Annotated in this window: 35 protein-coding genes and 2 pseudogenes; 15 read left to right on the top strand and 22 right to left on the bottom strand. The window is 46.0% G+C overall.

Annotation, left to right across the window (positions count from 1 at the left end):
• Positions 1 to 359 precede the first annotated feature (359 nt).
• The 3 genes from plsX (at position 360) to fabD (ending at position 4018) form a co-directional block, all read left to right on the top strand.
• Positions 360 to 1409: a phosphate acyltransferase PlsX gene (plsX, locus tag QUB51_RS24015; protein ID WP_333057397.1), complete on the top strand. Its 1050-nt coding sequence runs from the start codon at positions 360 to 362 to the stop codon at positions 1407 to 1409.
• A gap of 164 nt (positions 1410 to 1573) precedes the next feature.
• Entirely contained in the window at positions 1574 to 2575 is a 1002-nt protein-coding gene (locus QUB51_RS24010) for a beta-ketoacyl-ACP synthase III (protein WP_333263537.1), read from the top strand.
• Between the two features lie 561 nt (positions 2576 to 3136).
• The gene (fabD, locus tag QUB51_RS24005) at positions 3137 to 4018 is read left to right on the top strand and encodes an ACP S-malonyltransferase (RefSeq protein ID WP_333057395.1); all 882 of its coding nucleotides are present in this window, start codon (positions 3137 to 3139) and stop codon (positions 4016 to 4018) included.
• 603 nt (positions 4019 to 4621) lie between these two features.
• Here the strand turns inward: fabD and QUB51_RS24000 are convergent.
• A complete protein-coding gene (locus QUB51_RS24000) occupies positions 4622 to 4828 on the bottom strand; it encodes a transposase (RefSeq protein WP_445243118.1) in 207 nt (68 codons plus the stop codon).
• 369 nt (positions 4829 to 5197) lie between these two features.
• Between QUB51_RS24000 and QUB51_RS23995 the strand changes: the two genes are divergently transcribed.
• A complete protein-coding gene (locus tag QUB51_RS23995; RefSeq protein ID WP_333263534.1) occupies positions 5198 to 6142 on the top strand; it encodes a phosphate ABC transporter substrate-binding protein in 945 nt (314 codons plus the stop codon).
• Here QUB51_RS23995 and QUB51_RS23990 read toward each other — a convergent pair.
• Positions 6123 to 6263, bottom strand: coding sequence for a hypothetical protein (locus tag QUB51_RS23990; protein WP_333057392.1), 141 nt, complete (start codon positions 6261 to 6263; stop codon positions 6123 to 6125). The two genes, QUB51_RS23995 and QUB51_RS23990, sit on opposite strands and share 20 nt — an antisense overlap.
• A 134-nt stretch (positions 6264 to 6397) precedes the next feature.
• Between QUB51_RS23990 and QUB51_RS23985 the strand changes: the two genes are divergently transcribed.
• Positions 6398 to 7036, top strand: coding sequence for a lysophospholipid acyltransferase family protein (locus QUB51_RS23985; RefSeq protein ID WP_333039474.1), 639 nt, complete (start codon positions 6398 to 6400; stop codon positions 7034 to 7036).
• A gap of 109 nt (positions 7037 to 7145) precedes the next feature.
• Here QUB51_RS23985 and QUB51_RS23980 read toward each other — a convergent pair whose 3' ends face one another.
• From QUB51_RS23980 to QUB51_RS23940, 9 genes are all read right to left on the bottom strand, one after another.
• A complete protein-coding gene (locus tag QUB51_RS23980) occupies positions 7146 to 7685 on the bottom strand; it encodes a GAF domain-containing protein (protein WP_333057391.1) in 540 nt (179 codons plus the stop codon).
• A 185-nt stretch (positions 7686 to 7870) separates the two neighbouring features.
• Positions 7871 to 8461 (bottom strand): YdcF family protein, encoded by a 591-nt coding sequence (locus tag QUB51_RS23975; RefSeq protein ID WP_333057390.1) that lies wholly within the window; start codon positions 8459 to 8461, stop codon positions 7871 to 7873.
• A gap of 724 nt (positions 8462 to 9185) precedes the next feature.
• The gene (locus tag QUB51_RS23970) at positions 9186 to 10022 is read right to left on the bottom strand and encodes a GUN4 domain-containing protein (RefSeq protein ID WP_333057389.1); all 837 of its coding nucleotides are present in this window, start codon (positions 10020 to 10022) and stop codon (positions 9186 to 9188) included.
• Between the two features lie 430 nt (positions 10023 to 10452).
• Positions 10453 to 11595, bottom strand: a complete 1143-nt coding sequence (locus tag QUB51_RS23965) for a hybrid sensor histidine kinase/response regulator (RefSeq protein WP_333057388.1) — start codon at positions 11593 to 11595, stop codon at positions 10453 to 10455.
• Between the two features lie 151 nt (positions 11596 to 11746).
• Positions 11747 to 14431, bottom strand: coding sequence for a GAF domain-containing protein (locus QUB51_RS23960; RefSeq protein WP_333057387.1), 2685 nt, complete (start codon positions 14429 to 14431; stop codon positions 11747 to 11749).
• A gap of 582 nt (positions 14432 to 15013) precedes the next feature.
• A complete protein-coding gene (locus tag QUB51_RS23955; RefSeq protein WP_333057385.1) occupies positions 15014 to 16147 on the bottom strand; it encodes a glycosyltransferase in 1134 nt (377 codons plus the stop codon).
• Between the two features lie 683 nt (positions 16148 to 16830).
• Complete coding sequence (locus QUB51_RS23950; RefSeq protein ID WP_333057384.1) at positions 16831 to 17979, bottom strand: NAD-dependent epimerase/dehydratase family protein; 1149 nt, start codon at positions 17977 to 17979, stop codon at positions 16831 to 16833.
• Between the two features lie 111 nt (positions 17980 to 18090).
• Positions 18091 to 18681, bottom strand: a complete 591-nt coding sequence (locus QUB51_RS23945) for a chromophore lyase CpcT/CpeT (protein ID WP_333057383.1) — start codon at positions 18679 to 18681, stop codon at positions 18091 to 18093.
• Positions 18682 to 18921: 240 nt separating this feature from the next.
• A complete protein-coding gene (locus QUB51_RS23940; RefSeq protein WP_333211460.1) occupies positions 18922 to 19062 on the bottom strand; it encodes a hypothetical protein in 141 nt (46 codons plus the stop codon).
• A 42-nt stretch (positions 19063 to 19104) separates the two neighbouring features.
• On the opposite strand from QUB51_RS23940, the gene QUB51_RS23935 reads away from it, so the two are divergent.
• The 4 genes from QUB51_RS23935 (at position 19105) to QUB51_RS23920 (ending at position 21340) form a co-directional block, all read left to right on the top strand.
• On the top strand, positions 19105 to 20259 hold the full coding sequence (locus QUB51_RS23935; RefSeq protein WP_333057382.1) for a transposase: 1155 nt from the start codon (positions 19105 to 19107) through the stop codon (positions 20257 to 20259).
• Between the two features lie 46 nt (positions 20260 to 20305).
• Entirely contained in the window at positions 20306 to 20539 is a 234-nt protein-coding gene (locus tag QUB51_RS23930; RefSeq protein WP_333057381.1) for a hypothetical protein, read from the top strand.
• A 109-nt stretch (positions 20540 to 20648) separates the two neighbouring features.
• Positions 20649 to 20969 carry a hypothetical protein gene (locus QUB51_RS23925; RefSeq protein ID WP_333211457.1) on the top strand — a complete coding sequence of 107 codons (321 nt, stop codon included), beginning with the start codon at positions 20649 to 20651 and terminating at the stop codon, positions 20967 to 20969.
• 29 nt (positions 20970 to 20998) lie between these two features.
• Complete coding sequence (locus QUB51_RS23920) at positions 20999 to 21340, top strand: HNH endonuclease (protein WP_333057379.1); 342 nt, start codon at positions 20999 to 21001, stop codon at positions 21338 to 21340.
• Between the two features lie 151 nt (positions 21341 to 21491).
• On the opposite strand, the gene petL is transcribed toward QUB51_RS23920, so the two are convergent.
• The gene (gene petL, locus QUB51_RS23915; RefSeq protein WP_006633742.1) at positions 21492 to 21593 is read right to left on the bottom strand and encodes a cytochrome b6-f complex subunit PetL; all 102 of its coding nucleotides are present in this window, start codon (positions 21591 to 21593) and stop codon (positions 21492 to 21494) included.
• Between the two features lie 77 nt (positions 21594 to 21670).
• Between petL and aroB the strand changes: the two genes are divergently transcribed.
• A complete protein-coding gene (gene aroB, locus QUB51_RS23910; protein ID WP_333233912.1) occupies positions 21671 to 22765 on the top strand; it encodes a 3-dehydroquinate synthase in 1095 nt (364 codons plus the stop codon).
• A gap of 96 nt (positions 22766 to 22861) precedes the next feature.
• Here aroB and QUB51_RS23905 read toward each other — a convergent pair whose 3' ends face one another.
• The 3 genes and pseudogenes from QUB51_RS23905 to QUB51_RS23895 form a co-directional block, all read right to left on the bottom strand.
• Positions 22862 to 23632, bottom strand: coding sequence for a tetratricopeptide repeat protein (locus QUB51_RS23905; RefSeq protein ID WP_333057377.1), 771 nt, complete (start codon positions 23630 to 23632; stop codon positions 22862 to 22864).
• 106 nt (positions 23633 to 23738) lie between these two features.
• Positions 23739 to 24878: a transposase gene (locus tag QUB51_RS23900; RefSeq protein ID WP_333211475.1), complete on the bottom strand. Its 1140-nt coding sequence runs from the start codon at positions 24876 to 24878 to the stop codon at positions 23739 to 23741.
• Positions 24820 to 25425: pseudogene (locus QUB51_RS23895) on the bottom strand (IS607 family transposase); the annotation flags it as partial. The pseudogene QUB51_RS23895 and the gene QUB51_RS23900, both read right to left, overlap by 59 nt.
• Before the next feature lie 196 nt (positions 25426 to 25621).
• Here QUB51_RS23895 and QUB51_RS23890 point away from each other — a divergent pair.
• The gene (locus QUB51_RS23890) at positions 25622 to 26458 is read left to right on the top strand and encodes a stomatin-like protein (RefSeq protein WP_333057376.1); all 837 of its coding nucleotides are present in this window, start codon (positions 25622 to 25624) and stop codon (positions 26456 to 26458) included.
• On the opposite strand, the gene folP is transcribed toward QUB51_RS23890, so the two are convergent.
• The 5 genes from folP to QUB51_RS23865 form a co-directional block, all read right to left on the bottom strand.
• Positions 26449 to 27318, bottom strand: coding sequence for a dihydropteroate synthase (gene folP, locus QUB51_RS23885; RefSeq protein ID WP_333211453.1), 870 nt, complete (start codon positions 27316 to 27318; stop codon positions 26449 to 26451). The two genes, QUB51_RS23890 and folP, sit on opposite strands and share 10 nt — an antisense overlap.
• 136 nt (positions 27319 to 27454) lie before the next feature.
• Positions 27455 to 28015 carry a Uma2 family endonuclease gene (locus QUB51_RS23880; RefSeq protein WP_333057375.1) on the bottom strand — a complete coding sequence of 187 codons (561 nt, stop codon included), beginning with the start codon at positions 28013 to 28015 and terminating at the stop codon, positions 27455 to 27457.
• Positions 28016 to 28144: 129 nt separating this feature from the next.
• A complete protein-coding gene (gene tpiA / locus QUB51_RS23875) occupies positions 28145 to 28870 on the bottom strand; it encodes a triose-phosphate isomerase (RefSeq protein WP_333057405.1) in 726 nt (241 codons plus the stop codon).
• Between the two features lie 75 nt (positions 28871 to 28945).
• Complete coding sequence (locus QUB51_RS23870) at positions 28946 to 29131, bottom strand: PCP reductase family protein (RefSeq protein ID WP_006633749.1); 186 nt, start codon at positions 29129 to 29131, stop codon at positions 28946 to 28948.
• Between the two features lie 100 nt (positions 29132 to 29231).
• Positions 29232 to 30185 (bottom strand): hypothetical protein, encoded by a 954-nt coding sequence (locus QUB51_RS23865; protein WP_333211450.1) that lies wholly within the window; start codon positions 30183 to 30185, stop codon positions 29232 to 29234.
• 156 nt (positions 30186 to 30341) lie between these two features.
• On the opposite strand from QUB51_RS23865, the pseudogene QUB51_RS30475 reads away from it, so the two are divergent.
• The 4 genes and pseudogenes from QUB51_RS30475 to QUB51_RS23850 all read left to right on the top strand — a co-directional run.
• Positions 30342 to 30518 (top strand): annotated as a pseudogene (locus tag QUB51_RS30475) (IS701 family transposase); the annotation flags it as partial.
• A 516-nt stretch (positions 30519 to 31034) separates the two neighbouring features.
• Positions 31035 to 32048 (top strand): diguanylate cyclase, encoded by a 1014-nt coding sequence (locus QUB51_RS23860; RefSeq protein ID WP_333057373.1) that lies wholly within the window; start codon positions 31035 to 31037, stop codon positions 32046 to 32048.
• An 18-nt stretch (positions 32049 to 32066) separates the two neighbouring features.
• Complete coding sequence (locus QUB51_RS23855; protein WP_333057372.1) at positions 32067 to 32408, top strand: hemerythrin domain-containing protein; 342 nt, start codon at positions 32067 to 32069, stop codon at positions 32406 to 32408.
• Positions 32409 to 32760: 352 nt separating this feature from the next.
• The gene (locus tag QUB51_RS23850; protein WP_333211448.1) at positions 32761 to 38778 is read left to right on the top strand and encodes a response regulator; all 6018 of its coding nucleotides are present in this window, start codon (positions 32761 to 32763) and stop codon (positions 38776 to 38778) included.
• Positions 38779 to 39232: 454 nt separating this feature from the next.
• On the opposite strand, the gene QUB51_RS23845 is transcribed toward QUB51_RS23850, so the two are convergent.
• Entirely contained in the window at positions 39233 to 43090 is a 3858-nt protein-coding gene (locus tag QUB51_RS23845; protein ID WP_333263530.1) for a GAF domain-containing protein, read from the bottom strand.
• A 569-nt stretch (positions 43091 to 43659) separates the two neighbouring features.
• Positions 43660 to 45039 carry a photosystem II reaction center protein CP43 gene (gene psbC, locus QUB51_RS23840; protein WP_333057369.1) on the bottom strand — a complete coding sequence of 460 codons (1380 nt, stop codon included), beginning with the start codon at positions 45037 to 45039 and terminating at the stop codon, positions 43660 to 43662.
• Between the last annotated feature and the right edge of the window lie 236 nt (positions 45040 to 45275).

Below are 45275 nucleotides of genomic sequence, written 5' to 3'. Positions count from 1 at the left end.
CCAACAGCGCAGGAAGTGAGTTCTGAATTGCGACTAAAGATGGCTTTAGTCAAGTTTGGGTAAGTTTTACGAAGCAGCGCATTGAAGTACCCTAGTATGGAGCAATCCCAGCAACGGACAGATCCAACTTGATTTGGAATAGTTAAAGGGCAAATAATGGCAGGGTATGGAGCGTTCAAACTTAAACATAGGAAGGACTCAGAAAGTATACGCAATCTCAGCTTTAAGCTGTTTGAGTGAGTAGAGGGATACTTGAATGTCCCGTTGTCGCCTTGATTGGTGGGCAAGAATCCCCCGGCTTTAGACGTGGGGAGGTTCAATTCCTGGTAGAATTTTTAGTGTTTCTCAAACATTGGTCAATGGGATCGACACGCGCAAGAATTGCAATAGACGCTATGGGTGGGGATCATGCCCCCGCCGAAGTTGTAGCTGGAGCGCTTAAGGCACAAGAAGAATTAGGCGTAGAGATTTTGCTTGTGGGCGACCCACAGCAAATAGAAGACTCGCTCCGGCAACAAGACGCGATCGGCCGCGTCTGTACAGGTCAGCTAGAAATCGTTCCTTCTGAAGGAGCGGTGGAAATGCACGAAGAACCTTTGAGTGCCCTCAAACGCAAGCCCAACGCTTCGATTAACGTAGCGATGAACTTGGTAAAGCAGCAGCAAGCTGATGCTGTGGTGTCCGCCGGTCACTCCGGCGCGGCAATGGCTGCTGCCCTGCTCAGATTGGGCCGGCTCCCCGGAATCGATCGCCCTGCGATCGGTGCGGTTTTGCCGACAATGATACCGGGCAGCTCTGTACTTATTCTCGATGTTGGCGCTAATGTGGACTGCCGCCCCAAATTTTTGGAGCAGTTCGCTCTTATGGGAACTATTTACAGCCAGTGCGTTCTCGGCGTCGCCGAACCTAAAATCGGCCTGCTCAACATTGGCGAAGAACCTTCTAAAGGCAACGACGCCGCAGTGCGAACTCACCAGTTATTGGTGGACAACCCGAACATTCCTTTTGTGGGCAATGCCGAAGGCCGCGACGTGCTGTCGGGGAAATTCGACGTGATTGTCTGCGACGGGTTTGTCGGCAACGTGTTGTTGAAGTTTGCGGAAGCAGTGGGCGAAGTCGTAGTCCAGGTGCTTAAGGAAGAGTTGGTCAAAGGACTCCAACATCAAATTAACGACCCTATGCTGCAAAAAAGCTTGCAAGGATTCAAGCAGCGGGTAGACCACGTTGAACACGGCGGCGGTTTGCTGTTGGGCGTTGCTGGAGTTTGCATTATCAGCCACGGTTCGTCTCAAGCTGCTTCAATTTTCAATGCCATTCGTTTGGCGAAGGAGGCTGTTGACAACCAAGTGCTGGAGCGAATTCGATCGTCCAATAACCAAAGCGCTCTGGAACAAGAAGCTGTGAACTAGAGGCAGTAAGTAGGAATTAAAAATTAAAAATGTAAAATTAAAAATGTCAGCTTAAACCAACTGTTTTGCTTAAAAAAAAGTAATTTCAGCAGTTTAAAAAATAATTTTAATTGGTAGTTTTTAATTTTTAATTTCTCTATCGAACAGCGAGTAAATGGAGAGGAATGTTGCAGCAATCAGGGTTCGGAATTGCCGTCACGGGTAGCGGTTCTTGTACACCGCAGGTTTCGCTGGATAATAACGGTTTGAGTCAGATAGTAGAAACGAATGACGAGTGGATTGGCGCGCGGACGGGTATTCGCTCCCGCAGGCTGGCGGACGATCGCACTTCTTTGTGCGATTTAGCCACAGAGGCATCTCAAAAGGCGATCGCCATGGCAGAAATTTCGCCGACAGATATCGATTTAATTATTTTGGCAACTTCCAGTCCTGACGATTTGTTTGGCACTGCCAGTAAAATTCAATATCAGTTGGGCGCGACAAAAGCTGTGGCTTTTGATTTGACAGCAGCTTGTTCGGGCTTTGTTTTTGGTTTAGTGACAGCCTCGCAGTTCATTCGCACAGGGGTGTATCAAAATGTTTTGCTAATCGGAGCAGATATTTTGTCTCGCTGGGTGAATTGGTCGGATCGGGGTACTTGCATTCTATTTGGAGACGGTGCAGGTGCGGTGGTATTACAAGCTTCAGAAGTCGATCGCTTTTTGGGATTTGAAATTCGCAGCGACGGCACACAAAATTCGTCTCTCAATTTGGCTTACAAAGCCGAGTCAAAAGAATTAATTGAGGGCGTCAGCGTCGGAGTTGGCGGATTTGAACCCATCACAATGAATGGTCAAGAAATCTATCGCTTTGCCGTGAGAAAAGTGCCGGAAGTCATAGAAAAAGCTATGTTTCGGGCAAATGTCAACGTCGCCGAAATTGACTGGCTGTTGTTGCACCAAGCCAATCAGCGGATTCTTGATGCAGTTGCCCAAAGGCTAAAGATTCCCCCCGAAAAAGTAATCAGCAATTTGGCGAATTACGGCAATACCTCAGCGGCTTCAATTCCCCTTGCCTTAGACGAAGCCGTGCGTATGGGTAAAGTTAAAGCGGGCGATACTATTGCTGCTGCTGGTTTCGGTGCAGGTTTGACTTGGGGGGCTGCGATTTTTCAATGGGGAAGGTAAAGCGATTTTCGATTTTCGATTGGCGATTTTCGATTGGGGAATCATGGTAATACCATTTTTGATTTTCGATTGGCGATTTTCGATTTTAGATGGGGAATTACTGAGGAACTATGGGTTTGGAGCTGGTAAAGCAGTTTCATTCTTTTTGGGAACTGGTATAATGTTTGGCGGCTTTAAACTTTGGCTAATGATTGTGGGGAGTGCGACCGTTGCATAATACAAATCCTTTAACAAGCCATACATAGGGCAAGGGGCGCAGCCGTACTCCCTCGGGACAGGAGTTCTTGACAAGCCCGCCCTGAGATTGAAAATCCTCTATTCTTCGATCGACTTTCCCCGGCTTGAAGGTTAAAAATTTTGTTACGGCTATTAATTAAATTAAAGTAGCAAAAAAAATATAAACCTGGTTAAAATCGCAATTATATGTTATAGTTGTGAGTCGCGAGTAGATAGTTCGTTAACCGAAAGATAGCGGATACCAGCGAGCGAAGTTAGAAGCGGGAAAGAAATAATTTTTGCAATCACCAATTAGCAACCACCAATTAGCAGATTACCGGAAAAATGACTAAAACAGCATGGGTATTTCCCGGACAAGGTTCCCAGGCGATCGGGATGGGTGCAGACTTATTAAACTTGCCAACAGCCAAAGCCAAATTTGAGCTCGCTAAAGAAATTTTAGGCTGGTCTGTCCCGGAAGTTTGCCAAAAAGAAGAAGCAAAACTATCTCGGACGCTCTACACTCAGCCTTGCTTGTTCGTAGTAGAAAGTATTTTGGCCGACTTAGTGCGAGAAAAAAGCGATCGACCAGCGGTAGTTGCCGGTCACAGTTTAGGAGAATACGTTGCCCTCTACGCAGCAGGCGTCTTTGACTTTGAAACCGGATTGCGCTTAGTCAAACGCCGCGCCGAACTCATGGACACTGCCTCCGGCGGTCAAATGGTGGCTTTGATCGGGTTCGACAGGCAGGAACTAGAACTGCAAATTCAATACAGCCGAGACGTAGTGCTGGCAAACGACAACAGCGAAGCACAAGTCGTGATTTCTGGAACGCCCGCAGCAGTAGAAGATTTGCTTGCCAAAATCAAAGTCAAACGCGCCGTTAAATTGAATGTTTCCGGTGCATTTCACTCTCCCCTGATGGCCGGAGTGGCAGCAGAGTTTCAACTAGCCTTAAAGTCTGCAAGGTTTTCCGATGCTAAAATGCTGGTGCTCTCGAACTCAGAACCGTCAGCCACTACCAGCGCAGCCACTTTAAAGCAGCGGTTGACTCAGCAGATGACCAAAGGCGTGCGCTGGCGAGAAATTTCCATGCAATTGCCCCAACAAGGAATCGATCGCGTAGTAGAAATTGGCCCCGGCAAAGTTCTCACAGGTTTGATCAAACGGACTTGTCCCGATTTAGCGCTGGTAAATGTGAGCAGTTTTGCAGATTTGCCCGCTTAATCTATTTTTAGCTAAACAGACGGGAATCCCCACACTATACCGAGCGAAGGTTAGTGTGGGATGAAAGGCGCGCAAGACTCCTGATTGCACCCGTTCATAACCTCAAAGCTATGCTTGCGATCTCATTTCCGGTAACACTCATACATGATGTTGACGGTTGACGGTTGACGGTTGACAGTCAACGCTGTCAACCGTCAACCGTCAAAGCCGTGAACTCGAATTTACTATTCCGATGCTAACGGATTTGATATGAGGTTATGAACGGGTGGATGACGACATCAAAGCACAAGAAGTCTCTTTATTCAGCAGGTCTATCTTGCTCATTAATGTATTTTTTCAATTGTTCAACAGTCACGCCACCACATGATATAATTTCCCGTAACACTCATACATGATATTGACTGTTGACCACGAATTTCAAAGGTGGTATCCGCCACGTGATTTATCCGTGGAATCAATCCCAAATCGCAAATCGAAAATCCTCAAGCCCCCCGCATTTATCTCGCGCAAGTCAATTCTTTAATCTAAAATCTAAAATCTAAAATCGATTGACGGTTGACAGTCAACGCCGTGAACAGTGAACTCGAATTTACTATTCCGATGCTAAAGGATTTGATATGAAGCGATGAAATAGCCATTTGTCCATAACACATCCTTCCAATAAAATTGGTTGATTTCAGGAGCGAAATATGTTCTCAAGTACCGACTAGACAAGGTTTTTAAATTGTTAATCAATTTACTTGGTTCGGTCTGTGCAGTGTACTGTAACAACAAATGAACACGATCGCTTTCCCCATTGAATTCTACCAGCCTTCCCTGTCATTTTTCCATCAAATCCCTAAATATCGCCTCAAGTCTTGTCAGCATTGGGTCTGGAAGCTTACAAAACCGATATGCAAAATATGAAAGATATGGCCGAGATTAACGAAGCCCTCTGAGCCATATCCAAAGTCAACAACGACCTCAGTATCGATTCAGCTCGATCGCAATTTGAGCAAGCCAAAAACGCCGTCCACGGCCGCAACCTCAAACAGCAAGCTTTAGCAGAAATATCTGAGAACCCCCAAGAAAGACTTCAGGCAGAATTAGAAAATATGACCTTAGACGATGAAGTTAATCGCAGGCTACAAATGTTAGACGACTCCAACAACAAAGAACTTCCCAGCTAAGGACAATTTTATGGCTAAGAGCGGGCCTCCCCCCATAGTTTTTATCCTGTTATTTCTCTTGCTAGCCGGTGGCGGCTGGTTCTTTTTTCTCAACAAACCAGCGTCGCAAGATGTTAGTAACAATCCCCCCACTCCCACACCCGCAGGCGATGTCGTCCCACTTCCCGTCGCGCCAGTAGTCGGCGGTGCTTCTTCGCCTGTTGCAGCTAGTTCCTTTGCACTTCCAGCTTCTGTTCCTGCGGGTACGACTGTCAGGATTCAAGGTTCTACCAGTATGGTGACAATCAACCTCAATCTTAAGAATGGCTTTCAAGCCAAGTTTCCTGGCACTAGAGTTGATTCCAAAGCTAACGGTTCTGCAAAGGGAATTCAAGATTTGGTGGCAGGAACAGCCGATATTGCTGCGGTATCGCAGCCTTTGACGCCTCAAGAACAAGGTCAGGGTTTGGCAGCGGTGCCCGTTGCCCTAGATACGATCGCCCTTGTAGTTGGCATTAACAACCCCTTCAAAGGAGGTTTAACCTCGGCTCAAGTTCAAGATATCTTTAAGGGAAATACTCAAGACTGGTCGAAAGTCGGCGGCCCGGCGGGTCCGATTAAAGTAATTAACAGACCGGCAGTTAGTGGCACTCACCAAACGTTTAAAGAACAAGTGCTCGGAGGTGGCGAGTTTGGCCGGGCGTCAAATATTACCACCCTCGATCGAGATGCGACAACTCCCCTGCTGCAAGCTTTAGGCAACAACGGCATAGGCTATGCGACTTTCGCTCAAGTAGCCAATCAGAGAACAGTGCGCGTTGTTCCCGTCAACGGTGCGACGCCGGATGCGGGTAACTATCCTTACAAGCGGCAGTTATACTACGCCTACAAAAATCCTCCTAGCCAAACAGTTAAGGATTTCTTGGGCTACGCGACTGCTTCGGAAGGACAAAAAGCTATGCTGGCCGGAAATTGAGCCTTTGCAAAGAATTCGCCAGAATAAATTCGGGCGCTACAGAAGCTTGCAAAGCGGTTTCAACCGCCAAACCATCTAACAGCACGACACGCATAAACACGGATACAGTGATGATAGTCAACTTAGCCAATTAGCTAAACAGTCCGATCGCTCGACCTATCCGTGTATCCGTGTCAAAATCCGTGTAGTGCTACTTTTTTGATTGCTGAACTGATAGGCTAATATTCGATGTAATTTAAAATTTAAGGTTTTTCTGTGAGCAAAAGTCGCGAACCAGTCGAAAGTTTACTTCTCTACTATTTATTCAAATGGTCAATTGTCAGCCCGATGCTGCACCTTTACTTTCGGGGCCGCATCTACGGTGCAGAAAATGTTCCGACAGAAGGGCCTGTGGTAGTAGTCAGCAATCACGCCAGCGATTTTGACCCGCCGATTTTGTCTAATTGCATGAGGCGACCGGTCGCATTTATGGCAAAGGAAGAGTTATTTAAAGTTCCTATTTTGAAGCAGGCAATTACGCTTTACGGTGCTTATCCAGTCAAGCGGGAAAGTGCCGATCGCAGTGCAATTCGCTCGGCGATCAACTCTTTGGAAAATGGCTGGGCGACGGGTGTATTTTTGCAGGGAACTCGCACGCCAGACGGCAGAATTACTGAACCGAAATTAGGTGCGGCGCTGATAGCTGCTAAGGCAAAAGCGCCGCTCTTACCTGTTAGTTTGTGGGGAACTCACGCGATTTCGTCGAAAGGTTCGGCAGTGCCGCGTCCGGTGCCGCTGACGGTGCGAATTGGCAAGCTAATTGAAGCGCCCGGTTCCTCGGATCGCGAGGAGTTGCAAGCGCTGACTCAAAGATGTGCGATCGAGATCAATGCGATGCACGATTTGGGGCGCTGATTTGCTTGGAGGATGTTTTGTATAACTTACGAAGAAAGCTGGTTTGATAGATAAAAAACATCGTTACAGGTTTGTAGTGAGAACGAAGACTCCTCGTTACAAACCTATTTTATTGCGATTGTACGATGCCTCTGACATAAGCAACAGCTAAGGGGGAAATTTTTTCTGTAACCGCTGCGATAACTTGGCGATCGAAGTCAGTCCAAACTCTGGGGCGATCGAACATACAAGGCTGCAAAACCCCCCACAATAAGCCGTCAGCACAAAGGTGAGCGTGGATCAAAGCTCGATGTCCGAACTCTTTGGCTTCAAAATCTTTGTTGACAACTTCAGGATTCGCTGTTTCAACATCCTCAACAAAAATCGACGGTTCAGTTCGCAAAGCTGCTGCAAACAAAGGGTCTTCTTCCCCTAAAGATTCGGGTTCTTTTTTCCATTCCGCGTCGCCAATCTCAGGAAAGTTCGAGTTACGACGCCAGCAGTAAGGTACTCTGCCTCTTTGCGTTTCAGGATTGCGGAGGTAGAGAAAGACCCGATCGCAATTTAACACCTCGCCTAAAGCCGGCACCAAAGCCGAAAAAACAGCATCCGGCGTTTTGCTGTCACTCAAAATTTGCTCCAGAACTTGCGGCAGAATTTGGTCGGTCATTAACTTTAGCTTTTGAATTTCATCTATTAATTTTAAACTACTCCTTCTCTTCTCTTCTCTTCTCTTCTCTTCTTTTACGCATTTGTCATCAGTGTCTTCGCGTTTCGTTAAATCGCTAGAGGAGACAAGTTTTAAAACCAGAGGGAATGGAAAAAATTTAAAACTTGCTCAATGCTTTCCTTTGTTTATTCCATTCTGGCTGGGCTGAAGTTAGCACCCGTATAACCGGTTGTCAGCCAAAGAATAGCCCTAGCGCCGTCGCGAACAGCTTTTTGCATCGGTTCGGGGGTTCGCCCAGACGGAACTGCCACAGGCTTAAAGGTAATGCCTCGACTACCGAGTACGATTTCGCCGATAATCTGAGCTCGCCGCATATGATCGTCAGAAGTGATCAGATACACGCTCTCAATCCCTCTAGCTTTCAATTCATCTACCAGGGTGGTAAAATTTGTTACCGTATCCACCGCTCTGTAGTCTAAGTGCAGGCGATCGGACTCAATTCCCGCTTCTGAAAATACCCATTCCGCGAACTCAGGATTGCTCCCAGACGACACCCAAATCGGCAATTCAGGGTGATCCTGAGCAAATTTGGCGGCAAACACCTCTCGCTCAGTAGCCCCACCTAGAACTAACAAAGCTTGGGGTCTCTGAAATTCGCTCTTAACCTGCTGATAGCCCAACCAACACGCCATCAAAAGTCCTACTAGGAACCAAAAACTGCGTGAAGTGTTCAAACGCTTGTAACGCTGCGTGTTTGAATTGATTCTTAACCACATCTAAACCTATAAAAATTTTATGTAACTGACAAAGGAACCATAACAAAAAATACCGCACCTATAGCCCACTAACAGGAATTAAAAATTAAAAATTAAAAAAGGGTCGGCGGATCATAGGATTTTAGATTTTAGATTTTAGATTTTAGATTTTAGATTTTAGATTTTAGATTTTAGATTGACTCTACGCTTGTGGTGCGGCTTCAATGGGGGATTTTAGATTTTAGCTTTCAGATTTTATACCAATCGCCTTGGCGGTTGGTATAAAATCTGGGAGCCAATTCCTTAGCGGATATGCAAAAAAGAGGGGCAAAACTTAAGCTTTCCCCTCCTGCTGTTAATTTTTCTTGATTTTTAACGGGACTGGCCGGGTTCGAACCGGCGACCTAGCGCTTCAGATTTGTGTGAGTTTCCCCACTCTCTGGACTATACCTTCACCATATGCTTGCAGCTTTTAGGTGGTGACCGTCTAGTCTCTAAACCTTCCTGATTTCCATATAGGCGATTGTTTAATCGCCCTGAACTCAGGCTTGGCTTGGTATTGCCTTAGAGTCATAGGAACCCATAAACTCTTTAGGTTTCACCAAATTTGACCACATTCACTCCTAGAGTTTCCTCGCAGGGTGCCCGATTCTTCAGGAGGCGCTTGCTCTATCCATCTGAGCCACAGCCCCAGTTGCTAAACCGTTTTGATTATAGCAGTTAATGTCGATTTTGATTTTTTTTTTCATGATTGCCGATCGCCAGTTGCGAGTTTCGCAGCGATGCGGGCCAAGTTTTCTGCTGCGGTGAGTTTACCAGCACCGTAACAGGCGCGCTGTCTCCATGCGGTGACAGGGAGATGTCCGGGGGGAGCATCTTCGTTGAAGGAGAGCTCGCTGTAATATTTCCAATTTTCCTTGACTCGCCAGCCGACTCGATCGCAAAATTCAGTATAGTTAGCCCCGGTACTTTCCCAAATCTGCTGCTGCACGCTCAACCCGAACCGCCCGCTGCTGTATTGTTGCCAAAGTCGGTCGATCGTGCGAAGGTCTGTAGGAGGAAAACTGTCAATATCGGCTGCACTCAGCCAACCTTCGTCTTCCCTGACAGCGATTTGCAGCAAGATTTCCCAAGTGTGTTCATCAGCTTTGCGCCATTTTCCAGTTTCTAATAGCTTTGTCAGTTGGCGGTAGTCCATCCCCACTTCCGAGATAGCCGCAGTTGACTCAGGTATGGCGCCGATTTTGTCTTCTAGTCGCAGTAGAGTGCTGACAATCAATTCGGGGTTTAGTTGTTCTAGGCGGTACAGAACCCATTCTAACTGAGATTGAATGTGTGTGCGGGCGATCGCACCTTGCTGCACTTCCCCCTGCAACTCATCAAATTTAGCTAACCAATTTTGTTGATTGCGGGCCAATTCCCACATTTGTTTGGCCCACTGCAATCTAACTTGTTCTTTTTTTAAATAAGTTTTGGAAGGCTTAGCACGTTGCGGGTAGGGAGTCAAATCCCAGCCGCAAATCGAGCAAAACTCTGCTTTTTCTTCTATGTATTCAGCACCGCACACTGGACAGTTAGACATATTGCCATCAATTCGGTTGCCAAGTCATTATATGACATCTGGTAAATTAACCATAATTCGATTAGGTACGCACTTCGCACCCTACAATTACAGTTTATCTGTACTAATGTTCGCTTTTCACACCCCAAAGTTAGACTTACAGCATATTCCATGTATATGCGGTACACACAATCTTGTCGTAAGCATCGGTGCGTCGCCACCAGTCAATCTGCAAGTTTCATTAAACATGAGCAGATCCGCACCCTACATAAAAATGTACCAACAATTAAGGCGGATACTGTACTTCATGAATCACCGAATCTGCTGTATTTATAAGCTGTTGCGGCCTTTAAATTGTATGTCAAAAAAAATCAAAGTCTTGTGGGGAGTAGGGGCCCTAGCGTCCCGCCCGCCCTGAATATACAATTTAAATGCGCGACAGCTTACCGCTCTAACAAGGCAAGCGAATAGTAAACAAACTGCCTTTGCCCAACTCGGATTTTACCTCGATCGTGCCGCGGTGAGCTTCGACTATTTGGCGGCAGAGGTGTAGTCCCAAACCTGTACTGGACTTCTTATGAGTTCCCGAGCTAAACCTTTCAAATAACTTTGCTTGTTCGGTGGGAGAAATGCCGGCACCGGTGTCTTTGATGTCTATAATTACCCATGCCAGCGGTTGGTTTTTGAAGCTAGTATAAGCAGGGGAATTAGCAGCTTTTAAGCTGACATCTATTGAGCCGTTGTCGGTGAATTTAATTGCATTTCCGATTAAATTTGTCAGCAAACGGTGTAGCTCCAGACGATCGCCCGGATACTTCGCAATCGGTGCACTTTCTGCACTTTCTGTCAAGTCTAAATTTACCGACAAACCTTTAGCATCCGCTAGGGGAGCTAGTTCTTCAGCTACCTCAGTAATAAGCTGGCGCAAGTCCACGGCCGCGAAACTTAGGGATTTGCGGCCTGCTTCGTACCGATATACTTCCAGCAACATATTTACCATCGCGATCAGGTTTTTGTTGCTGCGAACCATCGTCCCGAAAGCGTCGCGCATGGGAAGGGAAATTTCTCCCAAAGCTCCCTGCTGCATTAAAGTTAGCATTCGATCGGCTGCTACCAGGGGTGTTCGCAAGTCGTGAGCCAGTCGGGAGACAAAATCTTCGCGCTGGAGGGCGATCGAATTGCGCTCGTCTACGCTGTGTTTTAGCCGCAGGAGCGATCGAACCCTCGCCAGCAGTTCGTCCATTTCGACTGGTTTGCGGATGAAATCGTCTGCTCCCATGTCCAATCCCTGCACTACGCTGGCACTGTCGTGAGCAGTGATCAGCAAAATCGGCATAAAGGGCAATTCCTTATTTTCTCGGATTCGTTTAGTGACTTCGTAACCATCCATTCCCGGCATCATCACGTCTAGCAGTACCAAATCCGGGGGTGACTTGTCAATTTGACTCAAGGCCGAAAAGCCGTTTTCTGCCGTGCTAATTTCGTAACCTTCTTCTTCCAGGATTGTCTGCACCAACAAAACATTATCTGGTGCGTCATCTACAACCAGAATCCGATCGGCTTTTGTGGCATTGGGAACAGATAAATAACTCATTTAATTGCTAGCCTGGAAATATTTTTTCAACTTTAATATGGTATCCAACCTATGATTTCACATTTTTACACTTGTTAACTCTGTCATAAGGAATATCTCACAACTTTATCAAATCTTTTTACTTTTTATCAGTCGGATGTAATATAATCTACTACTTAGTTGTCATCGTATGCACACCGTCCCAATCATCGGGCGGGGGTACTTCCAAATAGCTCAGGGATCGGTCGAGGTGAACTTCCACAGGTCGATCGCTGGGTCGCATTGCTAAAGCCGCTTCAAAATAACTAATAGCTTTCTGAAAATTTCTAGCAATATAAGCATCCCTACCGTTACTATAAAGTTCCAAAAACCGAACGGTTTCCCCATCAATGGGTTCAGAACTATTTTGCAGCAACTCGTAAATACCAACTGGTTGATTTTTGCCCTTAACCCGCACCTTGTCTAACTCTCGCACCCAAATTCCTTCGCGACACAAACTGTATGTAAATTCGCTCAAAATTATATCGCATCCGTACTCCTTTGTAAGCTGTTCCAATCGCGAACTCAAATTCACCGCATCCCCAATTACCGTGTAATCCATGCGCTTTTGGGAACCAATATTTCCCGAAACCACCTCTCCGGAACTAATTCCAATTCCGAAGCGAAATGGATCTTCGCCGGGGCGAGAATCATTAAACTCTTTCAAACGCCGGCGCATATCTAAAGCCGACTGCACCGCCATCCAACCGTGGCTTTCCGGGGGATTCAGCGGCAGGGGCGCGCCGAACACGGCCATTAAAGCATCGCCGATAAACTTGTCTAAAGTGCCTTCGTAGTGGAAAACGGCCTCCACCATCGTCTCAAAATATTCGTTCAGCAGGGATACCACATCGGAGGCTCCCAAATTTTCGGTCAGCGTGGTGTAGCCGCGAATGTCGGAAAATAAAATAGTCACTTCTTTGCGTTCGCCCACCATCAGGGCGCCTTCACCCAAGGCCATCACTTTATCTACGACTCCAGGAGTCAGATAGCGGTACATCGTATTTTTCATCCGCTTTTCGCGGCTGATGTCTTCGAGTACCACTAAACCGCCGCGCACGCCGCCCTCTGGATTGATCAGCGGGTTGACAGTCAAATTCAAACTACGTTCAATTAGTTTAATTCGAGAGGCGGGGATGGGTAGCGGACAATAAGGGTGATACAGGGCAGAATTTCGCAGCGCAAATAGAGATTGGGCATTAGCTAATTCTGCCAGCGCTACTTCCTCAGTCCACGCGCGGTTTTCTCCCCAAGCGTAATATAAATTAGGGTCAGTGCGATCGGGTACGGCCAGAATATAACTTTCTTCTTGTTCTTCTTCTTGTTCTTCTTCTTGTTCTTCTTCTTGTTCTTTTTGGGAATTTAACGTTTTTTCCACCAACAGTCCCACCGTTAAACTTTGTTCGGGAACGTAATGTCTGGCAGCATGGTTGAGACTGTCTTCGAGTCGAAATTGCAAATTTTCGATCGGCACAACTTCCCAAACATAGCGATTCACCAGTTTATCTTCCCAAATCTGGGGATTGTGTTTGCTTTTAGCTTGATTTACCGGACAGCCCAACAATTCTAGGGCTGCTTCGTTGATAGTTACAACTCGCCCCTGTAAATCGGTGGAAATTACTGCATCTGAAAGACTTTGCAGCATATCTTTTTGATACTGCTTTTCCACCATCACGTTTTGAAACAGTTGAGAATTTTGCAGCGCCATTCCCGCTTGGGAATTAAACGCTCGCAAAAACTCTTCGTCGGAAGGGGTGAAACTACCTTGGTTCTTATTAATTAGCTGAGTCACCCCGATCAGCTCACCTTTAGCGTTATGCACCGGCATACACAAGACAGTCCGAGTGCGGTATCCCGTTTGCCCGTCTGTAGAGGGGTCAAAGCGGGGATCGTCGTAAGCATCTGTAATATTTAGAGGTTGACCGGTCGAAGCCACGTAGCCAGCAATTCCCTTATTAGCAGGAATGCGGAGATCTACCATCGTTTTGCCGTCAGCCTTGGCGACTTTTGTCCAAAGTTCGTTGGTTTCCCGATTTAACAAAAATAGCGTGCTGCGATCGGCCTGCATCAAGTCGCGAGCTTGATCCATGACAGAGCGCAAAGTTGTTTCCAAGTCAAGACTTTGACCCAAAGTAGTGGTGGCTCTCAACAGTGCGGCAACCCCTCGCTGGTTGCGGGCGACGACGTAGAAAGACTGACAGCTTTCGAGAATAATCCCGATCGAATCTGCAAAAGCCTGGAACTGCTGTTCGTCTTCCTCGCTAAAGGGGGCATCTCCAGCTTTATTTAACAGTCTGACCACCGCCACGGGTTCCTGTTGGCTCTTGCTGCTAAAAATCGGCATACAGAGGATGGTCTCGATGTGGTAGCCCGGTGGTTCGTCTACTTCGGTATTAAAATACTCGTGGGATCGAGCTTCGGCGACATTGATCGATTTTCCGGTTGTTGCTACGTAGCCTAAAATGCCTGCATCCATCGGCAATCGCACTTCTACATCTTCGCCCGTAAGTGGATCGACTGTTTTGTGCCACAGTTGATTTTTGTTCGAGTCCACCAAAAAAATTGTTGTCCGGTCTGCTTGCAAAATTTGACCAATTTTCACAGTGAAGGCATCTAAAAGTTGCTCTAAGAGACTTTCGAGTGCTTCATTGTTAATCAGGTCCATCGCCCGGATAAATTGCTGAAATTCAGCCGTGATAAAGTCCAGCAGGCACACTAATTCAGGAACTGGCAAGCTCTTAACACGGGAGGTCAATGCCCCCATAAAATTGACTTGAGTCAGTGTAGCCAGAACGCTACCAGTATTGGAGAATGTCATGATTAACTGCTTGCTCAGATGGGTAGACTGACCGCAGGTCGATCTGCGCGAGATTCGGCGGCGGTGCAAACTCTTGAATTTGTTTGCAAGCGCATCGGCACTCGCTTGTCGCTTTGATGAATCGTGAGTTCAAAAGTGGCGCACGCAACTTCAGTTTGCTTGTTATGTATGCTCGATCGATCTTTTTTCCAACCTCGATACTGATGAGGGTTCGTCAATTCAAGCTGAACTTGAGTTCGCAAAACAGAAGGCCTGAAAATTAGGTTACAGGCTTTAGTTCGATCGACAGTGCAATGTAGATTTGACGTTCTGTGCTCGGCCCCAGCGCGCGGTGTTACTGTTTTAGCGCACTCGGCGACCGTATCCGGTCAGGTAAAGGGCGCTATGAAAGCAGCGCGCAAGGCATTCCTACAGAGCTTACTCATAGTTTAATGGTAAACGCAACAGCAGGATAGCGACGGTAATTTATGCAGCAAAAAAGTTCGATCGGTCTTTGAAAACATCCCTCCTCACTACCAACTGACGATCGAACAGGGAAGCTAAGCTGGCGGTGATGTTTAAAGGTGCTACAGATCCTGACATTTAGGCCGCTCTGGGCACAGACTGGGCAAACACCACTGATTGATAGTAGCGCTGCAGTTGTGCGGCAGCAGCGGCCCAACCCCAGCGTTCAGCTTCTCGGCGAGCGTTATGGCGTAGGGTTTCCCGTTCTTCAGGATTCGCAAACAGACGCTTGGTGGCGACGAGTGCTCCTTCTTCGTCGGCGGGGTCAAATAAATATCCGTTAACACCGTCAGTGACGATATCGGGAATTCCGCCGCTGCGCGCCGCCACTACAGGCGTCCCCGCAGCCATTGCTTCTAGGAGCACTAAGCCCAGGGTTTCGGTGCGGGAGGGAAAAATGAAGGCGTCGGCAGATGCGTAAGCTCTTGCGAGTTCTTGCCCCTTGAGGTAGCCGACAAAATTGGTGGGTGTACCGGCAAAATATTGTTCAAGGGTTTGCCGATGCGGGCCGTCTCCCACTAAGGCGAGGCGGGCATCGGGAATCGCTGCGAGGACTGGTTTGATGCGTTCGATTTCTTTTTCTGCACCGAGGCGGCCGACGTACAGCAGCAGGGGGCTGTCTGGGTTATTTGCAGAAAGGCGCGATCGCATTTCTCGACTTGCCAATTCCGGGACAAACATTTCAGTATCTACGCCCCGCTGCCACAAATCTACTCGCTCAATGCCGTGGGTTCTCAATTCTTCCACCATTGCTGTAGAAGTACACAGATTCAATTCTGCTTGGTTGTGGGCACCTTTGAGCAATTCCCACAATAAAGGTTCGAGGACTCCAAAACCGTAATGGTGCAAATATTTCGGCAAATGCGTGTGGTAAGAAGCCAAAATCGGAATGTTGAACTTTTTCCCGTAATATATACCCCCCAATCCCAAAATAGCGGGATTGACAACGTGAATAATATCCGGTTTAAACTGCTCTAATTGGCGACCGACAGCCGGAGAAGGAAGTGCCATTTTCAGTTCCGGGTACATCGGCAAAGGCAAGCCCTCCACACCGTAAACTCGGGCGCCTTTGTATTCTTTGATCCCGTAATCTGGAGAAAATATCAGAACTTGTTCGCCCGATCGCTGCAAGTGATCTACAGTGTGAATCAGGCGCGTCACAATGCCGTCTATTTTCGGCAAAAATGTTTCAGTGAACAGAGCAATTTTCATAAAAATAAGTTACTTAGGGAGCCGATAATCATAGCCAGAGGCCAAGGTCATCGGTAACAGGATACACTGTGTCGCGGGGAGTAAGTCATGGCGCGCGATCGGCTGCTTTTCTACACTTCTTCTTTCTGTTGCACTACCGCTAATTCCGAGCGAGAGGTTTTTGGGGTAAGATCCAAATTCCCTGAATGCGAATAGATAAAATTATCCCACCTAAAAGCAATCCCACACCTTTGGCAAAGCAATTAATTCTGTGAATTTCCTGTGCAGTTTTAGCAATTAACATTTCTTTTTCCGCAGCATAAGGCGCTTCGCTAACAGGCGCGGTAATTTTGATAACTCGCGGTTAGTGCAGCCCATTCCGGTATTAAATAATAATAACGAACTGCACTGGCTGAAAATCTCGGCAGAACAACGAAAAGCAACAGAATAATATTGCGAATTTCTACGACATTTTTTTCCAAAAAGCCAGCATTAAAAACCTTATGGATTTTTTTTAATTAACCGCAGAGGACACAGAGGACACAGAGAAAGAGATAAAAAAGATAGATTATCGTAATATACAGCAAACTCCATTCAGAACTTGCGAACCCTTCTCCTCTCTTCCCTTCTTTTCTCTTACTTCGCGCCCTTCGCGCCTTCGCGGTTCGTTAAAAAGCTCTTTCCCCGCAGGTAGAGGTCTGAACTTACTTCCAAGAAACCTTCGGCAAAATCTGGTTTTTATCGACACGGTGCTGATATTTTGTAGCAAAATTCAGCAGAGAATCGAGCAGGGAATCTGAGAGATAGTGCGGTTGCAAACCGAGGTCTAGCAAATTGGTGTTTTTGGCATTGAAATAATGTTCTTCTTTCTCGACTCTGGGATTTTCGATGTTGTTGATTTCTACTTTTAATCCCATTGCCATGCCTGCTTTTTGCACCAAGGAGGCTAAGTCGCCGACGCTGAATTGTTCGGTGAATTGGTTGAAGACGCGGAATTGTCCGGCTTCGGCGGGGTTGGCTAGAGCCAATTCCACGCACCGCACGGTATCCCGAATGTCTAAGAAGCTGCGGGTTTGTCCGCCACTGCCATAAACTGTCAGAGGATGACCGATCGCAGCTTGGATGCAAAATCTGTTCAATGCTGTCCCGAATACTCCGTCGTAGTCCAAACGGTTGATCAACAGTTCGTCCATGCCGGTTTCATCTGTGAGCACGCCGTAGACTACGCCCTGATTTAAGTCGGTGGCTCTTAAACCCCAGATTTTGCAAGCAAAATGGATGTTGTGGGAGTCGTGGACTTTTGACAGGTGGTAGAAACTGCCTGGTTGTTTGGGATAGGGTAGTGTATCCTTGCGACCGTTGTGTTCGATCGTGATGTAGCCTTCTTCAATGTCAATATTCGGCGTGCCGTATTCGCCCATTGTCCCTAATTTCACTAGGTGACAATCGGGGAAGTCTTCGCGGATGGCGTACAGCAGGTTGAGTGTCCCGACGACGTTATTGACTTGGGTGAGGACTGCGTGTTCGCGATCGATCATTGAGAAAGGTGCCGAACGCTGTTCGCCGAAATGGACGATCGCCTCTGGTGCAAATTTTCTCATGCTTTTGCTGAGAAAATCGTAGTTGGTGATGTCACCGACGAACAAGTCGATCGACTTGCCCGTTAAATCTTGCCATCGCTGGAGTCGTTGCTGAATCGGTGCGATGGGAGTGAGGGTGTCGCTGCACAGTTCCAGATCCCAGTGCCGCCTCACGAAGCTGTCGAGGATGCCAACTTCGTAACCTTTGTTAGAAAGGTAGAGTGCGGTTGCCCAACCGCAATAGCCATCGCCACCAATAACCAGGACTTTCATAAATCAACGGTGAATCTTGCTTGCCAATACTGGGTTAATGTACCAGGTATTGGTGCATTCTGAACCTTTAATAAGCGCGTGTTCGCCCAGGAAGGACTCTGTTTTTTTGGATTAACCCGGAATTTCGTCGGCGAAACTGGCCCGGCGGGTGAATTCAAAGGGGCCAGCCTGGGCTCCCCAGACGTGGGCGTCGGTTTCTGGGTCGCGCCCGCGATCGTGGCTAATAAATTTGTCTTGGTCAATCTCGAATTCGCTGTCTAGATAGGTTTTTTTGCCCTTTCTGACCACCATGCAGCCTTTTCCGGGTTCGACAGACCCTTTGAAGCTGTTGCCCGTCCACTGCGTAATAAAGGTGCAGCCAGGAAGTAGAGTCAGTTGTTCTTTTTTGATTTCTTGCAGCCGTTGCGGGTCGCGGGCCGCGCCGTAGAATTGTTCTTCGTTTTCTATGGCATAATTTTCGATGTCGATTCGATCGCCCACTGGGACTAATTTCAAAACTCGGACTCGGTACGGTACGTGCAGTTCAATATCGTAGGCTTGTTCTAGGTACAAGCTGATCCCATCCAGAACTTCGATCGGCAAAGGCCTCATGCAGACGCGGATGTGGGCGAAGAATGGCGGGTTTTCAAAGGCTTGGGCTTGGTTGCTGAAGTCGGCGGCCATCCAGCGGGCGAGGGTGACGATATCGGTGGAATGAGACATATCGATTTTCGATTTTAGATTTTAGATTTTGGATTGAGGGAGTAGAAGTTATTTTAGGGGATAGCGGGCGATCGGCTATTACTCTCAAGATATTGTTGATAAGCTGCCCTCACTCCTCCAAACAACTTGATCGAAATAAGTCTTGGAGCGTCCAACCCCTCTTCTGGGCTAGTTCTCGAATCCGCAGTCTCACGTATCTGATCGCCCTTATCGAAAAACTGGGTCTAAAGCCCCGTCCTTCTAGGACGGCTTTTCCTCTTTAAGTTTATCAATCCAGCCCTCTATAAGTTGGGTCATTGTTTTTTCTTTCTGTTTGGCAATTCTCCGCAACTTCTCTAGCCGACTCACGGCAATGCGAATACTTAATCTTTCTCTGGTCATTTGGCTACCCAATTGCTACCCTATTATGTGATCATGGTAAGCATGAAAGCAAGATATCAGTACCGTTTCTATCCAACAAGCCAACAGCAGCAGAGCTTAGCTCAGTTGTTCGGTTGCGTTCGTGTTGTTTATAACGATGCTCTTGCAATCTGCAAACAATCTCAAAAGAAGCCTAAATCGGCCCAACTCCAAAAGATTGTTATCACTCAGGCAAAAAAGACTCAGCAAAGAGCTTGGCTTAGTGAAGTGTCGGCAATTCCTTTGCAGCAGTCGGTAGCTGATTTAGAGGCAGCCTTCAAGAATTTTTTCGATTCCTGTAAAGGTAAGAGAAAGGGGCAAAAAGTTGGCTACCCTAAATTCAAAAAACGCACCTCTAGTCAGTCAGCTAGACTAACTCGCGGTGGGTTTTCAGTCAAGGGGCAGGGTGTTTATTTAGCAAAGATGGGTATTGTCAAGCCGATTTGGTCTAGAGAGCTACCGTCAGAGCCTAGCTCAGTTACGATAATTAAAGACTGCGCTAACCGCTATTTTTTGAGCTTTGTAGTAGAAGTAGAACCCGTTCAACTCGACGCCAAAAACCAAAGTGTCGGGATTGACTTGGGTATTAAAACTTTTGCTGTGATGAGCAACGGTGAAAAAGCTGTAAGCCCCTGCTATAAAGCGGTAGACCGCAAGGTTCGCCAACTTCAGCGTAAGTTAGCGCGTCAACAGAAAGACTCTAAACGAAGAAGAAAAACCCGTATTCAAATTGCCAAACAGCACAACAAGATTGCTGATACTCGCAAAGATTTCTTGCACAAACTATCAACCAAAGTAGTTAGCGAAAACCAAACTATCGTTTTGGAAGAGTTGAATGTATCAGGAATGGTTAAAAACCGTAAACTGTCTAGAGCAATTAGCCAGCAAGGTTGGAGAGAGTTTAGGGTCTTAGTTGAGGCAAAGTCGGAAAAGTATGGACGTGAGTTCGTAATTATTAGTCGATGGGAACCTACAAGCCAAACTTGCTCTGATTGCGGATATAAATGGGGAAAAATTGATTTGTCTGTGCGTTCTATACTTTGCCTAAATTGCGGTACAGAACACGACCGAGATGAAAACGCTTCGGTAAATATAGAAAAAGTCGGCCTGGGGCATCGGCACGACTCTAAATGTACGTCGAGACAGAGTAAGACTACCGGGCGTAGCGTCCGTCAATGAAGCGTAAAGAATCCCCACGCCTTCAGGCTGGGGAGTATGTCAACCTATGATACCAACATCCAAGCCCAAATTAAACACTCATCCCTGGTGTATCGTGCGACAATTGCCAAATATGCAGCGATTGGTGGTTGCTCGGTTCCACCGTCGGGGCGATGCGGAGGGATATATCCAGATTTTACAGCGGTTGTTGCCGACGGCTAAACACGCGATCGTTTTTGATACGACTGGGGCTGAGAAATTGCCACAAGTGCGATCGACTCAATTAGAACGCATCTTGTAATTAATCAGGAGCATCGAATTTTACAACAAGTGCGATCGCTCTTTCCTTAAATTCACTTAACAACGGATAAGCTACAATATTCCAAGAGTATCTGAGAGCTGTTATTCCTATGAATACTCAATTAATGGTAAAACCTTCTTCTTTGATGCCCCAAGGCATCAAAATGGTAGAATTTGGGAATATTTACTTATTCAGATTTACCGACGATCTCCAATCTCGCATGGAAGAACTGCTAGAGAGAAAAAGACTAGATTTGTTAACTGTCGATGAAATTCCCGAATTAGCTGGCATCATCGAACTATCCCGAATTTTTACCTTGATTAACGCCCAACTTTCCACTCAAGCTAAATGGTGTCCGATCGCACTCGACAATTTATACGACAACGAGCTAAATATCTCTGCGAATACTGCCACTCTCCAGAATATCTAAGCCCAGATCGCTTTACCATAGATCATCTCATGCCCAAATCTCTAGGCGGATCTGATGACAGTGAAAATTTAGCATTAGCTTGCCGTCGCTGCAACGAACGCCACTACAATTTTACCAACGGAATTGACCAGGAAACTCAGCAAGAATGTTTATTATTTAATCCTCGTCAGCAGCAGTGGTCAGAACATTTTATCTGGACAGCAGATGGCCTAAATATTGTCCCTAAAACTCCCATAGGTCGAGCAACTTGCAATCGGCTTGACCTTAATGATGAACGTTATGATGAAGAGGATTCGATTCGGCGATCGCGCAGGTTTTGGGTAGAAGGTGGTTGGCATCCACCTGCTGAAGATGCTCGTCAATTAGAATAAGCACGATCGTTCAATCCAAAAGTTTTATGAAATGAAGCATTTGCGCCGTCAATCTACAGATAAACCTAGAGATTTTTGGCGCAAATACGTTGTCGAACTGATACTTTTGCCAGAGATTAAATCCTCTGGTTGAAACATCTAAATTAGCAAATTAGATGAGTTTGACAGCCCGCAGACCAAACATCAGCACTGTCGCCAAGCCGATCATGCCGCCAAAGATCCCAAAATAAGTTATTGCTCCGCTAAGAGTCATGGCAATTTCTCCAAAACAATCAATAAAAAGACATATAAGAACTATAATCTAAAATCTAATATCTAAATTAGATAAATATGCAATCCATAATTAAAGTTGACTTGGGGCCACAATCTTACAATGTTTGCGTGCGATCGGGCGGTTTAGACGAACTCGGCAGTCTGATGGGCGATTTAAGTTTGGGCAAAAAAGTGCTGCTGGTGTCGAATCAGTCGATTTTTCGGCAGTACGGCGAAAGAGCAACAGCAGCCCTCGAATCAGCCGGTCTGGAAGTCAGTAGCTGCATTTTACCACCGGGAGAACAGTACAAAACTTTAAATTCGGTACAGAAAATTTACGGTGCGGCTTTGGAAAACCGCTTAGAACGTTCCTCGACAATGGTGGCTTTGGGCGGCGGGGTGGTTGGCGATATGACGGGTTTTGCGGCGGCGACTTGGCTGCGGGGAATTAATGTCGTGCAGGTTCCGACTTCGCTGCTGGCGATGGTTGATGCTTCTATCGGCGGCAAAACGGGGGTAAATCATCCTTTAGGGAAGAATTTAATCGGGGCTTTTCACCAGCCACGTTTGGTTTTGATTGACCCGGATGTACTCAAAACTCTGCCGGCGAGGGAGTTTCGGTCGGCGATGGCGGAAGTCATCAAGTACGGGGTGATTTGGGATGCTGAACTTTTCGGGAAGTTGGAGAATTGCAAGCGTTTGGATCAAATGCGCTATGTGAAGGCGGATTTGTTGGCAGAAATTTTGAGCAGGTCTTGCCAAGCTAAGGCTGAGGTGGTCAGCAAAGACGAGAAGGAATCGGGTTTGCGGGCGATTTTGAATTACGGACACACCATCGGTCATGCTGTGGAAAGTTTGACCAATTACAAGGTGATCAATCACGGGGAAGGAGTGGCTATCGGCATGGCTGCGTCAAGCCGGTTGGCTGTGGAGTTGGGAATGTGGGATGCTGAGTACGATCGCCGCCAGTCTGCTTTACTTGAAAAAGCGGGTTTACCTGCCAAATTGCCGGCGGGTGTGGATGTTGAGGAAATTTTGCATACTTTGCAACTGGACAAGAAGGTGCAGGATGGCAAGGTGCGGTTTGTGCTGCCGGTGCGCTTGGGTGAGGCTGCTGTGAGCGATCGGGTGGATGGGGATTTGATTATACAAGTTTTGAAGGAAATGCTTTAGATTCTCGTTTTTGGGGGTGTTTAACCGCCGCTGAACGCTGATTCACGCCGATCGCCCAAGATTTTTTTTCTTTCAATCGGCGATCGGCGGTTGAGTTTAGGATTCGCTGGATCGCGAATTAATTTCCTCCAAGATTTTCTCTACTCTGTTAGCAGCTTGAGTTCTACCTTGCTTGATAAATAACTCCTTAGCTTTTTTGAGGCTGGCTACCGCCTCCGCTTGGTTTTCCTTGTCTCCTTGCTGGTACAAACCGACTCCTAAATTGTTTAAAGCATCGGGATATCGATCGTTAATTTTAACGGCTTGTCTCCACTGAACAATTGCCTCGGGCAACTGCCCCTGACTTGCCATCGCCACGCCTAAATCGTTGTGAGCTTTGGCGTGCTTCGGGTTGACTTCAATTGCTTTTTGGAATAGAACGATCGCCTCGCTCATTTTACCTTGCCCCGACAGCATAGTTCCCAACTTGTAATAAGCATCCGCTTCTTTGGGATAGCGAGCGATTAGTTGTCGGTACAAAGCTTCGGCATTGACAGCGTTTCCTTGACCGTAAAGGTCGTTGGCAGTTCTCAAACCCACGGTGTAGCCTTTACCTACAACTTGGCACTTTTTCTCGGAGTTGCCTTCCTGCTTGCAAATCCTGAGTTCGTCTCCCTTCATCTCGTAGGACATAACTTCCCGAACAGCAGGGCCTCGGCGTGGGGGCTGCAAGTTCTGCGACTGCAAGTTTTGCGAGAGTTGCAGGGCGATTGTCTCAGCCCCGGCCGGTTCGGCCACTGCGACACTCCAGATTCCTGCACCCACCAAAATGCTTGGGGCAATCCACCTCAAAGGTTTTAACCAGGGAAACTCTCGATCGTTTTTCATGTCTTTTGTGGAAACGTGTTGTTGATATCCTGGGTTTCACTAGCGCCGTAAGAGTCGGAGCCGATGGGGCCCACCCGATGAAATAGTTAGTTATTAACAGATACATTTAACCCGGCAATTCCCGGAAGTCCGAGATTGCTGAGTATGGTAAGACTTGGAAATCAGCAAGAATTCCAGTCAAAGAGGTATCTCTCAAAGCTTTCAACAAAATGTTAAAAGCGCCATTGGTATCCCGGTCTAGTTTGTGACCGCAGGAGGGGCAAGCAAAATGCTTTTTGCCTCCTAGTTTTGTATGAATGTGACCGCACTTTGAACAGGTCTTAGATGTATACTCTTCTGTTACGTCTACTACAACACAACCATGTTTGGCTGCTTGATGCTTCAACGTTTGTTTGAATTTATAGTGACTCAAAGTCACCATCGCTCTAGCTGTTTTCGCAGTCAGGCGACGCTTGCCTTTCTTCACCATCTGCTGAGTCTCGAAAGTCGGCAGAAAGATTACCTTGTATTTGTCACACAGATATTTCGCCGTTTTTTTGTGCAATTCAGAAACCAAATTTTTAATTTGGTTTCTGATTTTAGATGCAGCTTTTCTCAAGCAATAGCGAAGTCGTTTAAAACTTCTCCCCTTGCTGTTGCCGATTCGACTCATTATTTTATCTAGATGCCTAGCAAGACGGTAGATTCTGCCAATATCATACTTGCCCACCTCTAGTACCTCCTGCCCGTCGAAACCCGTCATAAAAGTTCTTACACCGGGGTCGAGTGCCACAGCCAGTCTTGAGTCTGTCGCAGCAGGCTTGCTTTGCTTGACTGCATAACTTACAAACCACTGACCGTTAATTAAGCTTAGGCTTGGCTCGTGCTGCATGACATCCAAAATTGGTTCTGCTGACTTAAAGCTTAAGCCTTTGGTCCCTTGAGGGTAAAACGTACTTGATTTCCAGTTGTCAGTTTGAAATCTAATGGTTTGAGACGTATCTCGACAGGTTCTGAATTTAGCTGAACCTCCCGACTTTTTAGCAGCTTTGTGGGCTTCAAATGCTTGAAATACTGCTAGCTGTCTGGGATTGTAAGGTTGTAGTTTTACCCAATCTGGCGCGCTATCCATAATCTGCTTTCGCAGAGCGTATTTACCAATTTTCTGGGTTTTGAGGATAGCAATTGCTTGGTTGTAACACCACCGACTAGCAGCTATCCAAGTTCTCCAGGTTGCTGCTAATTTCGTTTCCGGGTAAACTCGGATCTTCTTTGATAGTAGATTTGTACTTGCGGAGTCCGTACAATCGGCAACTGAATACGTGGATGATGGCAAGGATATCTTCAATGATTTCTCTTTCTGGAGATAGTTCTGTGCGACCGAGAACCACGAGTTTGCAATCGTTTTGTTCGCACACCCCTCTGATGAGGTCACAACCAAACCTTGCGAGTCGGTCAAGGTGGAAGACCACAATTGGGCTGATAGTTCCTGACATGACTTGTCCCAAAAGGGCAAGAAGACTTTTTCTTTTGAAATTGAGTCCCCCTCCGATATCTTGGAAGACTTGGCCTTGCGGGTAGATTCCTTGGAGGTAGCTGATTTGTCGGTTGAGGTCTTCTTTTTGTGTGGCCCTGCTAACTCGGCAGTAGAGGGCGGTGATTCTTGGATGGAGTCCGTCACTGAACACTGAGTCAATGTCGTAACGTCGCTGGTTGGTAGGAGTTCTAATTGTCTTGATTTTTCCTGCTTCGTCCCAGTTTCTAAGGGTCTTTTGGGAAACCGAGAGGAGTTTACAGGCTTCTCGGGGGGTGACTCAAGCGAGTCATGATGGTTGTTTTTTGCTGGCATCTCCTATGGTATCCTGTTTGGTCGGGTTGTTCCGGGAATTTACAAAAAATAATTTACCTTGTCGCAACAGTCGAGATATTTTAGCACTGCGGGGCCGAGTTTGAGTTAAATTAGAGTAGAATTCCGATCGATTCTCAGTCAACCTTAGCAGGAAAATAGAAATGGGGCAGTCTATTCTTACCATGCTCTTTGCGCTCATCCTCGGCTACGCTGTTAACTCAAGCGTCAAAATAGTCAGCGGTGGCGACGAAGCTTTAGTGGAACGTTTGGGTCAATACAAGCGCACCCTCAAGCCAGGATTCCACTTTATCAGTCCCCTGGTCGAAAAAGTCGTCTGCGTGGACACAACCCGTGAAAGAGTTTTAGATATTAAACCTCAGTCAGCAATCACGGGAGATAATGTGGCTCTAGAAGTCGATGCCGTGGTGTATTGGCGGGTTGTGACTTTAGAGAAAGCTTATTATGGAATAGATCAAATTGAAAATGCGATCGCCAACTTAGTTTTAACGACGTTTCGCGCTGAAATTGGTCGATTGCCAATGCAAGACATCTTGGGTTCCCGAGATGACATGAATAAAAAGTTACTCAAGAAGTTAGACGAAGCTACTCAACCTTGGGGCGTCAAAGTAATTCGCGTAGAAATTCAAAGCATTACACCTCCGAAAAGGGTGCAAGAAGCTATGGAATTGGAGCGCGCCACTAAGAGCGAGTGGCAAGCAATGGTCAATAAGGCGATCGGCACTAAGGAGTATATGAGGCTCTTAGTTGAAGCTTTAGACTCCCATCCCAATAGCAAGCAAGTTTTGAATTACTTAGTAACAGAAAAATACTTGGATGCTCAACAAAAATTGGGCGAAAGCGACAATGCCAAAATTCTGTTTATGGACCCCAGGAGCATGACAGAAGCTTTGGGCGAGCTGATGGGTTCTATGCCCGATGTGATTCATTCTGAGGGCGGGGAAATGAAAGTTATTGATACTCCCACTTCTCAAGACTGATTTCTGAAGATAGCGTCGGCAACCAGACAAACATCGTGCATTTCTCTGACATCGTGAACTCGCAAGATATCTGCCAAATTTGCGATCGCACCTGTACAAGCCGCCGCTGTCCCCCAAACTCTTTGTTTCGCTTCTGGCTGATTCAAAATGTGACCGATGAAGCTTTTTCGCGATACTCCGACTAAAATCGGACAGTTTAAAACACGGAATTTTCGCAACTCTCGCAGAATTTCTAAGTTTTGACTGTAATTCTTAGCAAAGCCAATACCAGGGTCGAGAATTATTTGAGATTTGTCAATCCCCGCCGCAACTGCTGCCGCAATTCTACTCTCGAAAAATTCCCCAATTTCCCCCATTAAATCCCGATAATCTGTCAGTTGTTGCATCGTCTGGGGAGTTCCCCGAATGTGCATCAAAATTATTGGCACTTTTAACTGAGCAACCGTTGACAGCATTTCCGAGTCAAAAGTCGCTCCCGAAATATCATTGATGATATCAGCTCCCGCCTCTACCGCAGCTTTCGCAACCTGCGCTCTGGTAGTATCGACTGAAATAGGAACTGAGCCAAAAATATCGGCTTTTTGTCGCAGTGTTTGTACTACAGGTATAACGCGATCGATCTCATCTCCTAATGATATTTCCACTGCACCGGGCCGAGTAGATTGACCGCCAATATCAATAATATCAACTCCACATTTTACCATGTTTTCCGCTTGCGCCAAAGCAGATTCTATGGTATAGAAATCTCCGCCGTCACTAAAACTGTCAGGGGTTACGTTCAAAACGCCCATTAAATAAGTGCGTTTTCCCCAATCAAAAACTTTATTTCTAATGGTAATTTTTTCTGGGTTATTTGTCATGGCGATCGTGGGATTTGATATCTGACTGAACGCACGGGTAGCCAGAAACCGGGTTTTTTCACGACAATATTTCGTTTCCACCCACAGATTCTGTAAAAAACCCGGTTTCTTTGAGTCTTAATGCGTCCAAGACTGTTCAACCAAAACTCAACCAGCTAAAAACAGTATCAACTGTCAATTCTAATTCAATTTTATCAATTATTGGCAACCGAGCTGCACCTTTGTACAGTTCTACTTTTTGTCCTGGAAATACTGCCAAAATACTCTCTTCTTCTGGATCTAGTAACCACCCCAACTCAGTGCCGTTTCGCGAACAGTGGAGTAAGTTACTCAGCACTTTTGTTTGGCTTTGGTTTGGAGACAGAATTTCTATCGACCAGTCAGGATTAATGTCAAAGCGGTTAGCAATTCTACCCGACGGCAAAAAAGGAATTCTTTCCCATAGGAATACTGCTACATCTGGCACGATTGATGCCTCGCCAAAAGTGCAGCGCAACTCGGGAAAAGCATTGGCAATTTTCCGAGTTTTCGCTACTTGATTGATAGTCTTGCAGAGTTCACCTTGAAGTACGCTGTGTTCACCTTGAGGCATCGGCTTCTGAATGATTTCTCCCTCAAGAAATTCTGAGGCCGGTTCAGTTTCAGGAAGTTTGAGGAACTCGTCTAAGGCGGGTTTGGGTTTAACGATCGCAGTCATAGGTTAATTCTCCCGATCCGAGAAACACTGAACGGCACATCACAATTGTAGGCGATCGCTGTTTAATTCCCGCTGCCTTGTTCCAATTACCAATTAACAATTACCAATTAGCAATTAGCAATTACCTAATTACTGATAATTGACAATTCGAGCAAAACTCGCAGCTTCCAAACTCGCACCGCCTACCAGAACCCCGTCAATCTCAGGCATCGCCATAACTTCATCAATATTCTCCGGTTTAACAGAGCCACCGTACTGAATTGGCACGTCAGGATTAGTCAATTTACTGCGAATCAAACCAATAACTCGGTTAGCTTCCTTCGTTTCGCAAGTATCGCCAGTGCCAATGGCCCAAATCGGTTCGTAAGCAATTACCAATTTCTGCTGGTCAACACCAACCAAATCTTTTGCCAACTGAGAAAAAATGTGAGATTCAGTTTCCCCTGCATCTCGCTGCTGCTTGGTTTCCCCAACGCACAGAATCGGAATTAAATCGTATTTCTGAGCAGCTTTCAGCCGCAAATTCACCGTTTCGTCAGTTTCCCCAAAATATTGGCGCCGTTCGCTGTGGCCGATGATGACATAACGGACACCAAGTTCACTAAGCATTGGCCCGGAAATTTCCCCAGTAAAAGCTCCAGACTCTTGCCAGTGAACGTTCTGAGCACCGAGTCTAATCCGGCTGCCGTGCAAATTTTTCGAGAGGACAGCCAAGGAAGTGAAGGGAACGCAAAGCACGACTTCCCGTTCCTCTGGGGTTTCCGTCAGGCAGGACATGAATCCTTGAAGAAATTCTAGGGATTCAGTCCTAGTTTTGTACATTTTCCAGTTGCCAGCAATAACTATTTTCCGCACGGGTGACTCAGTAGCTCTGTGAACATCAAAATCAGGCAAATTATAGTGTAAAGCTTTAGGGTACATTTCGAGCCCTTATTGCCCAAACTCAATACGAGCTTGCTCAACTAAGTCAACGGTGACGACTTCGGTTTCGGCTTCGCGGGCCAACTGCTCGATGCGGACGCGAGCTTGTCCCCGGACAAAATAGGGAATATTTTTCAGCTTCGCCTTGGCTTCTGGCGTCCATTTTAAATCATCGGAAAATTCGGAATCGGGCATGGCGTTTTGAGCGATCGACTACAAGCCTTTATTTATCTGGCTTTGATGGAAAGCCTGGATGTCTTAAATTTACCACGAGTTGCGATCGCGCCACACCTTCTCACTCTGCCTTAAATTTGTTGCCTAAAATAGCCGACGCTTCTTGTAAAAGCTGATTCTGCTCTTCTCGAATTGCCTCCAACCTTGTCAAAATATTAGCAAGTCGTTCTTGAGACTCCAAACTGTTTGATGCAACTCCCCTCAATTGTAAACCTGAATTATTTTTGTATTCGGGATTCTGTGAAACTAATGAGTTTACAGCCACTCCACCGACATTACTTACAGATTTAGAGCCGACACTCAAAACCCCTTGCATAAATTTTCCAGGGCTTTGCAGAACAAATAACCATCCTCCAGCAAAAAATCTACTTAAAGCCTGAAAAAGACCCAATATAATGAATACAAATAACAGTATCACTGCTAAAGATATCAGCGGATGACTCACCAACCAGAAGACTACAGGGTGAGAGTCAATCCAATCTTTAACAGTACCATTGATAGCATTTTTGATGGCATCTGAAGCGGCATCGCTCATATTTCCCGCCTTGTTAATGCTATCTTCTAATGAAGCCTTAGCCTTTTCTGTAGCTTGATTTACACTCTCTACAGCTTGGCTAGTGCTTTGATTCAGAGTATTGAGCGCAGAGTTAGTAGTTTGATTAATAGTTTCTTTAGCAGTTGCCGCGGACTGAGAAACAGCATTAACAGCTTTGTTGGTACTTTCACTGACGCGACTAACTGCTTGATTCGCAATTTCCGATATAGAAAGTCTCGCTTTTTCGGTTTTCTCCGCTACATTACCTAAAGCATTGTTCGTAGCTTGATTAACAGTATTAACGGCAGAATTTGTAGTTTGAGTAAGAGCTTCTTTTGCCTGAGACGCAGTTTCGGAGAGAGAATATTTAGCTTGTGCTGTTGCTTCTGAAGTAGAATTCACTGCTTTTTCGACTTGCTCAGTCCAAACTTCTTTCGTTTTTTGAAAGCTTTGAGAAAAATCAGGCAGTGCTACTTCCATAGTCAGTGATCTCCATTAAGTTAATTTACTGTTTCCAGTGATTATAGTATAGCTTCTATTTTTAATAGTGGGACTTTAGCCCAAAATAGAGTGAGAAATAGAGCTAAGATATATAGAGTCAACTTTTGAGGTTAGTGTCTTTCCTGATGGAATCTGATGAGATCAACACTTGGGACATCCATGATCCCATGCTTTGAAAGATAGTGTCAACGCTTTGACGATGTGTTTCCTACTCAAGCCCAAAGACAGGAGTTTAGACACTATTTGGGGCGATTATTGGGAGAAAGCAGAGAAACAACCTATCCGAGAGCGCGCAAAACGCTATAAATGTTTCTTAACAAAGCTTACGCCTTTTTGCAGTCAGAGCTGCCTGGTGCGAACAAACGCTCAACCAAGGGCGAATCTATACGGGATCGTGTGACCATCAGATGTATTCCCCAAAAATAGCTCGGACGATCGCTCAAAGATGAGGTAAGAATTTGATGCACCTGAAAAAGGCTGAATTAAGTTGAGAAATATAGCATATTATTCCAGTGGCGATCGCGGGATAACTGGCGATCGTTCGTCAAAGATCGCTCGACTTTGTAAAAAGTGTTTAATGCTCCCAAAAATAATTACATATTTACAAAAATTAGCGCAAGTTACCAGACTTTATATCCCCAAAAAAAGCGATAAATTTTAAGTAGACTGTGGCTGTTGGTTTAACAAACCCGACGCTGCCTAGGATTTTGTTGATGCAGCTTAGCTAGTGTATAATTTATGACATATTGGTCAATTTTTCACTTTCCATCCCAAGCTCAAAATATGCTAGGCTAGAATGTTTCCAAAGCTTGAGATACACCATGACGTATGTATCAATCATTAGAAGAGTCAGCCATTTCAACTAACCCATCTACGGAACAGTCCTCTCTAATTCTGATTGTGGATGACGATGCCTTGATGCGTTTACAACTTCGACTGTATTTACAGAAGGAAAAATACCGAGTGGCCGAAGCTACGGATGGGTTGACAGGGCTAGCAGCTTATGAGGAAGTACATCCAGACTTGATCCTGCTAGATGCAGTGATGCCTACTATGGATGGTTTTGCTTGTTGTCAAAAATTATCTGAAGTGCCTGAGAGCGATCGCCCACCTATTTTGATGATTACTAGCTTGGAAGACAAAGAATCTGTCGATCGAGCGTTTGCAGCGGGAGCTGCTGACTATATCACTAAGCCCATTCACTGGGCTGTTCTGCGACAGAGAGTACGACGGTTGATTCAGCAATTCCATTTGCAACAGCAACAAACCCTACTTTACAAACAGCTAGAAGCCGCCAATCGACAATTAAAATACCTCGCGTCAATTGACGGTTTGACTCAGATTGCCAATCGCCGTCAGTTTGACCAACAGCTAGAGGAGGAGTGGCGACGCATGACGAGGCAGCAAACTCCTTTGTCACTGATTTTGTGTGATATAGATTTGTTCAAGCCTTACAACGATACTTATGGACACCAAGCAGGGGATCTATGTTTAAAGCAAGTTGCGGCAACTCTCAATCGCAGTATTAATCGAGCTGGAGATTTAGTAGCACGTTATGGAGGTGAAGAATTTGTAGTGATTTTATCCGACACCGAGCTTGAGGGAGCCGTCCAAATCGTTAAGCAAATGCAGGATCGCATCCAAGCTTTAGCAATAGTCCATAAGAGTTCTCCGCATCATTGCATTACGCTCAGCTTCGGTATTACCAGTGTAATTCCTACCCAAGAGAGTCGGCCTGAAACTTTAATTGCTGCTGCCGATGCAGCACTTTATCAAGCCAAAGACAAAGGTCGTAATACTTTTTGCACCAAGATTCATACAGTCAATGAATTCACCCGTTAAATCATCAGGGTAAAAACTATGCCTCTCGTCATTTGGAAGGATTGCTTAATAATTGTTATTCCAAAAATTGGCCACCACCATAAACAATTGATTGAGCAACTCAATAGCTTAGTGAATGCCATGTTGGCAAACCGTGGCCAGGAAGAAATAAAAGGTATTGTAGATTTTTTAGACTTGTACATAGCACAAAAATTAGAGTTTGAAGATTTTTTTAGGCAAAGATACAAATGCCCGGTTGCATCTAACAATGCAGCGGCGCATACCAAATTTATTAAAGCACTGAGTGAAGTTAAACAAGAGCTGAAAATCAAAGGATCGAGCCTTTCGTTAGTCATTAAGCTTAATGAACAATTGCTATAGCAATCCTCGCATCATTTGTAAAAATATGTAGGGGTAGTGCTACCCCTACTCCCCGTGCCTACCCCAACCTGCATCGGGGCAACCACGGGGGGTTTGCCCCTACAAGAATTACACGAATCATTTAGGATTGCTATAGATTGGTTCGTGAACCATATTAAAAAAAGTCGATCGAGAACTCAACTCCTACATGAGTAAGCCTTGATTTTAGTCTTAAAGCCTAAATAAGCGGTTCTGCGACCTTCATGGAAACTGTCAGGGAAATAACGAGAGTGCCTCTACGAAGATTTTTTATCAGAATCAGTTCATATTCAGCAAGTAGCAATTCTAGAAGTTTATGGGAGGGTCGATCTGAGTGCGTGATCAAAGATGGTTTGGTGCGATCGCCCTTCTGACTGCTGCCGGTTTTCTGGGCAACCATTGCAATTTGTCTCTTTTCTTTGGGGTTGATTTCCTCTTTGGCAGTATTCCCATACTAATTATTACTTATTACTTCGGCTGGGGCTGGGGAGGCTTGGCTGGTCTAATTGCAGGCAGCTATACTTATATCCTTTGGCATCATCCATACGCCACGATTATTTTGGTGATGGAGACTCTGTTTGTAGGGTTTCTTTGCAAGAAGTGCAAACAGCCAAATATCCTGTTATTCGATGGAATTTACTGGTTCTTAATTGGAATGCCCCTCGTTTGGCTTTTCTACGGTCAAATGATGCAGATGGATGCGAATCAGGCTATCCTCGTTATGTGCAAACAAGCAGTAAACGGCATTTTCAATGCCTTAGTTGCCAGTTTAATCATTTCCTATGCGCCGATTTATCGGTGGATTAGTGCTTCAAAATATATCGCCCTTTCTTTACAACAAACAATTTTTCATTTGTTGGTAGCTTTTGTATTTATTCCAGGAGTGATACTATTAGTTTTTGATGGTAGGTACTTTGTTAGTCAAATCCAAACCACGGTGCAAACGGAGTTACAAACCAACGCAAAAACTATCACTAGCGCCATATCTAGATGGCATCAGCGACATCTCTTAGCTTTGAATACATTAGCTGAAGAATCGCTCATACCTGAAGCCACCACTGCTGCTAATACAGGGATTCAATCATCCGAACAGCTACAACAACAAATTAGCCTGATCGAGCAGTTGTTGCCAGATTTCGACAAAATTTATGCTACCGATGAATCGGGAACAATTTTAGCGGCTTCTTCTCCTTTTAATCCAACCCGTCGGCGGTTGCTCGAAGAAAGCAGAGAACATAAATATCTGATTACCCTGGCTCAAGAGCGATCGAGACCTTGGATGACTTCTATCCACAAAGATTTATTAATGGATGAACCTCATGTAGGATTAAATGTTCCCCTGCAAGTTCAAGGTCGTTTTATTGGAGTTATCCACGGTTCATTAGGATTGAGCAAGATAAAATCTCTCTACATTTTCCAGAGAAACAATCAGAAAGTTCGCATTACATTGCTAGATCAAAACAACAAAGTCATTGCGAGTAATCAATCCGACCAAAAGCTTTGGACCAGTCTTGAGGAGTCAAAGAACGGCAGCACTCGCACCTTAGAGGGAACCTTGCAGCAGTGGCTTCCTAGCAATGGCAACAATCCGATGATCCGTTGGAAAAACTCTCTGTATATAGAGGAATTTACAATTAGCTCCGAGCTGGACTGGAGAGTACGCTTAGAAATTCCAGCCGCTCCCTATGTCAAAAAATTACAAAATCGTTACAAGGCTGACTTTAGCATTCTACTCGTCATCACAATGTTGGCATTTTTGTTTGCCACGCTGGTAAGCGAACGACTGGTAAAGCCATTATCCTATTTAGCTATTGCGACAACTGACTTACCCAACAAGCTTTCAGAAGAAACATTTGAATGGAAACATAGCTCTGTTACAGAAATCAATGAGCTTGCTAGAAATTTTCAATTGATGGGAATCGTGCTTAATCAAAAATTTAGGGAGATTAAACACGCCAACGCTACATTAGAACAGCGGGTTCAAGAACGAACACAAACATTATCCAAAATCAATCTCTCCCTGAAAGCTGAAATTAAGAGACGTAAACAAGCCGAAGCTGAACTAAGAACAAGAGAGGCGGCGATACGAGCTTTATATGAAGTCACTGCTACCCAAAATCTCAATTTTGAGCAGCGCATCCAAGCGTTGATTGAGATGGGATGTCAGAATTTTGGGCTAGAAAGTGGCATCTTGGCTCGTGTGCAAGATAATACTTATGAGGTGATGGTGGCGCGATCGCCCGATCGAGTCCTGAAACCAGGTGATGTCTTTGATATTAAGGAAACTTTGTGCTGTGAAGCTTTAGACACAAATGAACCCCTAAACATCGAACATATAGGAATCTCCAAATGGCATTACCATCCTGCCTATCTTGCCCTTGGCATAGAAGCTTATATTGGAACACGAGTGTTAGTTGCAGGCAAAGTCTACAGTACCCTCAGCTTTTCTAGTAAATCTCCCCGTGCAGACAGCTTTAAATCTGCCCATGTGGAATTATTGAAGCTGATGGCTCAATGGATTGGTAGTGAAATTGAACGGCATCAGGCAGAAGTCGCTCTGCAAGCGAGTGAAGAGCGGTGGGAACTCGCCCTACGCGGTAGTAATGATGGGGTATGGGATTGGAACGTCAACACCAATGAAGTATTCTTCTCGGCTCGCTGGAAAGAGATGTTGGGCTACGAGGATCATGAAATTCCCAATCAATTAGAGGAATGGAGCAAGCGAGTTCATCCCGACGATATCGGATGGGTGATGCAAGCAATTCAAGATCACTTTCAGCGCCAAACTCCCTTTTATATTACAGAACATCGAGTGCTTTGCAAGGATGGGAGCTACAAATGGATTTTGGCTCGAGGGCAAGCGCTTTCGGATGAAGCGGGCAGAGTTGTCCGCATGACTGGTTCTCAAAGCGATATTACGAACCGCAAACAGTTAGAGCAGGAAATTCAAGCCAGAGAGCAATTATTGAATGCTTTCTTTAAAGGAGCTTCCCTAGCAGGGGTGGGGCTGTGTATATACGATCGGCAGTTTCGATTTTTACAAATCAATGAGGCACTAGCTGAAATTAATGGCCTCTCTGTGGAGGCTCACTTAGGTAAGACAACCGATGAGATATTGGGGCAATTTGCTCCTGGTGTAAATGCACTGTTACAACAGGTTTTAACGACAGGAAAACCTTCCATAAACTTGGAAATTAGCACAGAAGTAACCAGTCGAACAGGTGCCCAGCGCTACTGGCTCGTTTCTCAGTTTCCCATTTTCAAGGATGCAGAGCATCCTATAGCAGTGGGTTGCATTCTAATTGAAATTAGCGATCGCAAACGAGCCGAAGCGGAACTGCAACAAATGAGTGCGGCGCTAGAAAATGCCGTGGCAGGGATTTCTCGGCTGAACCCTCAAGGACGCTATATCTCTGTCAATGTGACTTATGCTGCCATCTGTGGATATCAGCCCGAGGAAATGCTAGGGATGGAGTGGCAAAGAACCGTTCATCCTGAAGATGTTGAGAAGATGGGGGCTGCTTATGAGCAAATGTTGAGAGAGGGCAGAGTCGAAGCCGAAGCTAGGGGAATGCGAAAAAATGGCTCTAGCTTCTATAAACAAGTGGTGATGGTCTCTGCTTATGACGAGCAAAATGTGTTTGTTGGACATCATTGCTTCATGAAGGATATTAGCGATCGCAAGCAGGCAGAAGAAGCACTACAACGACAGTTGCAAAAAGCCCTACTGCTGAAGCAAATTACCCAAGAAATTCGTCAAAGCCTTAATGCTGAGCAGATATTTGCAACGGCTGCTATTCAGATTGGGCAAACTTTTGGGGTGAGTCGCTGTTTAATTAGCACATACCAGGACAATCCACTGCCTCAGTTTCCTGTCGTTGCAGAGTATCTAGCAGTGGGATGTGCCCCCAGCGGGGAGCATGACATTCTGGTGGCCAGTCCTGCTTATACAAAACGGTTGATGGCTCAAGATGAAGCGATCGCCTCCCCGGATGTCTACTGCGAATCATTGCTCACCTGTGCTCATTCAATTTGTACCAGTCTCAAATTGAGATCGACATTAGCAGTGCGAACCTCTTACCAAGGAGAACCGAATGGTGCCATTTGTTTGCACCAGTGCGATCGCTACCGTCATTGGACTACCGATCAAATCGAGTTGCTAGAATCAGTGGCGGCTCAAGTAGGAATTGCCCTAGCTCAAGCCCAATTACTAGAGCAAGAAACTCGACAACGAGAAGAATTAACTCTGAAAAACTTTGCCCTGGAGCAAACTAGACGGGAAGCAGAAGCTGCGAACCGAGCCAAAAGTGAGTTTCTGGCGATGATGAGCCATGAAATTCGCACTCCCATGAATGCGGTTATTGGTATGACGGGACTACTGCTGGATACAGAACTCAAGGCTCAACAGCGAGACTTTATCGAGACGATTCGCAATAGTGGGGATACCCTCCTGAGTATCATCAACGACATCCTGGACTTCTCCAAAATTGAGTCGGGCAAACTGGAGCTAGAAAAGCATCCCTTGAGCTTGAGAGATTGCATAGAAGGTGCGATCGACCAACTTGCAGTTAAAGCAGATGAGAAGGATATTGAGTTGGGCTACTTCATCCAGCCCCAGACTCCTAAGTTGATTTTGGGTGATGTCACCCGTCTGCGTCAGATTCTAGTTAACTTGCTCAACAATGCGATTAAGTTTACTGAAACTGGGGAAGTTACCATTTCCGTAGAAGCCTCTCTAGTTGATTCTGACAAAACAATTTCTGAGCCAGGAAACTTGTCAGAAAGCTTGTATGAAATCCAGTTTGCCATTCAAGATACAGGCATTGGTATTCCAGCCAATCGGCTCGATCGACTGTTCAAGTCTTTTAGTCAAGTAGATGCTTCGACGACTCGGCAGTATGGAGGGACTGGTTTAGGTTTGGCGATTAGTAAGCGACTTAGTGAAACTATGAACGGCACGATCTGGGTTGAAAGCCGAGGCAACATCGGAGGAACCCCTTCACAAAAATGGCAAGCCACTAACCTTAATCGAGTCACAATGGGTTCTACGTTCTACTTCACGATTGTGGCATCCTCTGTGGCTACTGAGTTAGCGGAACCGATGGAAATGGTACCAGAACTATCTGGCAAGCGTTTATTAATCGTGGATGACCAGCCCACTAACCGACAAATTCTGACGTTGCAAGCAGAGACTTGGGGGATGCAGAGTCTAGCTGCCCAATCGGCTGTCGAAGCGCTCAACTGGCTTGAGAGTGGAGAAACCTTTGATGTGGCTATTTTAGATATGCAAATGCCACAAATCGACGGTCTCACACTCGCCTCAGCCATCCACCAGCATCCTAAGTGCCACCGTTTACCCCTAGTGTTGCTGACTTCAATGGGCTACCCAGAAGCGAGTTCTTCAGCGCTTTCCACCCACTTTGCCGCTTTTTTAAGCAAACCTATCAAACAATCCCAGCTCTATCAAATACTGATCCATGTGCTACAAGCTCAACCGAAAAAAGTTCAACAACAACTTCCTATATCTGTTCAGGATGATATGAAACTGGCCCAGAGACTCCCACTGCGAATTCTTTTAGCAGAAGATCATCTGGTAAATCAGAAGGTGGCACTGCTGCTGTTAGAGCGTTTGGGATACCGGGCCGATGTTGCGGCCAATGGATTGGAAGTTTTGGAAGCCCTGAATCGCCAGCCTTATGATGTCGTGCTGATGGATGTACAAATGCCAGAGATGGATGGACTAGAAGCCACCCGTCGTATTTGCCAGGAGTGGCCGGCTCATACTCGTCCCAGGATTATTGCCATGACGGCGAATGCCATGCAGGGCGATCGCCAGGTTTGTCTTGATGCTGGCATGAATGACTATATCAGTAAACCAATTCGAGTAGAGGTTCTTCACCAAGCGCTGAGTCAGTGTCCACCCAGCCCGGAACCGCAGCAGGAGGCCCAAAAGGAGGAATCAGATAGCAACAAGCCAGAAATTGAGATGCCAGCGGTTAACCTCACAGAACTGCAAGCCTTCTGTAGCAGCATCGATCAAGATTCAAGCCAGATTTTGAGCTTGCTGGCGAATTGCTACTTTGAGGAATCTCTAAAGTTGCTACAAGCTATGAAATTAGCGATCGCTCAAGCGGATACTCAAACCCTAAAGCGAGTGGCTCATACCCTCAAAGGCAGTAGTGCAAATCTAAGCGCAGCTCCTCTCGCCGAGCTTTGTAGCAGGTTAGAAGTTATGAGTACCTCTGGTGAACTAGATCGAGCCTCAACCCTATTGGCTGAAATCGAGGATGAGTACGATCGTGTCAAGAATACTCTCCAACAAGAACTACAAAAGAGGGAAACTAATCTATGAAAGTCAATTAAATAGGCATCTTTTTGTACCAGGACTTAGGCAACTGTCATCCGCGATGCCGCAACCGGGCTATGCGATCGCATACGCACGATCGAGCCTGATTCCAAATCTTTTAGCATCGGAATTATTCATATCATTTTTGGTAACACTCATACATGATGTTGACTGTTGACGGTTGACAGTCAACGCCGTTAACAGTCAACGCCGTGAACAGTGAACTCGAATTTACTATTTCAATGCTAACGGATTGGATATCATATATCTCTTCTCTGCATCTGCGTGAATCAGCGTGCATCCCTTGTCCGGGGCGGTTCATAAATTCTCTTTTTTTTACCGCAGATGAGGGCAGATAAACACAGATGCACCCAGATGAATTATATCAATTCCGGCTGCACCCTGCGTGATTGTTGAGTGTTGACTGTTTGCTGGATTTTACAACAATAATGACTAATGACTAATGACTAATGACTAATGACTGCTGTCGAAGCGGAATCTCGATCGCAAACTCAGTACCTTTCCCCAATTCCGAATTGCATTTTAAAACACCGCCGTGTTTCTCTACCACAATTTGGTAACTAATTGACAGTCCCAATCCAGTACCTTTTCCCACTGCCTTAGTCGTGAAAAAAGGGTCAAATATGCGTTGTCTCATAGATTCCGAAATTCCCGTACCGTTATCAGAAATCCGAATCAGCGCGCTAGGAATAGTACCATTAAGTTGACCGACAGCAGTCGAGATTTTAATTTGAGGAGCTACAGATTGACCAGCGCGCAACTTGTGCGATTCCAAAGCATCGATCGCATTCCCAATTACATTCATGAATACCTGATTCAACTGTCCCGCATAACACTCAACTCGAGGCAAAATGCCGTATTCTTTCACTAGCACAATGTTTGAACTGTCCGCATTAGATTTCAGCCTGTGCTGTAAAATTAACAGCGTGCTGTCAATGCCCTCGTGAATATCAACCGCCTTCATTTGACTTTCGTCAAGACGAGAGAAATTCCTTAAAGACAGAACTATTTGACGGATGCGATCGGCTCCCACCTTCATTGACAATAGCAATTTTGGCAAATCTTCTAGCAGAAATTCCAAGTCAATATCTTCACTCAATTTGTCTATTTCAGGACTATAATCTGGATATTGCTGCTGGTAAAGTTCCAGCAAGCTCAGTAAGCTAGCAGTATATTCACTAGCGTGATTGAGATTGCCGTAAATAAAATTAACCGGATTGTTAATTTCGTGAGCAATCCCGGCTACCAGTTGCCCCAAACCAGACATTTTTTCAGTTTGAATCAATTGAGCTTGAGTCTGCTGCAAATCCTTTAAACTTTGAGCGATTTGTTCTGCTTGGCGTCGGGTTTGAGCGAGCAAATCGGCTTGTTGGATAGCTACGCCTAACTGATTGGCAATCTGAGCTAAAAAGTTAACTTCTGAACTTTCCCAACAGCGGGGCCCAGAATGTTGATAGGCTGTCAATAAACCCCAAAGTTCTTGTCCTACAAAAATCGGCGCGATCGCATAAGCCTTCACCTGAAATTGCTCTAAAATACGGACATTACACTCGGAGTGACAAGCTTGATAGATATCGTCAACGGCTATAGTTTCATTATTCAGATACTTGCCGCCTTGGTTTGACTGCAAATAAGTATCTTGCCAAGCCGTATTGATACCTTCCCCTACCCATTTCATCCAGCCATTTTTTACAAACTCGGCAATATATTGACCGCTAAAATCAGGATTTAAGCGATAAACCGCTATTCTATCGACTTGCATAAACTGACAAACTTCTTGAGTAGCAGTCTTAAAAATCGCGTTGATATCGAGAGATTCTCGAATCTTAGCCACCACTTCAAACAGTATCCGCTGTTGCTCGGATGCCCACTGCAAATCAACTGATTGCTGCCGCGTTTTAGCCAACAAATCTGCTTGTTCTAATCCTACACTCAACTGAATTCCAACTTGCGTAGCAAACTGAATTTCCGAAGTGTTCCAATGGCGCAAACCGCTGCACTGGTGCACGCACAGCAAACCCCAAAGTTCGCTGCCATTCATCAGCGGCATAATCACCTGAGCTCTAATTTGAAATTGAGCTAAAAGAGCAACATGGCAGTCTGAAAGTCCAGAATTTTCGATATCTTGTAGCACTTGTATCTGTCCCTGACTATATTTTTTGGCATATTTTTCGCTAAAAAAATGATCGCGAACTTTTACATTCATTGCCGAAGAAAAACCAGGCAAAACATCTTCGGTAATAAATTCGCCTTCATTAAAGTTTAAACTCGGATCGAAGCGATAAATTCCAACTCTATCGGCTTTTAATATCCGCCGCAATTCTGTAGTTGTAGTACGAAAAATTGTATCTAAATCGAGAGATTGTCGAATCTTAGCAACTACCTCAAACAGTATTCGCTCCTGCTCTGCTGCCCGGTGCAACTCAACTGCTTGCTGCTGAGTTTGAGCGAGCAAATCTGCTTGTTCTAAAGCGATGCTTAGCTGAGCGGAAATTTGGGTAGCAAACTTAATTTCGGAAGATTCCCAGTTGCGGGGAGCCGAACATTGGTGTACGCAAAGCAACCCCCAAAGGTCGTTGCCTTTCATAATCGGTGCAACTAAAGTAGCTTTGACCTGAAATTGCTCCAAGACTTTCTGAAAGCAATCTTGCAGTCCGGCTTGTCTGATGTCGGACATGGCGTGAACTCGCCCCTGAGAGTAAAGATTGGCGTAGTTTTCTCCAAAGCAGCGATCGTGTACTTTGACTGCCATTGCTGACACAAAATCTGGCAAAACATCTTCGGCAACGAATTCGCCGTCCTTAAATTCTGATGCGGAATCGAAGCGGTAAACTGCCACTCGATCGGCATTTAAAGCCCGTCGCACTTCCTGGGACATCGTGCTAAAAATCTTGTTCAAGTCGAGGGATTTCCGCATTTTAGCCACCACTTCAAACAGCACTTGCTGCTGTTGGGTCAACTGCTGTAGTTGAGCGGTGCGCTTTTGAACTTGATTTTCTAAGTTTGTGTTAAGTTCCTCTATTTGTTGATCGAGTTGGTAGTGGTTAATAGCATTAGAAAAGTGCGTGCCCAAAATTTGGAGCAATTCAATTTCTTCACCCTTCCATTCGCGAATTTGGGCAGTTTTTGATTCTTTCCACGCTTCAAAAGATATCCGAGATTGGGCGAGCCGCGCGTCGCTATCAAACTGTCTAGCCCAGAGAGTTTCGGTGTCAAATTCTTCTCGAAAAATGGTCAAGTAACCGAATATTTGCTGGCGGGCTCTGAGCGGTACGATTAAAATGCTGCGAATTTTGGTCGATCGAAATGCAGGTTGCAGGCTTCTCAAACTGCTAATTTGGTACAAGTCGGGAATTGCCCAAACCTGTTGCTGGCCGGATTTAAAATATTCGTGCCAGACGCTGTATTGCTCAACCTGCGGGTATTTTGCCGAAATTGGCATCTTCGGCCCTGAGCCGCAAGTGTAGACTGTGAGTTCGCCAGTGGAGTTATCCGAATAGGGAACTAGATTCGTAACCGGGCTGCTGTCGGAAACGAATGGTGTGGCGAAAATGCACAGCCTGCCGCCGGCTGCATCTAGTGCTGCTACCGATTCTGCCAAAGCTGTTTGGAGTTCAATCGCTGGCTGGGAGTTAAGGGCTGCGGCGACGCGGTTGACGGCAGCTTCCCGTTGAGCTTTCGCCATCGCTCGGGCCAGGAGGGTTGATTGGGTTATGGCGACGCCAAGCTGATCTGCTACCATCTGAACGCCTTGGAGTTCGTTTTCTGCCACACTCCGGGACTCGGAGTGGTGAGATACCAACAACCCCCAGAATTCTTCGCCGTGAAAAATTGGTACTACTAAGCAAGCCTTGACGCCCAGTGCAGTCAAGTATTCAGCGTGGCAGGGGTCAACTGCACGAAAGTACATTTCGTCGGGCAGTAGTTGGCCGGAAACCGCCTCGCGGCGCGGACTTTGGCCTAGCTGCCCGGAATCTATATCGACGATCGATCGCACCTGTACTTGGGCGAACAGTTCGCGGGCGTGAGGGGGAATATCGTCTGCTGGAAAATGCAAACCCAATAGGGAGGGCAAGCGGTTGCCGTTAATTGATTCGGCAATCACTTCACCGCTACCGTCGCTATGAAATTTGTAGATTTTTACTCTGTCTGTTCCCAAGAAGGATTGAACTTCGGCTGCTGTTGCGCTGAGAATTTCGGGTAGTTCTAGAGAGTGGCGAATGCGGTTGGCGATGCGTTCGAGCAAATTTGCTCGATCGAACCTCACCTTGACATTTTCGATCTTTAATGAGTCCATTATTAATTTTTTGCTTTCCTAGCAATAATAGTAAGCGGCCCAAAAGTTTTGTGCCTGTTAAAAAATTCGGCAAGCACAGCCATTTAATAAAATATAAATATCCTGATGGCGATCGTCGATTAGTTTTGCACCTGTAGCGATCTGCCTTAAAATTGCAACTTTTCAGTGCAACTTTCCATTTGTGTGGGATTACAACTTTTCTACTTTAAATATAAACTTTGTAGAGCCTGCGTTGCAAGCTCTATACCCCAAAAGATTAAAATTGTCAAGTTTCAAGACTTGTAGAGTTATTCACCGCCAGCGATGAAAGTCGCACCGAAATATCTCAGTTCTGGATGCAAAACCTGGCTGAGGAACGAGCTGACGGAAAGAAACAGCATGGAATTCAACAGGTTAACTCAGAAACCGGGTTTGTAGGTCTAGGATTGTATCTGCAGCTAGCGGGTTCGGAGAACAGTCGATCGACAATCCGCAGCTTTTTGAGATATTTTTAGATCAAAAAAAAGCTCCTGCCGTTAAGCAGGAGCCTTTTTCAACTAGACAATCAAATCAGAAATAAATTCGATCGATTAGTCTAAGTCTGGCATAGCCAGCACTGGTTCATTTTCGCGATCGATACCCTTCTCAAAGCCAGCGACAGCCGCGCGAGCGCGACCAGCGTGCCACAAGTGGCCGACCAAGAAGAAGAAACCCATCACAAAGTGGAAACAGGCCAGCCAAGAACGAGGAGAAGTGAAGTTAAACGAGTTAACTTCAGTCGCCACACCGCCCACAGAGTTCAAAGAACCCAAAGGAGCGTGAGTCATGTACTCAGCAGCGCGGCGAGCTTGCCAAGGCTGAATGTCATTCTTGATTTTGTTCAAGTCCAAACCGTTAGTACCGCGCAAGGGTTCCAACCAAGGGCCTTGGAAATCCCAGAAACGCATCGTTTCACCGCCGAAAATGATTTCGCCAGTAGGAGAGCGCATCAGGTATTTACCCAGACCGGTGGGGCCTTGTGCAGAACCGACGTTAGCACCCAAGCGTTGGTCGCGGATCAGGAAGGTCAAAGCTTGCGCTTGAGAAGCTTCCGGGCCCGTCGGGCCGTAGAATTCGCTGGGGTAAGCAGTGTTGTTGAACCAGACAAAGCAGCAAGCGATGAAGCCCATCAGGGACAAAGCACCCAAGCTGTAAGACAGGTAAGCTTCGCCAGACCAGATTAAGGCACGGCGAGCCCAGCCGAAAGGCTTGGTCAAAATGTGCCAAACACCGCCAGCGATACAAATCAGGCCCAGCCAGATGTGACCGCCGATGATGTCTTCCATGTTGTTGACGCTGACAATCCAGCCTTCGCCACCAAAAGGAGAGCGAACCAAGTAGCCAAAAATCACAGCCGGGTTCAGAGTGGGGTTCGTGATAATACGCACGTCCCCGCCGCCTGGAGCCCAAGTGTCATAGACACCGCCGAAGAACATGGCCTTAGCAACCAGCAGCAAGCAACCGCCACCCAACAAAATTAGGTGATAGCCGATGATGTTGGTCATCTGGTTCTTATCTTTCCAGTCGTAGCCGAAGAACGAAGAGTATTCTTCGAGAACTTCCGGGCCGCGAACGGCGTGATAAATGCCGCCCAAACCGAGAACAGCAGATGAAATCAAGTGAAGAACGCCGACTACGAAGAACGGGAAGATATCAGTGACTTCACCGCCGGGGCCTACGCCCCAACCCAAAGTAGCGACGTGGGGCATCAAAATTAAGCCCTGTTCGTACATGGGCTTTTCTGGGATAAAGTGAGCGACTTCAAACAAAGTCATTGCACCGGCCCAGAACACGATCAAGCCAGCGTGAGCGACGTGGGCGCCCAGCAGTTTGCCGGAGAGATTGATCAAACGAGCGTTGCCAGACCACCAAGCGAACCCGGAGGATTCTTGGTCGCGACCGCTTGCGTAGGAATTAGAGAGCGTTACCACCCGGTAGAACCTCCAACGATTTTAGATTTTGGATTTTGGGTTTTTTGTTCCCTAGTAGGGCACGGGAGTACCGCGCCTGCGCCAGGGAGTAGGGATTTGGATTTCAGATTAATTTAAAAAAACTAAATGAATATGAAATCCAAATCCTGATTTTTTTAAAGTGCGTTACCGCGAGGCAGAACTTCTTCAGGGAAGATGAAGTTTTCGTGGGGTTGGTCAGTCGGAGCCATCCAAGC

The organism is Microcoleus sp. AT8-A3, assembly GCF_036705675.1.
Classification (GTDB): Bacteria; Cyanobacteriota; Cyanobacteriia; order Cyanobacteriales; family Microcoleaceae; genus Microcoleus.
The sequence above is the reverse complement of the archived record's forward strand: the minus strand, read 5'-3'. Positions and strand labels throughout refer to the sequence as shown.

Excerpts from the sequence above, each read along its gene's own strand:
- plsX (WP_333057397.1), top strand. The coding sequence starts at position 360 with ATGGGATCGACACGCGCAAGAATTGCAATAGACGCTATGGGTGGGGAT.
- QUB51_RS24010 (WP_333263537.1), top strand. The coding sequence starts at position 1,574 with ATGTTGCAGCAATCAGGGTTCGGAATTGCCGTCACGGGTAGCGGTTCT.
- fabD (WP_333057395.1), top strand. The coding sequence starts at position 3,137 with ATGACTAAAACAGCATGGGTATTTCCCGGACAAGGTTCCCAGGCGATC.
- QUB51_RS23995 (WP_333263534.1), top strand. The coding sequence starts at position 5,198 with ATGGCTAAGAGCGGGCCTCCCCCCATAGTTTTTATCCTGTTATTTCTC.
- QUB51_RS23980 (WP_333057391.1), bottom strand. The coding sequence starts at position 7,685 with ATGACCGACCAAATTCTGCCGCAAGTTCTGGAGCAAATTTTGAGTGAC.
- QUB51_RS23975 (WP_333057390.1), bottom strand. The coding sequence starts at position 8,461 with ATGTGGTTAAGAATCAATTCAAACACGCAGCGTTACAAGCGTTTGAAC.
- QUB51_RS23970 (WP_333057389.1), bottom strand. The coding sequence starts at position 10,022 with ATGTCTAACTGTCCAGTGTGCGGTGCTGAATACATAGAAGAAAAAGCA.
- QUB51_RS23965 (WP_333057388.1), bottom strand. The coding sequence starts at position 11,595 with ATGAGTTATTTATCTGTTCCCAATGCCACAAAAGCCGATCGGATTCTG.
- QUB51_RS23960 (WP_333057387.1), bottom strand. The coding sequence starts at position 14,431 with ATGACATTCTCCAATACTGGTAGCGTTCTGGCTACACTGACTCAAGTC.
- QUB51_RS23955 (WP_333057385.1), bottom strand. The coding sequence starts at position 16,147 with ATGAAAATTGCTCTGTTCACTGAAACATTTTTGCCGAAAATAGACGGC.
- QUB51_RS23950 (WP_333057384.1), bottom strand. The coding sequence starts at position 17,979 with ATGAAAGTCCTGGTTATTGGTGGCGATGGCTATTGCGGTTGGGCAACC.
- QUB51_RS23945 (WP_333057383.1), bottom strand. The coding sequence starts at position 18,681 with ATGTCTCATTCCACCGATATCGTCACCCTCGCCCGCTGGATGGCCGCC.
- QUB51_RS23940 (WP_333211460.1), bottom strand. The coding sequence starts at position 19,062 with ATGACCAGAGAAAGATTAAGTATTCGCATTGCCGTGAGTCGGCTAGAG.
- QUB51_RS23935 (WP_333057382.1), top strand. The coding sequence starts at position 19,105 with ATGAAAGCAAGATATCAGTACCGTTTCTATCCAACAAGCCAACAGCAG.
- QUB51_RS23930 (WP_333057381.1), top strand. The coding sequence starts at position 20,306 with ATGATACCAACATCCAAGCCCAAATTAAACACTCATCCCTGGTGTATC.
- QUB51_RS23925 (WP_333211457.1), top strand. The coding sequence starts at position 20,649 with ATGAATACTCAATTAATGGTAAAACCTTCTTCTTTGATGCCCCAAGGC.
- QUB51_RS23920 (WP_333057379.1), top strand. The coding sequence starts at position 20,999 with ATGCCCAAATCTCTAGGCGGATCTGATGACAGTGAAAATTTAGCATTA.
- petL (WP_006633742.1), bottom strand. The coding sequence starts at position 21,593 with ATGACTCTTAGCGGAGCAATAACTTATTTTGGGATCTTTGGCGGCATG.
- aroB (WP_333233912.1), top strand. The coding sequence starts at position 21,671 with ATGCAATCCATAATTAAAGTTGACTTGGGGCCACAATCTTACAATGTT.
- QUB51_RS23905 (WP_333057377.1), bottom strand. The coding sequence starts at position 23,632 with ATGAAAAACGATCGAGAGTTTCCCTGGTTAAAACCTTTGAGGTGGATT.
- QUB51_RS23890 (WP_333057376.1), top strand. The coding sequence starts at position 25,622 with ATGGGGCAGTCTATTCTTACCATGCTCTTTGCGCTCATCCTCGGCTAC.
- folP (WP_333211453.1), bottom strand. The coding sequence starts at position 27,318 with ATGACAAATAACCCAGAAAAAATTACCATTAGAAATAAAGTTTTTGAT.
- QUB51_RS23880 (WP_333057375.1), bottom strand. The coding sequence starts at position 28,015 with ATGACTGCGATCGTTAAACCCAAACCCGCCTTAGACGAGTTCCTCAAA.
- QUB51_RS23870 (WP_006633749.1), bottom strand. The coding sequence starts at position 29,131 with ATGCCCGATTCCGAATTTTCCGATGATTTAAAATGGACGCCAGAAGCC.
- QUB51_RS23865 (WP_333211450.1), bottom strand. The coding sequence starts at position 30,185 with ATGGAAGTAGCACTGCCTGATTTTTCTCAAAGCTTTCAAAAAACGAAA.
- QUB51_RS23860 (WP_333057373.1), top strand. The coding sequence starts at position 31,035 with ATGTATCAATCATTAGAAGAGTCAGCCATTTCAACTAACCCATCTACG.
- QUB51_RS23855 (WP_333057372.1), top strand. The coding sequence starts at position 32,067 with ATGCCTCTCGTCATTTGGAAGGATTGCTTAATAATTGTTATTCCAAAA.
- QUB51_RS23845 (WP_333263530.1), bottom strand. The coding sequence starts at position 43,090 with ATGGACTCATTAAAGATCGAAAATGTCAAGGTGAGGTTCGATCGAGCA.